49 protein-coding genes (2 of these 49 only partly in view) are annotated in these 57,671 nt (G+C 40.1%); 10 read left to right on the top strand and 39 right to left on the bottom strand.

Features of this window, described 5'->3' with window-relative positions:
- Window positions 1-812 carry the 3' portion of a pantoate--beta-alanine ligase gene (gene panC / locus FAX86_RS09585; protein ID WP_144393097.1) on the top strand. 49 nt of this gene lie to the left of the window's left edge, so 812 of the gene's 861 nt are visible here — the last part of the coding sequence; its start codon lies beyond the left edge, outside the window; it ends in the stop codon at window positions 810-812.
- A 116-nt stretch (window positions 813-928) separates the two neighbouring features.
- Here the strand turns inward: panC and FAX86_RS09580 are convergent, their stop codons facing one another.
- From FAX86_RS09580 to FAX86_RS09540, 8 genes are all read right to left on the bottom strand, one after another.
- A complete protein-coding gene (locus FAX86_RS09580) occupies window positions 929-1,840 on the bottom strand; it encodes a DUF6999 family protein (protein ID WP_144393096.1) in 912 nt (303 codons plus the stop codon).
- Window positions 1,841-1,873: 33 nt separating this feature from the next.
- Window positions 1,874-2,638, bottom strand: a complete 765-nt coding sequence (locus FAX86_RS09575; protein WP_164503522.1) for an iron-containing redox enzyme family protein — start codon at window positions 2,636-2,638, stop codon at window positions 1,874-1,876.
- Window positions 2,639-2,664: 26 nt separating this feature from the next.
- A complete protein-coding gene (locus FAX86_RS09570) occupies window positions 2,665-3,831 on the bottom strand; it encodes a StlD/DarB family beta-ketosynthase (protein WP_144393094.1) in 1,167 nt (388 codons plus the stop codon).
- 1,174 nt (window positions 3,832-5,005) lie between these two features.
- On the bottom strand, window positions 5,006-5,839 hold the full coding sequence (locus FAX86_RS09565; RefSeq protein ID WP_144393093.1) for a tetratricopeptide repeat protein: 834 nt from the start codon (window positions 5,837-5,839) through the stop codon (window positions 5,006-5,008).
- Window positions 5,840-6,061: 222 nt separating this feature from the next.
- Entirely contained in the window at window positions 6,062-9,652 is a 3,591-nt protein-coding gene (locus FAX86_RS22500) for a metallophosphoesterase (RefSeq protein ID WP_205859140.1), read from the bottom strand.
- A gap of 283 nt (window positions 9,653-9,935) precedes the next feature.
- Window positions 9,936-12,248 carry a winged helix-turn-helix domain-containing protein gene (locus FAX86_RS09550; protein WP_144393092.1) on the bottom strand — a complete coding sequence of 771 codons (2,313 nt, stop codon included), beginning with the start codon at window positions 12,246-12,248 and terminating at the stop codon, window positions 9,936-9,938.
- Between the two features lie 240 nt (window positions 12,249-12,488).
- On the bottom strand, window positions 12,489-12,977 hold the full coding sequence (locus FAX86_RS09545) for a c-type cytochrome (RefSeq protein ID WP_144393091.1): 489 nt from the start codon (window positions 12,975-12,977) through the stop codon (window positions 12,489-12,491).
- A gap of 226 nt (window positions 12,978-13,203) precedes the next feature.
- On the bottom strand, window positions 13,204-13,596 hold the full coding sequence (locus tag FAX86_RS09540) for an ExbD/TolR family protein (RefSeq protein ID WP_144393090.1): 393 nt from the start codon (window positions 13,594-13,596) through the stop codon (window positions 13,204-13,206).
- A gap of 211 nt (window positions 13,597-13,807) precedes the next feature.
- On the opposite strand from FAX86_RS09540, the gene acs reads away from it, so the two are divergent.
- Both acs and phaR read left to right on the top strand, forming a co-directional pair.
- On the top strand, window positions 13,808-15,745 hold the full coding sequence (gene acs, locus FAX86_RS09535) for an acetate--CoA ligase (protein WP_144393089.1): 1,938 nt from the start codon (window positions 13,808-13,810) through the stop codon (window positions 15,743-15,745).
- Between the two features lie 220 nt (window positions 15,746-15,965).
- The gene (gene phaR / locus FAX86_RS09530; RefSeq protein WP_144393088.1) at window positions 15,966-16,469 is read left to right on the top strand and encodes a polyhydroxyalkanoate synthesis repressor PhaR; all 504 of its coding nucleotides are present in this window, start codon (window positions 15,966-15,968) and stop codon (window positions 16,467-16,469) included.
- Window positions 16,470-16,588: 119 nt separating this feature from the next.
- Here phaR and FAX86_RS09525 read toward each other — a convergent pair whose 3' ends face one another.
- From FAX86_RS09525 to FAX86_RS09515, 3 genes are read right to left on the bottom strand one after another with little or no spacing between them, the layout of a single operon-like run.
- A complete protein-coding gene (locus FAX86_RS09525; protein WP_144393087.1) occupies window positions 16,589-17,143 on the bottom strand; it encodes a hypothetical protein in 555 nt (184 codons plus the stop codon).
- A 57-nt stretch (window positions 17,144-17,200) separates the two neighbouring features.
- Window positions 17,201-18,118 carry a DUF1853 family protein gene (locus FAX86_RS09520; RefSeq protein ID WP_144393086.1) on the bottom strand — a complete coding sequence of 306 codons (918 nt, stop codon included), beginning with the start codon at window positions 18,116-18,118 and terminating at the stop codon, window positions 17,201-17,203.
- Window positions 18,115-18,873, bottom strand: coding sequence for a DedA family protein (locus FAX86_RS09515; RefSeq protein ID WP_144393085.1), 759 nt, complete (start codon window positions 18,871-18,873; stop codon window positions 18,115-18,117). Before FAX86_RS09515 ends, FAX86_RS09520 begins: the two co-directional genes overlap by 4 nt.
- A gap of 84 nt (window positions 18,874-18,957) precedes the next feature.
- Here FAX86_RS09515 and FAX86_RS09510 point away from each other — a divergent pair, with 84 nt between their 5' ends.
- Window positions 18,958-20,289, top strand: a complete 1,332-nt coding sequence (locus FAX86_RS09510; RefSeq protein WP_144393084.1) for a DUF3667 domain-containing protein — start codon at window positions 18,958-18,960, stop codon at window positions 20,287-20,289.
- Window positions 20,290-20,326: 37 nt separating this feature from the next.
- On the opposite strand, the gene lipA is transcribed toward FAX86_RS09510, so the two are convergent.
- The 16 genes from lipA to FAX86_RS09430 form a co-directional block, all read right to left on the bottom strand.
- On the bottom strand, window positions 20,327-21,343 hold the full coding sequence (gene lipA / locus FAX86_RS09505; RefSeq protein ID WP_144393083.1) for a lipoyl synthase: 1,017 nt from the start codon (window positions 21,341-21,343) through the stop codon (window positions 20,327-20,329).
- Window positions 21,340-22,014 carry a lipoyl(octanoyl) transferase LipB gene (lipB, locus tag FAX86_RS09500; protein WP_144393082.1) on the bottom strand — a complete coding sequence of 225 codons (675 nt, stop codon included), beginning with the start codon at window positions 22,012-22,014 and terminating at the stop codon, window positions 21,340-21,342. The genes lipA and lipB overlap by 4 nt, the downstream gene beginning before the upstream one ends.
- Window positions 22,015-22,043: 29 nt before the next feature.
- The gene (gene ybeD / locus FAX86_RS09495) at window positions 22,044-22,325 is read right to left on the bottom strand and encodes a DUF493 family protein YbeD (protein ID WP_144393081.1); all 282 of its coding nucleotides are present in this window, start codon (window positions 22,323-22,325) and stop codon (window positions 22,044-22,046) included.
- Window positions 22,326-22,347: 22 nt separating this feature from the next.
- The gene (locus tag FAX86_RS09490; protein ID WP_246128538.1) at window positions 22,348-23,214 is read right to left on the bottom strand and encodes an aminotransferase class IV; all 867 of its coding nucleotides are present in this window, start codon (window positions 23,212-23,214) and stop codon (window positions 22,348-22,350) included.
- A 9-nt stretch (window positions 23,215-23,223) separates the two neighbouring features.
- The gene (locus tag FAX86_RS09485) at window positions 23,224-24,378 is read right to left on the bottom strand and encodes a D-alanyl-D-alanine carboxypeptidase family protein (protein WP_144393080.1); all 1,155 of its coding nucleotides are present in this window, start codon (window positions 24,376-24,378) and stop codon (window positions 23,224-23,226) included.
- Window positions 24,379-24,630: 252 nt separating this feature from the next.
- Window positions 24,631-25,431, bottom strand: a complete 801-nt coding sequence (locus FAX86_RS09480; protein ID WP_205859139.1) for a septal ring lytic transglycosylase RlpA family protein — start codon at window positions 25,429-25,431, stop codon at window positions 24,631-24,633.
- A gap of 24 nt (window positions 25,432-25,455) precedes the next feature.
- Window positions 25,456-26,397 carry a lytic murein transglycosylase B gene (gene mltB / locus FAX86_RS09475; protein WP_246128537.1) on the bottom strand — a complete coding sequence of 314 codons (942 nt, stop codon included), beginning with the start codon at window positions 26,395-26,397 and terminating at the stop codon, window positions 25,456-25,458.
- A gap of 106 nt (window positions 26,398-26,503) precedes the next feature.
- A complete protein-coding gene (gene rodA / locus FAX86_RS09470) occupies window positions 26,504-27,622 on the bottom strand; it encodes a rod shape-determining protein RodA (protein ID WP_144393078.1) in 1,119 nt (372 codons plus the stop codon).
- Window positions 27,623-27,626: 4 nt separating this feature from the next.
- Window positions 27,627-29,498: a penicillin-binding protein 2 gene (gene mrdA / locus FAX86_RS09465; protein WP_144393077.1), complete on the bottom strand. Its 1,872-nt coding sequence runs from the start codon at window positions 29,496-29,498 to the stop codon at window positions 27,627-27,629.
- Window positions 29,499-29,530: 32 nt separating this feature from the next.
- Window positions 29,531-30,001, bottom strand: a complete 471-nt coding sequence (gene rlmH / locus FAX86_RS09460; RefSeq protein WP_144393076.1) for a 23S rRNA (pseudouridine(1915)-N(3))-methyltransferase RlmH — start codon at window positions 29,999-30,001, stop codon at window positions 29,531-29,533.
- Window positions 29,998-30,330, bottom strand: a complete 333-nt coding sequence (rsfS, locus tag FAX86_RS09455; protein ID WP_144393075.1) for a ribosome silencing factor — start codon at window positions 30,328-30,330, stop codon at window positions 29,998-30,000. Before rsfS ends, rlmH begins: the two co-directional genes overlap by 4 nt.
- A gap of 3 nt (window positions 30,331-30,333) precedes the next feature.
- Window positions 30,334-30,981 (bottom strand): nicotinate-nucleotide adenylyltransferase, encoded by a 648-nt coding sequence (gene nadD, locus FAX86_RS09450; protein WP_144393074.1) that lies wholly within the window; start codon window positions 30,979-30,981, stop codon window positions 30,334-30,336.
- Window positions 30,978-32,009 (bottom strand): DNA polymerase III subunit delta, encoded by a 1,032-nt coding sequence (holA, locus tag FAX86_RS09445; protein WP_144393073.1) that lies wholly within the window; start codon window positions 32,007-32,009, stop codon window positions 30,978-30,980. Before holA ends, nadD begins: the two co-directional genes overlap by 4 nt.
- A complete protein-coding gene (locus FAX86_RS09440; RefSeq protein WP_164503521.1) occupies window positions 31,999-32,505 on the bottom strand; it encodes an LPS-assembly lipoprotein LptE in 507 nt (168 codons plus the stop codon). Before FAX86_RS09440 ends, holA begins: the two co-directional genes overlap by 11 nt.
- Before the next feature lie 67 nt (window positions 32,506-32,572).
- On the bottom strand, window positions 32,573-35,152 hold the full coding sequence (leuS, locus tag FAX86_RS09435) for a leucine--tRNA ligase (protein WP_144393071.1): 2,580 nt from the start codon (window positions 35,150-35,152) through the stop codon (window positions 32,573-32,575).
- A gap of 22 nt (window positions 35,153-35,174) precedes the next feature.
- Window positions 35,175-35,360, bottom strand: coding sequence for a hypothetical protein (locus tag FAX86_RS09430; protein ID WP_144393070.1), 186 nt, complete (start codon window positions 35,358-35,360; stop codon window positions 35,175-35,177).
- Here FAX86_RS09430 and FAX86_RS09425 point away from each other — a divergent pair.
- Complete coding sequence (locus tag FAX86_RS09425) at window positions 35,359-36,135, top strand: YdcF family protein (RefSeq protein WP_144393069.1); 777 nt, start codon at window positions 35,359-35,361, stop codon at window positions 36,133-36,135. The two genes, FAX86_RS09430 and FAX86_RS09425, sit on opposite strands and share 2 nt — an antisense overlap.
- 88 nt (window positions 36,136-36,223) lie before the next feature.
- On the opposite strand, the gene FAX86_RS09420 is transcribed toward FAX86_RS09425, so the two are convergent.
- Entirely contained in the window at window positions 36,224-40,513 is a 4,290-nt protein-coding gene (locus FAX86_RS09420) for a M36 family metallopeptidase (protein WP_144393068.1), read from the bottom strand.
- 724 nt (window positions 40,514-41,237) lie between these two features.
- On the opposite strand from FAX86_RS09420, the gene FAX86_RS09415 reads away from it, so the two are divergent.
- Window positions 41,238-41,921, top strand: coding sequence for an aspartate/glutamate racemase family protein (locus FAX86_RS09415; protein WP_144393067.1), 684 nt, complete (start codon window positions 41,238-41,240; stop codon window positions 41,919-41,921).
- A 14-nt stretch (window positions 41,922-41,935) separates the two neighbouring features.
- On the opposite strand, the gene lnt is transcribed toward FAX86_RS09415, so the two are convergent.
- The 6 genes from lnt to FAX86_RS09385 form a co-directional block, all read right to left on the bottom strand.
- On the bottom strand, window positions 41,936-43,465 hold the full coding sequence (lnt, locus tag FAX86_RS09410) for an apolipoprotein N-acyltransferase (RefSeq protein ID WP_164503520.1): 1,530 nt from the start codon (window positions 43,463-43,465) through the stop codon (window positions 41,936-41,938).
- 18 nt (window positions 43,466-43,483) lie between these two features.
- The gene (locus FAX86_RS09405) at window positions 43,484-44,362 is read right to left on the bottom strand and encodes a CorC family transporter (protein WP_144393065.1); all 879 of its coding nucleotides are present in this window, start codon (window positions 44,360-44,362) and stop codon (window positions 43,484-43,486) included.
- A gap of 61 nt (window positions 44,363-44,423) precedes the next feature.
- Window positions 44,424-44,903, bottom strand: a complete 480-nt coding sequence (gene ybeY, locus FAX86_RS09400) for an rRNA maturation RNase YbeY (protein WP_144393064.1) — start codon at window positions 44,901-44,903, stop codon at window positions 44,424-44,426.
- Window positions 44,893-45,927, bottom strand: coding sequence for a PhoH family protein (locus FAX86_RS09395; RefSeq protein ID WP_144393063.1), 1,035 nt, complete (start codon window positions 45,925-45,927; stop codon window positions 44,893-44,895). The genes ybeY and FAX86_RS09395 overlap by 11 nt, the downstream gene beginning before the upstream one ends.
- 27 nt (window positions 45,928-45,954) lie before the next feature.
- Complete coding sequence (miaB, locus tag FAX86_RS09390; protein ID WP_144393062.1) at window positions 45,955-47,280, bottom strand: tRNA (N6-isopentenyl adenosine(37)-C2)-methylthiotransferase MiaB; 1,326 nt, start codon at window positions 47,278-47,280, stop codon at window positions 45,955-45,957.
- 193 nt (window positions 47,281-47,473) lie between these two features.
- Entirely contained in the window at window positions 47,474-47,821 is a 348-nt protein-coding gene (locus FAX86_RS09385) for a hypothetical protein (RefSeq protein ID WP_144393061.1), read from the bottom strand.
- Window positions 47,822-47,898: 77 nt separating this feature from the next.
- Between FAX86_RS09385 and FAX86_RS09380 the strand changes: the two genes are divergently transcribed.
- On the top strand, window positions 47,899-48,501 hold the full coding sequence (locus tag FAX86_RS09380) for an acyl carrier protein phosphodiesterase (protein WP_144393060.1): 603 nt from the start codon (window positions 47,899-47,901) through the stop codon (window positions 48,499-48,501).
- On the top strand, window positions 48,498-48,914 hold the full coding sequence (locus tag FAX86_RS09375; protein ID WP_144393059.1) for an ACT domain-containing protein: 417 nt from the start codon (window positions 48,498-48,500) through the stop codon (window positions 48,912-48,914). The genes FAX86_RS09380 and FAX86_RS09375 overlap by 4 nt, the downstream gene beginning before the upstream one ends.
- Window positions 48,915-48,916: 2 nt before the next feature.
- Here FAX86_RS09375 and FAX86_RS09370 read toward each other — a convergent pair whose 3' ends face one another.
- The 5 genes from FAX86_RS09370 to FAX86_RS09350 all read right to left on the bottom strand — a co-directional run bounded on the left by FAX86_RS09370 (window position 48,917) and on the right by FAX86_RS09350 (window position 56,132).
- Window positions 48,917-49,411, bottom strand: coding sequence for a hypothetical protein (locus FAX86_RS09370; protein ID WP_144393058.1), 495 nt, complete (start codon window positions 49,409-49,411; stop codon window positions 48,917-48,919).
- A 78-nt stretch (window positions 49,412-49,489) separates the two neighbouring features.
- On the bottom strand, window positions 49,490-52,309 hold the full coding sequence (locus FAX86_RS09365; RefSeq protein WP_144393057.1) for a hypothetical protein: 2,820 nt from the start codon (window positions 52,307-52,309) through the stop codon (window positions 49,490-49,492).
- 123 nt (window positions 52,310-52,432) lie between these two features.
- Window positions 52,433-54,559: a polyribonucleotide nucleotidyltransferase gene (pnp, locus tag FAX86_RS09360; RefSeq protein WP_144393056.1), complete on the bottom strand. Its 2,127-nt coding sequence runs from the start codon at window positions 54,557-54,559 to the stop codon at window positions 52,433-52,435.
- 241 nt (window positions 54,560-54,800) lie between these two features.
- Window positions 54,801-55,070 carry a 30S ribosomal protein S15 gene (gene rpsO / locus FAX86_RS09355; protein WP_144393055.1) on the bottom strand — a complete coding sequence of 90 codons (270 nt, stop codon included), beginning with the start codon at window positions 55,068-55,070 and terminating at the stop codon, window positions 54,801-54,803.
- Between the two features lie 123 nt (window positions 55,071-55,193).
- A complete protein-coding gene (locus FAX86_RS09350; RefSeq protein WP_144393054.1) occupies window positions 55,194-56,132 on the bottom strand; it encodes a methyltransferase domain-containing protein in 939 nt (312 codons plus the stop codon).
- 180 nt (window positions 56,133-56,312) lie between these two features.
- Here FAX86_RS09350 and FAX86_RS09345 point away from each other — a divergent pair, with 180 nt between their 5' ends.
- Window positions 56,313-57,401, top strand: a complete 1,089-nt coding sequence (locus FAX86_RS09345; protein ID WP_144393053.1) for a helix-turn-helix domain-containing protein — start codon at window positions 56,313-56,315, stop codon at window positions 57,399-57,401.
- 175 nt (window positions 57,402-57,576) lie between these two features.
- A protein-coding gene (locus FAX86_RS09340; RefSeq protein WP_144393052.1) for a winged helix-turn-helix domain-containing protein crosses the window boundary here: on the top strand, window positions 57,577-57,671 show its beginning. 355 nt of this gene lie beyond the right edge of the window; only the first 95 of its 450 coding nucleotides appear in the window; it begins with the start codon at window positions 57,577-57,579; the stop codon falls past the right edge of the window.

Genomic DNA, 57,671 nt, shown 5'->3' with positions numbered 1-57,671 from the left:
AAAAAAGATCTGGCAAGCGTATTGGCTTTGTTCCAACAATGGGCAATTTACACGATGGCCATTTGAGTCTGGTAAAGCTAGCACAAGCAGAGTCAGATATTGTCATTGTCAGTATTTTTGTTAACCCAATGCAATTTGGGCCCAATGAAGATTTCGATGCCTATCCCAGAACGTTTGAGCAAGATAAAGAAAAATTAGACTCTCTAAATACGGATATTTTATTCCTGCCAAATTTAGATAGCATCTACCCTCGTGGAAAAGAAAATCACACTAAAGTGGAAGCCATCGAAGCGCTTACAAAAAAACTTTGCGGCGCCAGTCGCCCGGGCCATTTCTTAGGCGTCACTACAGTAGTCAATATACTACTCAATATCGTACAACCTGACATTGCGGTTTTTGGCAAAAAAGATTATCAACAACTCATGGTTATCAAGAGAATGGTGTCTGATTTGTGCATGCCGATAAAAATTATCGGTGGAGATATAAAAAGAGAACCCAATGGACTGGCAATGAGCTCTCGCAATGGTTACTTGTCGCAAATAGAAAAAGATAAAGCTTCACACCTACGAGCAATCATTCTTGCAGCACAAAAACAAATTGAAGCTGGCGACACAAACTTTAGGTCACTTGAGAAGCACGCCATCCAACAGCTTACAAATGATGGCTTTAAAGTAGACTACTTTCATATTGTTCGCCAAGATGATTTAGAATCAGCTAAAGAGTCTGATTCAAAACTACTCATCGCTGCAGCAGCGTGGCTCGGACAACCGCGATTGATAGATAATCAAGAAGTCAATCTCGAGCGAGCTTAGCGTCAATTGAAAAGCTAACAGTTCTTGAAGTGAAAAACCTTACACTCAATCTAAATATCGAGAGTAAGGTTTTTAGTAACAATAAATCCAAGATTAGAATTCCGGACTCAAGGTTATTAAGCCAGTGCAGCCTCTTCTTCAGTTGAACGTGTTACTTCTTGCTGTTCTGCTCCTTGGCTCACCTGCTTTTTCTTAATCGACATCATTTGATTGTAGGCATAATCGATAGAAATCATATGCCAACGAAGATCTTTGACAACATCAAATTGATAGCGCAACCAATGAGTGTACTTCATAGGACACAGGCATCGAAAATAATCGTCACCGGTCATATTTGATAAAGAAGCAAAAAGACTTTCGTCAAACTGCAATGAAAGTGCCGCCCTCTCTCCTTCTTCATCCGACAGAAATAGAACCAAGAAAAACACCATAATGTAGGCTGAAGTTTCAATATCAAAGTTCATCCAGCGTTTACGTTGCTCCTCAATATCAATTTCAGGTAAGTTCAATGCATCAAAATTGATCTTATCCAGAGGAATACGATCGGTAACGTTAACATCATCATGCATTCCAGTATCAATAATATGGTTATAGATATTGAAATCATGCAACATGATCGCATTAACACCGTTAGTATCACCTAATTGAGAAACATGCGTTGGCATTAAGTCAACGCGTTCAACCTTATCTGAACCACAATTGTCGGCGACAAAGTTAATTAAAGCAGACTCATATTGAAAGTGACGAATAATGTATCCTAGCGCCTGAGGTGATATAAAATTCCCCATAAACCAAACACCAAGCTTGTTAAGTAATCCATGACTCTTTACTTTAAATGGCAATATTCTCTTAATAAACCGAAGAATATGAATACCTAAAACTAAGATAAAACGAATTATCGGTAACAAAATTCGCGTCGACTTCTTGTTTACATCAGAAATGTATTCCGCTCTTTCTTCTGCTGAAATTTTTAAGTGCGGATCGTATTTAACCGCATCATAAAAGTCAGGATTTAATCGATTTCTCATTATCAGTCCTTAAGCAACGCTTAGATCAATGACCTAAACGTTGTCTAATTCTTCTAGTTGTAATGCGTACAAACGACCAACAACTTTCGCAATTCGTCGCGCTTGTACTGCTGCATCAGGGGTAAAGTAAGGAGACTTAAGTACATTAATTAAGTTTTCGTAGTGATCTGCATCCGCTTGCCCATGATAATAAAGAAAAGATACAGATTCATTTCCGACATTGAGAGCTTCCTTAATTCCTTCGGCCCACAAACTTGCTTTATTTGTTCCAAGTCCCTCAATCATAAAGGTAGCGCCGAATATTCCTACATTATTCGCTTTGGTTGCTTCATTCATAATAAAAGCAGATAGAGCTTCACTACCAATATTCATGCTTGTCGCTTGAATATCTTCCAATTCGCCGCCCATCGAAACAAAGTCTCTCTCTAACATCGCAAAGTCTGTATGCTCTTCTGCCGCGTGACGAATAAGAGCGTTTCGCAGTTCTACATGAGAGTTCTCCATGGAAGAAGCAGCACGAGTAATCCATCGTCCACCCTGACTTACTTGTTGACGCATATTACGTAAATAAGACATATATTGATCACGAGTTACTTTACGGTCTTCGAATGCCCGAACAACGGGAACTTTCGATAAATGATTTGAAAAATCATACCAAACTTGCGCCAAAGCCTGACCTAACCAGCGTGAAGCAGGATTCTCCGCGCTCTCTAAGCGATTTTGTAATGGACTGAACTCAAAAAGCATATCTAGAGGTTGAGTTAAGTTAAGTTCAGGAAGTTGAGTTTGAATTGTCATAATATGTTTATCCATTATTGTTAAAGTTAGCGAACGACTGCCGTAAGCAATACGTAAGTAAAAGAAAATCTTCCAGATTCAGGAATCATTAACAAAACTTTTTCACCGTCCTTTATTTTTCCTGACTGAAATAATTCATCGAGCATAATAAAAATACTGGCAGATCCGGTATTCCCCTTACGCTCAAGATTGGTAAACCACTTATCCAGCGGTATATTTATTCCTCGCTCTTGATAGGCAGTACTGAGCTTTTCGTGAAAGTAAAACGAACTAATATGCGGAAGAAACCAATCGACATCGGGCAAGCCATGTTTTTCTTTAACTTCAACGGCAAAATCGACGGCCAATTTAATAATATTTTCATTCAGCAACCGCGTGTCTTGTCTCAATAATAAAATACCTGGATCGAGCACTTTGTCTTTATCGATGTTCTCTACCCAAGTATTTTGGGGGGTCATTTCATTAGGATTGTTAACTCCCATATACATGCAAGTATCAAGTTTGTTCGCGAATGAACAAGTTTCTATCCACTCGACATTAAGAGACAAGCCTTCAGCTTTAGGTTCATCATCAATAATTACAGCACCGGCGCCATCAGATAGCATCCAGCGCAAAAAGTCAGCATTAAAGTACTGATAAGATTTTGCAACACCATTTCGGTCTTGCTCTACTTCACTTTCTTTCTCAAAACGGCTGCCTCGCATGATGGCCGAAGGTCGCTCAGTTCCACAAGCAACAACACGTTTGTGTTGTCCACTGATAACAGACATAATTGCAGCTTTCATTGCTGCAGCTCCGGCACCACAAATTCCTGAGGTCGATACAATATCCGCATTTTTACCACCAACTCTGCCATGAACCATTGATGCAATTCCCGGAGCCAAAATATCAGGTAATGTAGTCCCAACAGCAAACATATCCAAAGAAGCGGGCTCGCATCCTCGCTCAATTACCGAAGCTTTGATTGCCTCCGCTGCTAACTGATCGGTCAAATGCGTCGGATTACCTGATTTATCCAAAGCATAATGACGGCTTTTAATGCCATTTGAATTTAGAATTTTCTCTCGAAAGATACTTTCTTTGTTATTGACCAAGCCAAGAACAGACTCCATCTCTTCGTTTCCGACAGGTTCACCAGGAAGAAAACTTCCTGTCGATGTAATATACGCATTTCGATTTTCATAAACTGACATAGTTATTCCTTATTATTCGACCTTATTATTCGACCTTATTATTTAAATTAAAAACTGGAAATTAAATTGCACCCCTTGCCTAATCATTTTTCAATTTACTTTTTAAAATCCGCATAAAAGTAACAATCAATGACCAAACTTTCTTCAAATGAGAAAAACCTTAAACCAACGCTCTTCGTATCGCCAATTCAATATCATCATGAACACTCAGAGTCATCGTTAATTTCGATATCCTTTTTTGTGTACTTTTTATAAATCTTATTGTGGAGTGATCAATAAAAGAAACAACGGGCGTTAAAAACCTCCCTCAGACTCGCCTCTCAAAAAGCCTACCAATCTATTCTCAAAAATATTTTTAACATCAAGTGTTAGATTAAAATACTGAAACCCCAAAAAGTATAAAAAGCCAATACCGAAATAATTTTTTTACAACATATAAGTTAAAAAATAATGAGATAGAAAAAACATCTTATGTGTTTTTGTTCCGCATCAAAATATTACAACATTGAATTTTTAAAAACTCAATATATAAAGTTTACATTTTTAAACTCTTGTTTTAATTTTTCGCGTGTAGTAGACGGCAGGTAAAACGGTGATACTTTTCGTCAAATAACTTTCACATTTGCAAAGCATGAATTCTTATTTAGCCGATTAAAAAAACAAAAAAACTCATGCAACTGCAAATACAACTATAACCAACTCGCCTAACCCTATTGTATTTGCATTCACACTTCGAAATATACAGCTTAAAAAAAGCTCTACTTCTATTGGCATGTAAACACATAAATTCGTAACACGTGTTCGCTTAAAAAGTTATAAATGTATTGAAGCAAACTATCTCTTTCGGAGTTAAAGCAAGTGTTTTTTGATCTTAAAAATTAATTCAAATGAAATTTTATTTAGATATACAGGTATTTAATTCTATAAAAGAGAGAAATGTCCGTTAAACAAATAGTAAAAAGATTTAATTCAATCTTATATTCGGAATAACACTTTAGATTATTTTAATTTCGTAACACTTGTTCGCTTTTATAACAAACCGAAAACTCTCAGCTTGAGATAGGCAATGCTTTTAGCACGAATATATTTATCATTAGAGTAAAAGAGCAAGCTCTCAATTTAAGCTTTTAACCGAAACAACCTTTAATTAATCATCCTTATTCTTTTAACAAAGTTAGTGACTTTTACGAATTTTACGAATCGCGTTCTTAGCTTGATTGGATAGTTCTGTAATTGCTACAACATTTTGGCGATGCTGTGGAAGCTTATTAATCGCATCCAAACATTTTTGATAAGTAGCAAGCGCAATATCATAGTCCCCATTCAACTCATATACTCCCGCCAACTTTGAGAGTCCTAACGGAGTTTTTTTATAAGAATCAGGCCACTGAGCCATCCAATAAATCGCTCGTTCATATTTCTTAGCCTGCATGCTTATTCTTATTAGCTCATCAATGAGACTGACTACTTTTCCAACTTCTTGAACGCCTTCTGCCAATCCTTTCTCAATTAGAGAGAAGCGTAGCGGTTTAGATTTAAGCATATGCCGAGCACGCTCAATATATAACTCAGGATATTTCACTTCCCATGCTGTAATTGCTTTATCAAAATACATCTCCGCAGCTGAATTCTGACCTAACTTGGCATGAAGCCTCGCATAATATAAAAGGGGCTGTGCTGCGTTCGGTTTTATTTTCAGGTAAGACTCTAGATAATTCTTTGCTTTATTCAACTTACCCGACTCAAAGTAAACGACGCCCAGCCAGAAGTCTGCATCTATAAAGTTAGGGTCGAGCTGTTTGGTTTTTTTGAAATCATTAATGGCATCTTCCCAATGACGAGTATCAGCGTACACGCGTCCTCTTTTTAAATATAATTCGGCATTATCTTCGTCTTTTGCAATTTCCTTATTGATGACTTCGATACGGGTATGAGCAGTACCATGTCCTGATACCGATGGAATCATAATAAAAAGGCATAAAAATACAGCGACTTTATACTGACTCATCAAGTGCTCCTTTCAAACAGATAAAAACGTTAAGTAATCGAGGAACTATTAGCAAAAGAAGAAATGCACCGGCTCCTCAACTTTTTAATATGACATCTCCGAACTAACAAATAAAGCGACCTTGCCTCAAAAACAATACACTTTTAAATATAAATATTAGTTTGTTTATATTTAAAAGTGCCTCCCTAAATTGAAAGGCACTTTAAGACAAGTTTTTTCTTGTTAATTGGCCTTATAGTCGATATGAATTAACGGAGCATTACTACTCGAGCCATCATATGAATCTGCAGTTCGCTCGCCTGAGCCCGTAAATATCAATGCAAGATCATTACCTGGCTGCCAACCACTTCTATTAACCACTTCTTGAATCACATTTTTTAAATTAGGAGTGCGTTGCTCAGTTGATGACTCACCAACATCGGTCCATGTTTCTGGACTCCAGTTAACAGAGGCACTCGTTTTTGTTCGGTTGGAAACATTATTATTCGCATTAGTAAACGGTGGAGCATCATTAACATCATGAGCACGAATGGTGACATTCGTAGAACCTGTATTAGTTTCATCTGTTGTAAACTGAATATAGGCGTTTTCAATTGATGCCCCTTGCGGAAGGTTCAAATTAGTAAAACGTAATCCTACATTTTGATTACCATTATCATAAACAAGCTCTATATCAGAACTGTTCATATACATGGAACCATTCGCTCGTTGTTCTACATCATCATTGCCGTTGTTAATGCGTTTTCTCAGAGTGCTGACGCCATTGTTATTACCACCACTGCCAGACTTAACGGTTAATGAAATTAATGCATCTTTCGCATTTGGTCCTCCAGGTCCTTGTGTTTTCTTCGAACCCGTTTCACCTGACTGTGTTAGACGTTGGCCATATAAATAGCCAGCCTCATCACTACCTCGGGTAAAATCTATCATCTCCATACCACTAGGCGCTCTAAAGTCGTCACGATCGGTCGTATCATCAAATGCCATCGATAATAACAGCATATCTCCGGTTTCACCGTAAACCGATGGGAACAAACTGTCACTTGATCCATCATTTGACTCAGTAGCAACGTCACGTATGGGATCCGAATTGTTCGCACCACGTACCGCAGTCATGATTGCCCAACTTGGTTTACTACCACGCAAATTAAGAGAATAATTTCTAGAATCTCCCGACTGTAATGTTTTATAGAAAACAACTGTAGCCAGATCACGCCCATTTCCCCCATCAAAACGAATACAGTAGTCACCATCTCGCTGGATGCAGTCGGGTATTTCGTGGCACTCGCGTTGTCCATTATTCGTTTTAAAACATGATGCACCTGCGGTCCATCCACTTAATCGGATGGGCAAGAGATCATCCGTTCGGCTAAGAAACAACATTAATAAATCACCAGAACGTGCACTAGACGGTACACTAATGTTTAACTTGTCATTTCCGCTATAATTTGACGATGAGCCAACCGGTTCGATATCACCATTTCCATCATCTCCGTCGTTTCCATCATCACCATCATCGCCACCTCCTGTTGGCGGATTGTTACCAACAAACCAAACAACAGTAACTCCTCGGTATAAAACAAGGGAACCGTTATTATTTAGTACCAAACGATCGGCATTATCACCCACAGTACTGCTAGCCCACTTAGCACCGTCGGGTCCATAAATCACAAGATTACTGTCAGTTTGAAAAACAAATCGATCAGCACCAGTGTTATGCGTTCCAGAAGCCCACATGGCACTTCCCGAGCTGTCTCTTAATACTAAATTACCGTCTCCCTGGAAGTAGAGTCGAAAAGCGCCATTACTGGATTCAAGACGATCACCAAAACTCATTGTATCGCCAGGACGAAGACTATTCGTTGACGTTGGCGTATCTCCTCCATCAGAACCACCATCATCTCCAGTTCCATCATCTCCAGTTCCATCATCTCCAGTTCCATCATCTCCAGTTCCATCATCAACAGAATACTCGATAGTAATTTGCGCAGCATCGCTACTCGAGCCATCAAAAGATTCTGCTGTACGCTCGCCTGAGCCAGAAATGATCAATGCAATATCATTACCCGACTGCCATCCACTTCTATTAACCACCTCCTGAATCAACATCTTTAACTCAGGAGTCCGCTGATTTGAAGAAGCTTCTCCAACTAAGTTCCAGGCGCTCGGCGACCATGTTACAGATGCGCTGGTGGTTGCTCGGCTCGAAACATCATTGTCGGCAGTAGTAAACGCTGGAGCATCATTAGTATCTTGTGCTCGAATAGTTACGCTAGTCGAGCCTGAGTTGGTCTCATCCGTTGTAAATTGAACATATGCAGTTTCTATAACCGCACCTTGTGGAATATCTAAATTGGTAAAGCGCAACCCAACTGTTTGGTCACCATTATCATAAACAAGTTCTATATCAGAACTGTTCATGTACATGGAGCCATTCGCTCTCTCCTCAACATCATCATTTCCATTGGCAATGCGTTTTTTGATTACCTTATTCTGGTTATCACCACCACCGGTAACATCACCTTTAAACATGGTGAAATAATCTCTAACACGGCCGCTATCATTTAAATATTTCATGTCCAAACGATCGCCATTAACATCTAAAACAACAGAGCCTAATTCATTGATAGCAGCATACATGGCCCTGTGACGCCCTACTCCCGATATTTTTCCAGAAGCACCAGCAACGGTATAAATAGCACCCGAGTTTGGAGCAAACGGCTCTTTAATGTAAGCACCGTCACCATTAGTACGACCGTCGCCACCGTCCACCAGATGTTGGGTTCCAAAAGTTCCGGAACGTCCATAATGCCCATCAATTAAATAAGAGCGCTCATAAGAATGACTGTGACCCGATAAAACCAGATCAACACCGTATTGCTCTAATATTGGCAATGCATTCTCTCGCATATCGAATGACCGATATTCCCCAGAATTATCAGTATCGTGAGAGCCTTTCGAATAAGGAGGGTGATGGAAAAAAGCAATTATCCACTTTTGATTGGTGCTCGCTAAGTCGTTACGCAACCAATTTAACATCGCTCCATTACTCGAACGATCCGTATCATAAGAATCTAAACAAACAAAATGTATATTTGCATAATCGAACGAGTAATAAGCTTCGGTTCCCGATGCTAAACCTCCGGCTTCACCACTTCTTGGCAAACTGAAAATACTATAGTAAGGACCAGATAAGTTCCCTGAATCTGCTGAGTATCCATCGTGATTACCAAGGGTAGACCAAAGTGTCGTACGGCGAAGCATTTCTGGATACATATCGAAAACAGCTCTCTGGTACTCAGAATCCCGACCATCGTTATAAGCATTGTCACCCAGCATTAACCAGAGATCGGTGTTTTCTGAACCTGGATAATTTAAATAGGCATTATACACACGTCGAGCATTGCTATTAGCTGTTCCAGAATCACCAATCACCCATATTCGGGTTGGCTTTTCTGTTCCAGCAATAGGAGAAGTCGCAAAGCGATAACTATCATTCCCACCAGCGATAACTTGGCTACTGCTACCAACAGAATAATAATAAGTTGTATTGGGACTCAGCCCTTGTATCTTTACGCGATGATCTCTTGATGAGCCAGAAACTTCAGCTCGACGATCCAGGTTATTCAGTGATGTACCGTAACGGACAACAGAGTCAGTTCTGCCATCGGTTCGCCATTTAACGGTTATTTCGGTCGGTGTTGCTCGATTTAAATAAGGCCCTCTTGTTATCTCAGCAGAAAATAGAGTAACTGAAAAAACAAATAGAAAACTTGTCAGTAAGTAGTTCACTGTTCGTTTAGCTCGTCTCATCGCTCCATACCTTTTTTATTAATAGATATTTAAAAGTAGCAGCGAATAATTACGAAAAAGTGAATACAATTCCGCTTCACAATAAAGTCACAAAATTATCACAAGTTTGTAAGCTTTTTTAATAGTATAAATGCGAGCAAAATATCTCTAGCAAACTATTTAATGATGGCAAAAACAAATCAGGTAACAGTTTAAAAATCTGAATAGCAGTTTATGAATAATCGGAAGAGCACTAGAAGAAAACAAATATATAACAAGTGCTATTTTTTATTTTTCTGACAGGTTATAAACTCTTATAAAACTCTTCTCGAATTCGAGATTGATCAAACTTTATCTTTTCTAAATAACGTTTAACCACCGGTTCATCTCTCCAGTAGTGCAGGGCAAAACTTGTTGAGCGATAATCCAAAAACCAGTATTCATAATCTTCTGAAAATCGTTCTTTCAGAATCATTTCTGCGCTTGCGAAATCCTCTTTTAATAAAGCAGTAAAAAAGCTTAGCGGTGCAAAATTCCAATAGTGGTAAGACTTCTTATCTTTATTCCATTGTTTATTAAGTAGGCTTGATAACTCACTCGCTATACGAAAGCTTTCATTTTTATTTCCTAAACTATAATAAAGGTAGGCCAGTCCCACTGATTCACCTCTATTCTGCAATGTCACGGGAAACTCAGGAACGTTTTCTACATATTCCTGTACGATGCTGTTGTCACCAAGTTCAACCGCTTGCTTAACTAGAGCAACAGAAAATCCAGGCAAACTAGCATTGCGAAAGTTTTTCTTTACGAAAGAGAGATAGTCTGCTGGCTTTCTAGTACCTTCAACATTATTTAAGTACCCTATCATATCCATGGTAAAGCGCCATATTCCTTTTCCGTTAGAGTTGATTTTCTTGTAAGTATTTTCCGCTAACTGATCAGCTCCAATATAAAGTAAATAATCATAAAACTCTGCCAGATAACGAGGGTTTGGATTATCCTCTGCCATCTTTTTAACCGCAGATAGCAAATCATCTCCCGCGAGGTATAGTTTATAAGTAAACCAAAGTATCTCTGAATTTAGTTCACCGCGATCATATTTATATTTCCAAGTCGAATTCTCTAAACAAGGGGCAACTACATAATGTAGGGCATCAAGTTTCCTTTTGGAGAATATGTTTTCGGGAATCATTCCAACAAAGTTGACTAAACTTTTACAATCCGGATTAAGAATCCCAAAATTGAATAACATACCGATATATAAAGACTTATTACCCGGGTTTTCTTCTAGAAGGACTTTTAAGGTTTGATAACCTTGATCGCGCCAATCAGGAAATCCAATATAGATATTGGCCAGAGTAAATAAAGCATCTGTATTGGATGGTTCAAGCCTAATTGCTCGCTCTGCCATAGCTATGTTTTCCTTTAAATAACTATCGACATCTATATTAGTACTGCTATTGAGTTGAAATTTCCCAAAAGCTAGTAGCCCTAATATTTCAGCAGTGTCTGGGAATCGTCTATTAAGGTCTTCTAAAGAATCTATCGCACTTTTAATATCTTGTTCCGTAAATTTATTTATTCTTGCCCGAGCAATAGTTAACTCTTCAATCGCCTTAAAACTAAGATGCTCGACATTTTTACTGTAAAGGTTTACACCATGTACCAACGACAAACTTAAAGCAGAGCTAATTTGCTGACTTAACTCCTCTTGTACATAAAAGTAGTCCGACAGTTCTCGGTTAAAAATATTTGAAAAGACCAACTCTTGTGTATTCACATTAAGTAACTGAATAGCGACTTTAAATTTTGATGAATAACGACGAACACTTCCTGTTAAAACATAGTTCGCACTAGTATCTTCAGCCAAAGATTTAAAGTTTAGTTGATACTCTTCGTTCTGATATGACATTCCCGGCCTAATAACAACGGCTCCTTCAACTCGAGCAAGGTTATTTATAACTTCCTCAGTGAGACCCGCAGTAAAGAGATCTTGTGGACTTTTTTGGCTTAAATCGCGAAATGGCATGACCGCGATATGAATTGCCTTATCGGAAGAAACGTTGGTATTTTGAATATGGTTGTTCCATATAAAAAATGAAGTAAGACCAACAAAAATAAAGAAAAATATAGCGCTGATTCGACCTTGAAGCGATAACGCTTTTAGCCTTGATTTTTTTTGATCTACTTTTGTTAAAGAACTTCCTACCTCTACTGTACTCGTAGTATTTTCTTTATCTATAGAGTTTAATGTTATGTTCTCAAGATCTTTCTTTATGTGTAATTCACTGGAAAATGACTTATGCGTAGGAATTGTAAATCGATAACCAACTTTAGGAATCGTAACGATATAATCATCTTTAGCACCGCCTAGAGCCTTTCTTAAAACAGAAACAGCGCGATTGATTGCATCGTTAGACACAAAACTATTTGCCCAAACATTTTCAATGAGCTCTGCTCGTGTTACCACACGATCTTGGCGCTCTAAAAAAAATTCTAGTAATAAAGAAACTTTTTTATCGAGCTTTATCTCACCATTTTTAGAAGACAGCAGCATAGCTTCTCGATCAAATCGAACCTCACTACTACCTAAAGTAATGATCTTCTGTTCTTCCATGATATTGAACTCTAGTTTTTAGTTATGAACTATTGTACAAGTCAAATTAGTACAAGCTTTGTATAAGCATTTCACGCGATACCACCTAAAATTTGAGTGACGAGTCTCTCAAAAAGAGAAATAAACTTTAAAAATGAGAAGTTTTAGGCACTTTGATGGATTTGAGTGGTTTTCTTTAGATAAAAGAAAAGGCGCTTATTGCGCCTTTTCTGGAGACTGAATCAGATAATTCTAGATAAATTACTGAGCACTAGAAACCATATGCTCAACTGCTTTTTTCAACTCATCATCAGAACAATTCGCACAGCCGCCTTTTGGAGGCATGATTCCTTTGCCATTTATGACCGAACTAACAAGACCTTCCATGCCACTCGCCTCAACTCGAGAACTCCAAACAGAAGCATCTCCGAACTTCGGAGCTCCACCTATACCATCAGCATGACAAGCACTACAATAGGTCGAATAAACTGTTTTACCGTCTTTAGGACCAGTTGACTCAGCAACCGGAGGAGGTGCTGCAGCAGGAACATCATCACCTTCAACATAAATAGAGCCGACAGGAGCTGTACGCTCTCGAACGTTTTTCTCACTAAAAATGAGCTTTTCCTGTTTTAGTTTTTCGTACGATTTATCATTATTTTCTTCGTCATTCGCAGTCACTTCAGCTAGACCCAATGTAAAAAATGCCGATAAGACTATGAATAACCATTTGTTTTTAAAGGAGTTCATTCTTTGCTTCCTCAGTTACCTACGACTTTTGGAGTCCCAAACGTTCAAAATTCAGCGCGCATTATAGCCTTAATTGATGCAGCCTTTAAATAACCCCTTGAAATTCATTGAAACATTCTCGGAAATCCGCCTGTCGTTCAAACTGAATTACCACACAACATTGCCTCTAAACTAACTTAAATGATGCTCTTTAAAAACACTTGTTCAAATTTTGTTCTGACATTATTTATTGTGGCGCGACAACAATGTTCGATATACCAGCATTACGCACTTGATCCGTTGCACCTACCAAAAATTCCGTTGGTGCTTCTTGGTGTGTCGAAATAACCACTTTCGGATTTTTCTTATCGATTTTCCATGCTTCGACACTGGCAGATAACTGACTGATTGAAATCATTCGACCATCAACATCCAGAGTTCCGAATGAATCTAACTGAACCAATAATACGTCTGGCTTATCAGTGCCTGATTCTGTTGATTTTGTCAAAGGAGACATATCAACGGCCGATTCTTTCACAAAGCTACTCGCTACGATGAAAAAGATCAGCATAATAAATACGATATCCAACATAGGTGTCATATCAACGTCGCTGGTATTGTCAGTTACTCGCCTTCTCATAATTCCCCCTTTTCATTCTTATTAACTAAAAACGAACAAATATCGCAGGCGGGGTTATTCAATATTAGATATGTATCAAAACACTTTGTGTAAACCTTTAAGCGCCTATGATTTTCGATTAAGGTATATCTGGATATAACAACTAACAAAAACTGAGCGGCGATCGAAGTAGTGCGCTGACCAGGGATTACACTTTTCCTAGGAGAATAGCATGTCTCAAGTGACAACTTATCCTGTTATTGAATCGTTCAAATCACGAGCGTTAATTGATAACGAAAAATACTTATCAATGTACGAAGATTCACTCGCAGACCCAGAAAAGTTTTGGTCGGAACAAGCAGAGGAATTTATTGCATGGGAGAAAAAGTGGGATAGCGTGATGAATGTCGATTACGCTGCCGGAAAAATAAAATGGTTTGAAGGCGCCAAGTTAAATGTTTGTTATAACTGCGTCGACCGGCATTTGGAGACTAAAGGCGATCATACCGCCTTAATCTGGGAAGGAGACGACCCAGAAGTTAGCGAAAAAATCACCTATAAAACGTTACATCAAAAAGTGTGTCAGTTTGCAAATCTATTAAAAGCACGCGGTGTTAAAAAAGGCGATCGAGTCTGTATTTATATGCCTATGATTCCCGAAGTCGGCTATGCCATGTTGGCATGTGCAAGAATCGGTGCAGTGCACTCTGTTGTTTTTGGAGGATTTTCACCGGAGTCATTAAAAAGTCGAATTCTCGATTCAGATTGCCAAGTTGTTATCACCGCTGACGAAGGCCTTCGAGGAGGAAAAAAAGTTCCTTTAAAAGCAAATACAGACGAAGCAATTTCGGCCTGTCCTAACGTCCACTCAGTCATCGTTGTTAAATACACCCAAGCGAACATTGAATGGGATTCTAAAAGAGACGTCGATTACTACAAAGAAATAAAATCCCTTTCTAATGACTGTCCAATCGAAGTGATGGATGCTGAAGATCCGCTTTTTATCCTCTACACCTCAGGCTCAACGGGTAAACCTAAAGGCGTACTTCACACCTGTGGAGGCTATATTTTATATGCCGCTATCACCCACAAATACGTTTTCGACTATCAAGAAGGCGATGTTTACTGGTGCACAGCGGACGCCGGTTGGATTACTGGTCACTCTTATATTTTCTATGGTCCGTTAGCTAATGGCGCAACCACCCTCGTTTTTGAAGGAGTACCAACCTATCCAGATGCTGGGCGTTTTTGGCAGGTTGTCGACAAACACCAGGTCAATACTTTCTACACTGCACCAACGGCTATTCGAGCATTAATGGGACAAGGCGATGACTTTGTAAAAAAGGCAAAACGCTCCAGCCTTAATTTACTGGGAACAGTGGGAGAACCAATCAATCCTGAAGCTTGGGAATGGTATTATCATACTGTAGGGGAAAAGCGCTGCCCGATCGTAGACACTTGGTGGCAAACCGAAACCGGCGGCATCCTGTTAACTCCTTTACCGGGAGCAACAGATTTAAAACCCGGTTCAGCGACTCGCCCCTTCTTCGGAATTAAACCAGCTATTTTAGATAGTGAGGGCAAAGAGCTTGAAGGCGAAGCGGAGGGAGCTTTAGTTATGTCCCAGTCATGGCCCGGACAAATGCGCACCGTTTATGGTGACCATCAACGTTTTATCGATACCTATTTCTCACAGTACAAAGGTTATTACTTCACAGGTGATGGTGCTCGACGCGATAACGATGGTTATTATTGGATCACCGGCCGAATGGATGATGTTTTAAACGTTTCAGGACATCGGTTGGGCACGGCAGAAATAGAAAGCGCACTCGTACTACACGATAAAGTAGCTGAGGCGGCAGTTGTCGGGTTTCCACACGATATAAAAGGCCAAGGCGTTTACGCTTATGTCACACTCATGTCAGGCGTTGAAAGTACTGATGAACTTAAGCAAGAACTGATTGGCTTGGTGAACAAAGAAATCGGTCCTATTGCAAAGCCAGAAGTTATTCAATGGGCGCCAGGTTTACCGAAAACTCGCTCGGGCAAGATAATGAGGAGAATTTTAAGAAAAATTGCGGCGAATGAAATTGATAATCTTGGTGACACTTCAACTTTGGCAGAGCCTGCTGTGGTCGATCAACTTATCTCAAACCGCGCTCACAAATAATATTGAAAAGGATGGCCCTTATGCACCATTTTGGGGGCTATCCTATTGATATTTATAAGCTTTATGTGAACTCATCTTAGCAGTTGTTTCACTATGGTGCGCAACACAATATCCTGATACACTGGTCCTATCTGACAAGAAACAGCCAGCTTAAAAATAACAATTAAAGTCTGGTAAAAATAATGATTAAACGTGCACTTGTTGTTGGGATACTGAGACTATGTCTGAAGAACGAATAATAAAGAAATACCCTAATCGTCGGTTATACGATACGGCGATCAGCAGCTACATCACACTTAACGATGTGAAAGAGCTGGTTTTAAGTTACACCGCTTTTAAAGTTATTGATGCCAAATCTGGCGATGACTTAACACGCTCTACTCTTCTCCAAATAATCGCGGAACAAGAAGATCGAGAAAGCCCGATATTTACATCGGATATTTTGCAAAACGTCATTCGCTTCTATGGTGATTCGATGCAAGCCATGATGAGTCGTTTTTTAGAACACTCAATGAAGTTATTTATGGAACAACAAGCTGGATTCAAAAGTCCGCTCAATACTTTCCTAGGTACCAATCCAATGACATTAATGCAAAACATTGCCGAACAAAATATGAATATGTGGAAGTCGATGCAAGAAAACTTTTACATGCGTAACGGACAGGTTAGTGATCCAGAAGAAGAAGCCACACCAACTACTAATACCGATCAAAAGGAAACTTGATTTTTTACCGAACAACAACAATAAATGATAATAACCAAGACAATAAATTTGTAGGCCACGTTTAACGTGGCTTTTTTATTACTTAAATCTTTACAATTAACCCTTTAAAAATAACCTTGTCAGCTATTGTTATTTTTTCTTTCATACAGTTTTATTCGCTTTAGTATTTCCATCGAAGAAGTGATGTGTGCAATATAATCGACTTCAAAATTAATAGGTAATTGATTTTCGTAATTTTCAAATCGAATAAAAACAGAATCGTCAGTCCAAGACACCTGAAGTTTATTTGCTGTGTTTTTCAATTCACCATCTAAAGGGATTGAGCTAGAGTCAATAATCTTTTTATTGTCAAACGACTCTAACTGAATTACATTACCATTATCCGACATTAATACCTTGATATAAAACGCTTTCGAGCTATTAGAGTTATGTAACGATACCCCAGTTAATGGCGTATAATTTCCGGGAAAGCGATTGTAAACATCGAAAGAAATATCAATACCAGAATAAAAATCAGCACGATACAAAGACTCTTGGAAATACCCTTGTTCGACTTTGTGATAAACCAAGTTATCATTAAATCCTAATAGTTTGGGCAAAGTTTTCTGAGGTGTTTGGCAGGCAGTTACAAGCAACATAGAAAATACAAAGAGATAAATCCGATTCTTCTGCATGCGATCTTCTCCTGAAATTTGTAATTAAAATAAATAGGCAGCTCTATCCAAACCAATCTATTGATGAGATATCTGCTTTTGTGCTTTATCTAACCAGTCAGATTCAACGACAAATCCTAAGTGCCCATCATGTAATGAAGTTCCGTATAACATTTGCCGAGGATAATCCGGTTGCTCGATAAAAACTCTAGAAAAGCTCACATCTTTCTGTTGTAAAGGCCGCAAACCAAACCACTCGTCTTTGTTTAGCACTCGACAATGAGTCAATTCTTTATTTCGACGACTCCAATCCTCTAATGTTCCCCAATATCCAATCACTGCATCATCAGAAATACATTTGATAATATTCTCAGGCAACTCTTTATTAATAGGCTTAAATAACTTTCCTTTAAAAACACTGTGTGAAACCAAATTATTCCAACCGGCAGAATCAATAACGGTTGCTACTTCCTCTTTGTAAGGTAAATCTAACTGGTGATTTTGCAAACGGCTAAGCTTCTTATCCAGTCGATCAACCTGCCCAGGTCCCATCCAGTGGGCATAGCAATTGTCACTTTCTATTCGGTCCTTCCCATCTATCGAATCAAACTTTGGCACTGCTAAATAATATTTACACGTTAGCTCAATGTGATGCAATGATTGTTTAGGCACATACCGCACAACTAAATCCAGCTCTCCAAGCGTTTTTCCATCGATTCTTATAGGGTAATTGGTCGTGACTATTTCAAAATGAGGATGAATAAGAAAAGCAACTTTCCAAAAAGCCTCAAACCTATCACCAAGACGCCGAGTTTTCAAAGATTGGAGTTCATAAGTTAATAACTGTTTACAATGCTCAGGCTGTTTAGCGATTAATTCTTGAATAACCGAAGAAAATCTCGATTCATCGAAGTATTTAAAAAAACTCGATGGCAACTCCAATAGCTCTTGAGTTGCTGTACACCAGATTAAATCGTCAAGCAGGGCATCTCTCATACTCTTGCAACCATAAGAACATTACCCAAGACAGAATAAAGAGCTTTTCCTGCCGGACTCACACTTAAAATAACGAACAATAAAACAGCTACCGAACCAGCTAACAGCGACTGAAATCTTTTCTGCTTCTTTTTACTTTCTTGCACTTTTAACGAATCAAGCCACCACTTACGTGAAAGAATAATAAAGATCGTCTCGGCAATAAAAAAGATACCAAGTACTTCTTTTGAGCCTTCGGGTAACGATAGAGAAGCACCAACTAATATGCCTGGGATTAAGTATGCTGGAGCCCAAATAATTCCAGAACCAACATTCACTCCCCAGAACAAGCGCAGTCCCATTCCTGAAATACCCGCCATTAGAGGCAAAATTGCGCGTAATGGACCAATAAATCGACCTACTATTAAACTTAACACGCCGTAATTTTTAATGAACCGATCCGCACGCTCCATTGCGACCTGATGACTTTCTATCCAACGCCAATGTCGAATACTATCTCTATAATAATACCCAACATGATAACTGAGCCCTTCGCCTACAACAGCACCAAGAAACATCGCAAAAGCCATTTCATAAAAAGATAAGACCCCGCCACCCACAAGAGCGCCGACGCCAAGCAACATAACCCAGCCCGGCATCAAAACACCAATAATCGCCATTGACTCTAAAAATGCAATGAAAAAGACGATTAAAAATGCCCAGCCTGGTTGCTGCTCAATAAAATCAAGTAATTCACTGGTATACTGCTCTAGCAAATGATTTGACCTCTAACTCACCCACTCGCGAAACACACCAAAATGGTGTATTTTTTAACAAGATAATTTTTAATTGGCCTAATAATGACGGAACACGTTGCTACAGACAATAGTGAACTCGAACAAAAGACACCTGATACTGAGTCTATGCAGGTGTGTAAGAACTGTCAGACCCCTCTTTCAGGACCTTTTTGTCATCAATGCGGTCAACCATCCAAATCCATCATTCGTTTTTTCGGCTCTCTAGCGCGTGAGTTTTTTGAAGATATTATTAACCTCGATTCTCGTGCTTTTAATACTCTAATTGCGCTTTTATTTCGTCCCGGATTTCTAACAAAAGAGTATGTTTCGGGCAAACGCTTCAAATACGTTCCACCCCTACGACTTTTTCTTCTAACTAGTTTATTTTGTATCTTTGTTATTTGGATTATAAACAAGACCAGCGACACTCCTGGAATAAACGTAGGAGAAAAAAACCAAGAAATATCATTGGTCAAACAGCAAGAAATTTACAATGAGCTGGGTTTAGATAGTGAGGAAAAGCTAGAGCAGCTTTCAGATTCCGAAAAAGAAAAACTAATAAAAGAACTAGAACAGGTTAATCGAGCCATGTCGCTTGTTGGCACAGCACCAGTGCCTTTACCAAAGCCGTTAAAATTATTTCAGGAAAAAAATTCAAAACAAGAACCTCAAAAAAAAGAATCTAATGAAACAGCAGATAAAGATGCAAAAACCAAGCAAACACTTGAAAATGAACTCGCAAACCTTCCGACAGATATAAAAGAACAAATAAGAAAAGATATTGAGGAAAACTCTCCTTCACAAAAACAGTCCTCAAGTACCACGACCGAAGATAGCTTGAACATTCAAATTGAGGACGAAAAAGCAAATGTTAATGTCAACATACCGTTCTTCTCCGAAGAAGAAAATAAACGGCTTGAAAAGCGATTAGAGCAAAATATTCAAAAAATTAAAGAAGATCCTCGCGACTTCATCGGAGATTTGTTGGAAGTAATTCCAAAAAGTATGCTTTTACTAGTTCCTATTTTTGCAGTTTTGATAAAAATTAGCTATCCATTTGCTCGACGATATTATATCGAACATTTAATTCATGCATTTCATGGACACGCTTTTCTTTTTCTTTCGATTCTTATACTTATTGGGCTTGAATACGCGAGCTCCAGTCTTAACTCGTCAGAAAATGGGTTCTTCAAGTTTATAGGAGGGACTTTTGGTTTCCTTGAAGTAGTTATGTTTATCTGGATACCACTTTATTTCCTGATATCAATGAAAAGAGTTTATCAGCAAAACTGGTTTTTAACGGTATGGAAATGGCTTTTGGTTGGTATTCTCTACTTTGTGTTATTTATCACATCAGCCGTTATACTGTTGTTATTGAGTGTTTACTTTAACTAATTGAAGGACGCTCAATTGAGCGTCCTAGGACGAGAAATTAACTAATTTTCTCACCAGCAGCTTGTTTATCAGCATGATAAGAAGAACGAACCATAGGTCCGCTAGCTACATTAACAAATCCGAGCTCTTCAGCTATCTCGCCCAGCTCTTTAAATTCTTTAGGCGTCACAAAACGTTTTACTGGATGATGATCTTTACTTGGCTGTAAATACTGACCAATTGTTAGCATATCGACATTATGCGCACGTAAATCTTTCATGACTTCAACAATTTCTTCGTTGGTTTCACCAAGACCTACCATTAAACCTGATTTAGTTGCCACATCAGGATAGCGTTCTTTATGCTTTTTCAATAAATCGAGCGACCATTGATAGTCAGCACCTGGACGGGCTTGTTTATATAATCGAGGAACCGTTTCCAGATTATGATTAAAAACATCCGGTAAACAATCGCCCAAAATATCGAGAGCACGTTCCATGCGGCCACGAAAATCAGGAACCAGTGTTTCAATTTTTGTCGCAGGAGCTTGTCGTCTTACTTCCGCAATACAGTCAACAAAATGTTGCGCACCACCGTCACGTAGATCATCGCGATCAACAGATGTAATGACAACGTATTTGAGTCCCATACTTACAACAGATTCTGCCAAATGCATTGGTTCTTCTGCATCAGGTGCCAACGGGCGGCCATGAGCAACATCGCAAAATGGACAACGTCGAGTGCATATATCACCCAAAATCATGAACGTCGCCGTACCGTGACCAAAACATTCAGGCAAGTTAGGACAACTCGCTTCTTCACATACGGTATGCAACTTCTTATTACGAAGCATGTTTTTAATTTCAGTGATCTGATTGCCGCTTGGCAAACGAACTCGAATCCAGTCCGGTTTGCGTGGCATTTCTTCCGTGGGTTCAATCTTTATCGGAATACGTGCCGTTTTATCAGCACCTCTCAGTTTTTGACCGGGAATTTTTTTGGGAGCGCTTTGTTTTTTAGTGGTGTCTTGCGCGTTTTTACTCGTGGTTAATTCCACACTACTTTGTCGAGTCATACAACGCCTTCTAGTTCTGGCAAACCTTCTTCAAATTTGGCTGAATTATAACCCAAGTTTGCCATTAAATGCTTTAATAGATCGGGCTCAACCTTAGATAAACAGTCGGGGCCACCCTCGTCGGATAATTGAGTTACCTTCATTCCCTGATAGCCACAAGGGTTAATACGAGAAAAAGGCTCTAAATCGAGATTAATGTTCAATGCTAATCCGTGAAAACTACATCCGCGACGGATTCGCAGTCCAAGGGAACATATTTTAGCTCCAGATTCAACATAGACCCCCGGCGCATCTGGACGTGCATCAGCTCCAATACCGTATTCATCAAGTACGTCTATAATCCCCTCTTCAATGCTGCTAACTAAATCTCTCACCCCAAGTTTTTTACGTCGAAGATCAATTAGAAAATAAGCAACCTGTTGGCCAGGGCCATGATAGGTAACCTGCCCACCTCGATCGACTTTAATCACTGGAATATCGCCAGGAGCCAAAATATGCTCAGCTTTTCCAGCTTGCCCCTGAGTGAATACAGGATCGTGTTCAACGAGCCAAATTTCATCGGCAGTTTCTTGGTTTCGGTTATCTGTAAAATCAGACATAGTGCGCCATACCGGCTCATAAGACTGCCGTCCTAACTGACGCACAACCAGCGATTCAACTAAATTTGACACAATATTTTCTCAGGTTCGTGCGAGGTTATTTACAAACACATCTTAACGTCAGGCAAGGCTCTTACTTGGCGGTAAAGAGTTTCAACTTGATGCTCGTGCTCTAAAGTGACAGTGACGGTGATTGATACATAATTGCCTTTCGCCGAAGGCTTAACATTCGGAACATAATCTCCGGGAATTACTTCTTGAATAACAGAAATCACATCGATTTCGATATTCTCGCGATTACTGGCCATTGCCTTAAAAGCGATGGTGCAAGGAAATTCCCAAAGCTCTGTATTAATGCCATTTGGCGTTGTTGAGTCAGCCATTGTGCTCAGCCCTCATACCTTATTACTTCAATTCGCCTTGTAACAGGCGCTGCTTATACTGAGTATATAACTCGATCATACGATGCCACACGGGTCCGGTGCTACCCTTTCCGATAACTTTATCATCAACCTGCTTGACAGGCTGAATTTCACGAGTTGAACTGGTAACCCAAACCTCTTCTGCCAAAAGCATTTTGCCAAGAGTAAATACTTCCTCACCACAAGGAATGCCATATTTTTCAGCGATTTCTAAAACTAAATCTCGAGTCACCCCACCTAAAATTTTATCAGATTTAGGCGCAGTCAGTAGTTTGCCGTCACTCACAATAAACACATTAGAAGCCGAGCCTTCTATCGCATAACCGTCATGAATAAAAATTGCTTCGTCAGCTCCTGCTTCTTCCGCAGCTTGACGGGCCAAACAATTCGCCAATAAAGTCGTGGCCTTAATATCACATCGTTTCCATCGAATATCAGGATAAGTGATGACGCGAATACCTTCTGCAGAAGGCTGACAGCTCTCATCGGGCAAAGGCATAACTCTAGCGAATAAAGTGGGCGTTTGCTTTCCGGGAAACCGATGATCGCGCTCGCGATCAACTCCGCGAGTTACCTGCAGGTAAACATTGCAATGTCGCAGCCTGTTCCTCGCAACTAACTCCGAGATCAGTGATTCCCATCCACCTTGCGGTGAAAAATCGTTAATTCGAATTTCTCGAAGAGAGCGCTTTAATCTCTCCAAATGCTGTGACATACGAAATGGTTCAGCCGCATAAACAGGGATAACTTCATAAACTCCATCGCCAAACAAAAAGCCCCGATCCATGACAGAAATCGAGGCTTGTTCTAGTGGCAACCAGTCGCCATTTAAATAAACAGTTGTTGTCAAAATGCGCTCTTAATCGAATAAACTACTAAACCAGCGACTAATTGCATCAATCAGTCGGGTAAACCAACCACCCTCAGGCACATCTTCTAAAGCAACCAGAGGAACTTCTGCGATATCTTCATCATCTAGCTGAAAAAATATTTTACCCACAATTTGGCCTTTGCTCACTGGAGCTTCGAGCTCATCTTCTACTACATAATTTGCTTTAACTTTTTGTCTTTTTCCATTGGGAATAGTTAGCCAAATTTCATCAAGAACACCCAACTTCGCGTACTCAATTTCACCGCCCCAGGCACGCGTTTGATGCACTTCGGTATTGGCTTTTAATGGCTTCACCGTTTCAAAAAAGCGAAATCCGTAGGTCAGTAGTTTTTTACTCTCAATTTTCCTGGCTTCCTCACTGCGTGCGCCCATTACTACAGATATTAATCGCATACCATCTTTAATTGCTGAGGCAACTAAACAATATCCAGCAGCGTCAGTATGGCCCGTTTTAATACCGTCAACTTCGAGTCCACGATCCCATAGTAGGCGGTTACGATTGTACTGTGGAATATTGTTGTAGGTATATTGCTTCATTTTGTAGAGCTCATACTCCTCCGGAAAGTCACGGATAAGAGCTTGACCCAATATCGCCATATCTCGCGCTGTTGTCTGATGTCCTTCGGCCGTCAGACCATGAGTATTAACGAAACGAGTGTTATTTAACCCTAATTTTTTTGCGTGATGATTCATCAAATCAACAAAACTATCTTCACTTCCAGCGACATGCTCCGCTAAAGCGACGCTGGCATCTCCACCAGATGAGACAATCAACCCTTTCAACAAGTCACGCACCGACACCTGAGTATCAACTTCAATAAACATTTTTGACGATTCAGGAAAATTTTTCGCCCAAGCGTTTTTGCTAACGGTAACTTCATCATCAATGCCGATGTTGCCTGCAGCCAATTCATTGGAAACAACATAACTGGTCATCATTTTGGTTAAACTGGCAGGCGGTAATGGAGCATCAGCGTTATTCTCAGCGATCACTTGCCCCGAGTGGTAATCGATTAAAATGTAACTTTCGGCACCGAGTGATGGAGGAGCCGGAGTAATCGCAAGCAATGATGTTGAGATTAAAGCCAGTCCAATAAAAAGCAAAGATTTAAGATTTCTCATTGTTCTAGAAAATTCCTGATTCACATAATTCGACACGACGATTGCGTGGTTGATAGGTTAATTGTGGCAATTAAACTAGCCCAACTATCGACTCACTCCAAACTCAAAATGATTAAAATCGTATCGATAGAAACTACAAACAAACCGGATTGTAGCATAAGCCGCTTCTTACGCTAAGTGACTATCACTTGACCAAAAAGTTCCCAATTAGTGATACATGTCAGAATGTTTAAGGAGCTCTTGCCAAATTAACTATTCAAAAATAATTCTCGGCGTGCCCAAAGATGGCATTGATAATGTGTCGACGAGTTTATTGGCTTCATCCGTCGAATCAATGGGCCCAATCCTTACTCTATGAAGCTTGCTCCCTCTCACCGTTAATTTGGATAAAAAGACTTTCCATGGAACCTGACTGCGAATTGCCTGAGCTAATTTATCAGCTTTGGCGCGATCAGAAAAAGCACCCACTTGAACGTACATTTGCTTGCCTTCAGGTATTGCCGAAGGTCCTTTTAACTCGTGAGTTCCCGCCGGAACTATCGACTCCAATTCAACTTGTGCAGTACCCTGAAGATGAAAACCTAATTTCGCTGCAGCAGCGTATGACAAATCAATAATTCGACCTGGCTTGAAAGGACCTCGGTCGTTAACTTTCACGACTATCTGTTTACCATTTTCAACGTTAGTGACTTTAACGTAGCTGGGTAAAGGTAACGTCTTGTGGGCCGCTGTCATTGCATACATATCGTACCGTTCGCCCGAGGACGTACGTTCGCCATGAAATTTTGTGCCATACCAACTCGCAGTACCTCGTGCACGATAATTATTGGCAGATTCCATAACAACATAAGTAATGCCGTCTTGTTCATAACTTGAAGGATTGCCATACGGACTTAAGGGTTCAACTTTTGGAATTGCATCGGGAATACTCGACACATCGATTGGCTTTGAAGGACCTCCATCTTGAATCTCAATTAATCCACAACCCACAACGAGCAAAATAAAACTGCTGTAACAAACGCTTCGCAATAATTGAGTTGATAACGAGCTCACTGTGATACTCCCTCGTACATTAACCTAATTGTGCCAATAGTTTTTAGCACGAGCTGCGACAACTTTTTGGCTAAATTGAAAAACAGCCAACGCATACAGTGGACTTCGGTTGTAACGTGTAATCACATAAAAATTATCAAATATAACCCAGGCATCTTTGCCTTCAGGTTGATCGAAAAAATACAGCCCCGCACCTTGTTCGTCTAACGTATCTATTTTCCAATCATAGCCTAATTCTTTTAAAGCACCGGCGGTAGTAACGGGTTTTAATCTTCGTGATTCCAATTCACTGGCAAATTGACCTGACTTAGTAACAGGATAAGCAACAGGCTCGCCCCAACGCCATTTATGGCGACGGAAGTAATTAGCGACACTGCCAATGGCATCAACTGGGTTATCAAACAGATTAATTTTTCCATCACCATCAAAATCAACCGCATACTCTCGATAACTGGTAGAAATGAACTGTCCCATCCCCATCGCTCCAGCATAAGAACCAACAGGCTCTAGCTCATTCCAACCTTGCTCTTTACAAAGCAAAAGAAACTGCTCTAACTCACCTCTAAAAAACTTTCCGCGTGGTGGATAATGGAAACCTAGAGTAAACAGCGCATCCCAGACAGGTATTTTTCCTTGAATTCTTCCGTAATAAGTTTCTATACCAATTATTCCCACGATCATCGAAGCAGGCACTTGAAAAGTCGCTTCTGCTCGCTTTAGCTCAACATGGTACTTATTCCAAAACTCAACACCTGCTTTAACCCGCGCATCGCTGATGAATATTTTTCGGTACTCGTGCCAAGGTTTTGATTCTGCAGGAGAGGTCATTAAATCGATAATTTTTTGACTACGATTCGCTTTGGCAAACAATCCTTCCAGACGCGTACGATCCATATCGTGAACTTCAACCATTCGATCGATAAACTGTTCTACAGTTTCGTTATCGGGCGATTTAGCAATAGCCATAGAGCCGCAGAATACAAACATTGAAAGCTTAAATAAATTTTTTACTCTGCGTTTAAAATATTTCAAAAATAAGTCCAATATCATTCTCCCTTACTTCATTTTATTATCAGGTCGAAACGAGTTTTCGATGGGTATAAATCGACATTAACATGCCAAATCCTGCCAGCAAGGTTACCATTGAAGTACCACCGTAACTCACTAAAGGTAAAGGTAGCCCAACAACAGGCAATAAACCGGTAACCATGCCTATATTTACGAACAAATAGATAAAAAAGGTTAAAATAATTGCACCTGCCAACAAACGAGAAAATGTTTCCTGCGCTTGTGTACCAATATAAATGCCTCGAGCAATGACAATTAAATAAATCGAGAGTAATACAGCAACGCCAACGAGTCCGAACTCTTCGCCTAAAACGGCAAAAATAAAGTCAGTTGAACGTTCTGGCAAAAACTCCAGCTGAGACTGCGTTCCTTTCAGCCAACCTTTTCCACTGGTGCCGCCCGATCCGATCGCAATCTTTGATTGAATAATGTGGTAACCACTACCCAAAGGATCACGTTCCGGATCTAAAAAAACTCTCACCCGTTCACGTTGATACTCACGCATTACAAAAAACCAATGAACAGGAGCGTAGATAATACCTGTGACACCAAAACCAGCGATGAGTTTCCAGCTTACACCCGATAAATAAATAACAAAGATACCCGAGGCGGCAATTAATAAGCTGGTTCCCAAGTCAGGTTGCTTCAATATCAACAGTGTTGGACACATGACAATTAAAAAAGCGACAAACAATTCGCGCTTTCGGCAAGGCAATACTCGTTCACTAAAATACCAAGCAACCATCATCGGTACGGCGAGTTTCATGATTTCAGAGGGTTGAAATCGAAAACCGCCAAACACTAACCAGCGCTGTGCTCCTTTACCTTCATCGCCCATAATTAAAACTGCAAGCAAAAGTACAATTCCAAAACCATACAATGCCGGTGCCCACTTGGCGTAAAACCGAGGCGGAAATTGAGCAATAACAAACATAATTGCACAACCCATTCCCAAACGAGTAACCTGGCGATAAATAAGAGATTCACTCTCTCCGCCAGCACTGTACAAAACCATCAAGCCAAAACCCATTAACAAGCACAAGCCGAAAAGTAATGGCATATCCATATGCAAACGCCAAATTAGCGACTGACGTTCTTTGTGCGTGTGGCTGGGCCCATTCATGGTTCTATCGTGAATCCTTGTTAGATTTTAGTAAATACTGATCAATGACTTTACGAGCAATCGGCGCCGCATTTGAACCGCCACCGCCTGCGTTCTCAACCACTACGGAAACAGCAATTGTCGGATTTTCAAATGGAGCATAACCAATATAAAGCGCATTATCACGATGCCGTTCTGCAAGATTCTCTTTTTCCTTATCACGATCTTCCCCTAACGCAACTAATTGGACCGTTCCCGTTTTACCCGCAGACTTATACTTTGCATCACCAAAAGCTGATTTTGCTGTGCCTATAATCAAATTATGATTAACATCTTTCATCGCGTCCTGTACTCGCTGCCAATGAAGGCCATCGCCAATATCAACTTGCTCTTCGGCTAACTGTGGTTCGATTAACTTTTTAGTCTCACCAATGCCAATTGCACTCACTAACCGTAAGTTATATCGCTCACCATCATTTGCAATTGCAGCCGACGCATTTGCTAACTGCAATGGAGTCGACAGCCAATATCCTTGTCCAATTCCAGTATTAACCGTATCTCCGGGAAACCAATGAACTCCGCGAGCACCCTTCTTCCATTCTCGTGTTGGCATCAACCCAGGCACTTCTTCGCCCATATCAATCTTGGTATCTTGACCAAAACCAAACTGCATCATTCCTTTAGCAATCAAGTCAATACCCATTTTAAAAGCGACTTCATAAAAATAGGTATCACATGACTGAATAATAGCTCGACGATAAGATATCGAGTCACCATGCCCCCCTTTTTTCCAGTCTCTAAATTTCTGTTCGTCATCGGTTGGTAAAAAATACACACCTTTATCTACAATTGAGTACGACGGTGTGACAATATTATTTTGTAAAGCTAACCAGGCTAAATGAGGTTTTATTGTTGAGCCAGGAGAATATTGCCCGCGCAACGCTCGATTGAATAACGGACGATCAGGATTCAAAAGAGCTTTATAATCTTTACTCGATATTCCTGTAACAAATAAATTAGGGTCATAACCAGGAGTACTAACCAATGCCAAAACACCACCAGTTTTAGGATCAACGGCAACAACAGATCCTCGCTTTCCTTCCAACGCTTTAAAAGCCGTTTTTTGAAGCTCAAGATCTAACTCAAGATGCAGATCTGTTCCTGCAACGGGCGGCTTCTTCGAAATAGAATCATCGACCACTCTTCCTTGGACATCAGTTACTACAGTTTGACTACCAATAGTCCCATGTAAAATCGATTCATAAAACTTTTCTAGTCCAACCTTTCCAATATGCCGAGTCGCTTTGTAGTTCTCCTGATCAATTGATTGTAATTCTCGATCATTAATCCGCCCAACATAACCAAGTGCATGAACCAATATTTCACCGTAAGGATAATACCTTACCAGTCGTGCCTCGATGCTAACTCCGGGAAATTTATGCCTTTCGACAGCAAATAGTGCGACCTGCTTTTCCGTTAATTTAGACTTTAGGGGAATTTTTTTAAATCGCTCTCGCGTACGGCGGAAGTCTTGCCAAAAACGCTCAACATCGTCATTATCAATCGTTAAAAGCTTCTGCAGTTGATTAACCGTTTCAGTAAGATCGTTAACTTTTTCTGGCACGACTTCGAGTGAATAGACGGAGCGATTTTCTGCTAATATGACGCCATTTCGATCGTAAATCAGCCCTCTTGTTGGGGCGACTGGAACAACTCGAATTCGATTGTTATCTGACTCCGTTCGATATCTTTCATAATGAAATATCTGTAAGTTAGCAACCCAGACCAGCAAAAGAATCATCATTAAAAAAATGATGATAAAGCTTACCACCATACGATTTTGATATAGCGCAATTTCTTTAAACTGGTTTTTTAAAGTTACTTTACGACCTAACATTGATTGCCATTTTGAAGTGATTTAAACGTCATTTATTCTCGATGATACGGATGATTAACGGTCACACTCCACGCTCGATACAAGGCTTCAGCAACAACGACTCGAACCAAAGGGTGCGGTAAAGTCAGTGCAGACAAGGACCATTTTTGATCGGCCATGTTTCGAATGTCTGGTGTTAGTCCCTCAGGACCACCCACCAGCAGCGAAATATTTCGCCCTTGTTCTTGCCATCGAGTAATCTGTTTAGCAAGTTGAGGTGTAGACCATGCTTTCCCTTCAACATCTAAAGCAACAACCCAATCACCGGGATGAATGGCGGATTTAATCAACTCCGCTTCTTTCGCCATAATTCGCGCAATATCGGCCTGCTTCCCTCTTTTGGCTGCATTTATCTCGACAAGTTCCAATTTGCATTCATGTGGAAGCCGACGTGCGTACTCTCGATAGGCCTTATCGACCCAATCTGGCATCTTATGACCTACCGCGATGAGACGAATAATCATGAAGAGATATCAGTACTCCATAGCTTCTCAATTTGGTAATAATCTCTCACGTTAGCCTGCATAACATGAACAATTGCATCGCCAAAATCAACCAATACCCACTCAGATGTATTTTCACCTTCAACACCTAACGGCATTTTACCGATCTCTTTCGCTTTTTGGACGAGCTGCGTTGCAATCGATTTAACATGCCGAGATGAGGTTCCTGAACAAACAATCATCATATCAGTGATTGCTGTTTTAGCCTGCACATCAATTACATTGATGTTCTGTGCTTTCGCTTCTTCTAATTGATCGACTACGAAACTTTTTAATTCTTCACTATCCATTCATTAACCTTTATGACTGTACAGATCATTCTGCTTTATATAGTTTAAGACAGATTCAGGAAGTAAAAAACGACAAGATAAATTTCTCATCAATAATTCCCGAATATTTGATGCGGATATCTCGAGTAAAGGACAAATATGCCGAAAAACAGCACCCGAAGAAAATGTTAATAATTCTTCTATTGAACAACACTGAGATAAAGTATTTACGACGGCTTTAGCGGGTTCTGACTGTAAAGCTCCGGGACGTGCAACCACCACGAAACTTACTTTTTCGACTAACTCTTGCCAACCAAACCAAGTATGGAGTTTGGCATAAGCATCATCACCCATAATCCATATTATCCGTGTATCCGGATTTTCTTTTTTTATTTCATTAACAGACAGCAACGAGTAAGACTCACCTTGCCGCTGAAGTTCACGCGTATCCAAATTAAAATGCTCAATGCCCTTGATTGCTAACTCAAGCATTTCGGAACGCTGCCTTGCAGATACCGATGGAGTTTCTCGATGGGGTGGAGTTGCACTGGGCATGAAAGTGATTTGCGCTTTTGGAATCAAGTTATGAAGATTTTCTGCAAGTCTCAAATGCCCATAGTGTATGGGATCAAATGTACCGCCTAAAATAACTTTAAGTTTATTCTGGTTCAATGTGGAACCTTAACGATATTGCGCCATAATTGCTTCCCACCCATTAACATTAAACAGGTCAATATTTCATCCCAGACGTTTCCTTCAGCCTGACCTTTCGATAATTTATCCAAATGCGAACAACGAGTAACTAAACCGGCCCAGACACGAAATGGAACTCGACTCAAAGCTTGATTGATTAAACGGCTTCGACTGCTCCAAACACGGTATTCTTTGATAACATCGGCTATCGATTTACCTCTGGCAACTTGCTCAGACATTTTCATTAACTGACGCGCTTCACGATACACCGTTGAAACAATAATGACTGGAACCACACCTTCTTGCTTTAATAATTCTAGCATGCGAGCGGCTTTATCCAGCTGCCCGCCAAGTGCAGCATCTATTAATTCGAAGGTATTATACCGCGCATTATTAGCAACTGCGTCCATTACTTGAGTAACATCGACGGTGCGCCCGCCAGACGTCAACAAAAGTTTCTCAAGATCTTGTTTGGCAGCGAGTAAATTACCTTCACTTCTATCGGCTAACATACTCAATGCATCCGGAGTTAATGAAAGTCCCATTTGCTGAGCACGTTGACCAAGCCACTTAGGTAATTGATAGGTTGCTACAGGCCAAATTTGCACCACACAACCGCGTTCTTCAAATGCTTTAACCCATTTAGCAGAAAGCTTTCTTTTGTCCAGCTTTGGGCAAGACACAACATAACAAGTATCGTCTTCTGCTGAGCTTATTAATTCATTAATCGATTGTTGCTGATTTTTGTCGGGCGCTTTATCTAATCTCAACTCGATTAATTGACGCTCCGCGAATAAAGACAGGTTGTCAGCTTTAGCAAAAAGCTGATTAAAATCAAAATTACGGGCAACCTCATACACCGAACGCTCGGTAAATCCTCGCTGACGCATTGATTGTCGTATTGTGTCTTCAGCTTCTATTGACAACAATGGTTCATCACCCGTTATTAACACCGCCGATGGATTTTTATTTAATGCTGACTCCAGTTGCTCTAACTTAATCGGCACGAGAAAATTCCTTTAAACGAAGTGCATTCAAAGTTTGAGCAATTTTAACGATCATTTCTTGCTGCATTTGTTGAGTCAACTCTTGCTCATAATTTTTCATCGCCAATAACTGAGTGTTGTCATAAACATAAGAGCGTGTTTCTGAGTACCTATGCTTCACAGGATCAAGCAATTGATTCTTTTGTTTATCAAATAGTTGAAACTCAACTAATAGTTCGATTTTAAGAGCGTTCTCGGTTGCTCTGCCAGCAGAATCAAGCAAAAGCGCCCGTTTTTGGCTGCGCTGACTGACAAGAGCAATACGATCAAAAGAGCCTTCCGAACTCTTCAATTTGGCACCGAGACTCAACAAATAATTTTCCAGTCGCTTTTCTACCGGAAGTAAATCTTCTGAGGAGTCGACAACGATTTGAGATCCTGTCAGAGACGTTATAGAAGTTCCCTTTAAATGGAAACCACACCCACTCATAAACAAAATAGATGCAAGCATACCCATTACAATGGATATGCTCTTACAATAACGCACTAAAAACGTTGTTAGAGAACGGCTGAATTTCAAAAAATTAACCAACAACGATATTAACCAGCTTTCCAGGAACAACGATGACTTTGCGAATGGTTTTGCCTTCGGTAAAACGCAGCACATTTTCGTCGGCCAATGCTGTTGCTTCGATTTCTTCTTTTCCAAGTTGCTTTGGAACAGATATTTTTGCGCGTAACTTACCGTTTACTTGCACAACCAGTTGTACTTCATCTTGCTCAATAGCAGATTCATCAAAAGTAGGCCACTCAACATCAATAATGGCTTGCTCATGACCCATTGCTTGCCAAAGCTCATGGCAAATATGAGGCGTAATTGGGCTTAACAATCTGACAACGGTTTCCAATCCCTCGCGAACAACCCAGCGATCAACCTCGGTTTCCTGGTTTGCTTTTCCTAATGTGTTACACAATTCCATGACAGCAGCAATTGCCGTATTGAAGGTATAGCGACGCTCAATATCATCAGAAACTTTTTTAATGGTTTCATGAGTTTTCAAACGAACGGATTTTTGCGTTGCGTTGAACTCAGGAGTTCCAGAAGCAATATCACCGGCATTTAAATGATCATGAACCAGTTTCCAGACACGACGTAAAAACTTAAATGCTCCTTGCACACCATCTTCGCGCCATTCCAAAGATTGCTCAGGAGGAGCAGCAAACATAGTGTACAAACGTGCGGTATCAGCGCCGTATTGATCAATTAGATGCTGAGGATCAACGCCATTCATTTTCGACTTTGACATTTTTTCCATACCGCCTAATTCAACAGGCTGATCGTTTTCTTTCAAGGTTGCTTTTAAAACTTTACCTTTATCGTCTTTTTCGAGAATGACTTCTTCCGGCGAATAATAAACTTTTGCTCCATTCTCTTTTCGATAAAAAGTATCCGATAAAACCATACCTTGAGTTAACAATCGTTTTGCAGGCTCATCACTATCGACTAAGCCCGCATCTCGCATGAGTTTATGGAAGAATCGAAAATACAGTAAATGCATCGTTGCATGTTCAATGCCACCGATATACTGATCAACCGGCAACCAATAGTTAGCCTCTTCAGACTCAAGCATGGCATCGCTACAATGAGGTGTCGTATAACGAGCGTAATACCAACTGGACTCCATGAAAGTATCAAAAGTATCGGTTTCTCGTTGACCAGCAACACCATCAACCGTGGTATTTAAAAACTTTTCGTGCGAGGTCAGTGGCGACGTTGCTCCATCCATAACCAAATCCGTTGGCAACTCTACGGGGAATTCTTTTGCCGTCACCATTTCACCGCTTTCTAATTTAACCATTGGAATCGGAGCACCCCAATATCTTTGGCGCGACACACCCCAATCTCGTAAGCGATAGTTGATTTGCTTTTGCCCTAATCCTTTTTGCTCTAACCACTGGCAAATAGCTTCAAAAGCTTGTTGCGAGGTCAAACCGTCAAACTCACCAGAGTTGATCAACTTTCCTTTTTCAGTAAAGGCTTGTTGGGATAAATCACATTCAAGGCCACTATCAGCTAGCGGTTCAATAACTTGTTTAATTTCAATTCCATACTGAGTCGCGAATTCAAAATCTCGTTGGTCATGTCCGGGTACCGCCATAACGGCCCCCGAGCCATAATCCATTAATACAAAGTTAGCGACCCAAACATCGACCTGCTCTCCGGAAATTGGATGAACCGCTTTCACACCGGTATTCATTCCCTTTTTATCCATTGTGGCAACATCGGCTTCAGCCGTAGAACTGCGATTACATTCATCTATAAAAGCTGCCAGTTCTGAGTTATCTTTTGCGGCTTGTTGAGCCAAAGGATGTTGAGCGGCTACTGCAAGATAAGTAACCCCCATTAAAGTATCGGGACGGGTTGTATAAATAGAAACAGCGTCATCACTGTCGGCCAATTTAAAGGTCATTGTGACGCCTTCCGATCGACCTATCCAATTGCGTTGCATTGTTTTAACGCTATCTGGCCAACCATCGAGTTCATCAATACTGCTCAATAATTCTTCTGCGTATTCAGTGATTCGAATAAACCACTGTTCAATGTCTTTCTTTACAACGGGTGTATCGCATCTCCAGCATAAGCCATCATGTACCTGCTCATTCGCTAGCACGGTTTCATCATTGGGGCACCAGTTAACTTGCGATTGTTTTTTATACGCTAAATCTTTTTCGACCAACTGTGTAAAAAACCACTGTTCCCATCGGTAATACTCAGGCTCACAAGTAGTGACTTCGCGATCCCAGTCGTATGCAAACCCTAAACTCTGAAGTTGCTTTTTCATATAAGCAATATTTTCTTTTGTCCAATCAGCGGGCTGGGCCTTGTTTTTAATGGCAGCATTCTCTGCGGGTAATCCAAATGCGTCCCATCCCATGGGTTGTAAGACATTGAAACCCTGCATACGCTTAAAACGAGAAATTACATCGCCAATGGTGTAATTTCGCACATGTCCCATGTGGAGACGACCGCTAGGGTATGGAAGCATCGACAGGCAGTAGTATTTTTCTTTACTCGAATCTTTAATTGCCTTAAAAACTTGATTTTCTTGCCAAAAAGACTGTGCTTTTTGCTCCACTTGTTGTGGATTATACTGTTCCTGCATTATAAAACTTGACCTCTAAACTCTAACGGAAACTCATGAATGGGTATTTTTGCGGCAGAAGAAAATACCTTATACTGACACCCCAATGTCGAACAATGTCCGAAAGGGCTAATAATAACGCAGCAGCGCCTAAAGCAACAACAGAAAACCCCGCTGCAGCAGCGAATTCCAATGATTGATAGCAAAAAAAGGAAAGTATCTCGCCCATGACATCTGGATCTTTTGCCTCTCACCTACTTGAATTTATCTTTTTACCACCAGGCATTAATTTATTACTCGCTTTGGCAGCTTGGATAATTTGGCGTCGATGGCGCCGAACAGCTCGAACCTTATTATTTATCTCGACAGCAAGTCTTTATGCGCTGGCCACTCCTTCTATCGCCTTTGAACTTATCAATAGCTTGCAAAGTTATCCCAGCTTGTCTTTAAAACAGATAAAAACTCTGGGTGAAGCACGAGAAAAGATACCTACCGCGATCGTTATTCTTGGTGGTGGAAGAAACAGCAAAGCACCGGAATATGAAGATACCGATACTGTCAATTCATGGACTCTTGAGCGACTCCGATACGGCGCTTATCTTCATCATAAAACGCAATTGCCGATATTAGTTTCGGGTGGTAGCCCTCACGATGAACCCACAGCTGAAGCCATTTTAATGAATCAAGTACTCAGCGATGAGTTTGGCGTACAGGTCAATTGGTTAGAGTTTCAAAGTAAAAACACATCTGAAAATGCGCAATACACACGCAATCTCATTGTAAACCATGAAATAAAGAAAATATTATTGGTCACTCACAGTTGGCATATGCCTCGAGCGTACGCTGCATTTGAATCCGATCAATACGAAACAATTGCTGCTCCAGTGGGTAAAGTTCAGGAATCAAAACATTCGAGTTACTTTCCTTCCGCAAGTGCCCTTGCAAAGAGTGTAAAAGCACTTCGCGAACATTTAGGATTGCTCTGGTGGAAAATAGCCGGATAGATATATTCAATTTTGAAAACATAAATCTAAAAAAGGGAGCTAGGCTCCCTTTTTTATTTCACTTGGATTTGTAAGTCATCAATCAAACTCACTTCCATTTTCGGCGCAATCCAGAAAGACCCAATAATCCTAAAACAAGCCAGCCTAGACTTCCTCCGCCGCTCGACTTTTTCGTTACAGTAACGGTTTGCGTTGCATCGACCGTTGCTTTTCCATCACTAACTTCAACATTAAATGAAATGTCACCAGCTGTTCTTGGTGCTGTGAAAGAAATACTCGATGTCGATTCACCCGAGTCAATCGTAACACCCTCACCGGAAGCCACTGTCCACACGTAAGTGAAATTGGCGTCATCACCATCATCAACGTTGACTGAGAGCGAGCCTGTTCTTCCAGCTCTTACTGACGTATCACCACTAATCGACAACACCGGAATTTCGTTAACGTCATTAACCTTAACAGAAACCGTTTTGGTCACAGTATTAGTACCATCACTCACATCAACAGCAAACCCAAGCACTTGATCACTGTTTATCACAGGAACTGTGAACGACATTTGGCTCGTAGTTGCCCCACTCAAAGTTGCCTCTTCACCAGAAGTTTGAGTCCATGAGTAAGTGAGTGAGTCGCTTTCATTATCGACGGCTTCAACATCCAAAGTAACGATACGTTGTGCATTCCCGTCTTTTTCTGATACTTCAAGGTCAGCTATATCCGCTACATAAGGTGCAGAGTTGCCACACACACCATCGTCAGCAACCAACGAAGAGAAAGGACCATCAACTACATTGTTAAATTGGAACTCATCAATTAACCAACCTAAATCGGAACCTGTCTCACCATTTGCCATTACGAATCGAACCTGAACCGTTTTTCCGTTAATGGTCTCTTGTTCATTATGTAAGACCTGACTTTCAGGAATAGTGACAACCACTGTGTCACCTGGAAAATTGGGAACTCCAAATGCCTGACGTCCTGCAAGATAAGGATTGCTATCATTAACAGGCGCTTGGTATTGAACCAACTGCGTAAATTGACCGTTGTCAGAAATAAGTCGGTTTACATCCGTCCAATCACCACCATCGATACTAACTTCGAGAACACCCGCATCGAGTATAGAAAACTCAACTTCACTTATCTCCAGATACTCCATTCCGGTGTAATGGAAGAAGCTGAATGAGAAGTCGCCCGTTTCTGCTACCGTTACGACGGGTGACTCAAGCGTTAACATTTCCGGACTGCGAGAGCTGGGGCCTCGAAACATTTGTCCACGACTAAAGAACTGATCGTACTGAGCGCCATCCAGAGCCCAGTTGTTTGCGCCATCTATCGTCGTCGTTGTTACCGTCCAGTCACGAGTTGAAGTTAATGTTGTTTCAAAATCGTCAACAGAACCACCTGTCGCATAATCAAGTTCACCTTGAACTGAAACCGTTACGTCGGAAGGAACATTCACATCAGGTCCAAGATCGGCGAAGGATATCGTAAAAGAAAACTCTTCTCCGGCTGCAGCACTATTGACGGTTACAGGAACCATTACCGTCGCTTCCTCGCCAAGCGTACCACTTAATTCAAACGCGATATTCTGTCCATCAGGGAAAGTGACATCATTAGCTGATGAAATAACTCCAGTAGGAGACAAAGCTTGATCGCCATCATTGCGAATCGTAATGTATAGCACCGCTGTTTCTGAAGTATCTAAGATGCCGTCATTATCACAAGAAGAAAGTCCCGGTAGAACAACATCAGAAACAATGGTTGCTGAAGTGATCGCAAATGAAGATTTTGCGTTAGAATCAAAATCTTCTACAACTCCTGCATTGTTATTATCGAATCTTGGCGGTGCCACTGCATTTAATCCCATGCCTCGCTCAGTAAATGCTGCAAGAATCGTATTGTAATCCGCCATGTCTGTCGCTGCTGCTACCGCAAGAATTCCGTCACGCGCCTCCGTAAGCGTTGGTGCGATCGGAGTCATCTTCAAACCTTCAACCAGATAGGTTTTCATTCTGTCTTGTGCTTCAGAAAAACTTAAATCCTCTCGGTTAATTAAATCGACATACGCTTCCCACAACATTGTTGACCATACTGAACCAGTTGCATGTACAGCCGAATTACCCGAACCGTCTTGACCGTATGCAATAGGATGAGTAGCCGGTAATGCAACTCCTTCTTCAACGTGTTTAAAAGTAATATCGTTAATATCTCTGTCGGTACTGTAAGGAAAACGGCGAATACCAAAGTAATAATCGGTTGTCGCAAATCCTGCGACAGAATAAGCGCCCTGAAATTGATCATTTCCTGGTAGCAACGCATCTTCTTCTCGGGCCGCAAATAATAAAGCGACAAAGTCACTCCAACCCTCACCCATACCTCGTCCTTGATTGTTAAACAAACCTGCAGCATTACCCACTAAACGGTTTGATAAGTAATGCGCCCACTCATGAGCTACTATGCCATTATCCAAAGTACCGTCACGCAGATCGATAGTACGTGTTAATGTTGCAGTAATGCTACCACCGGCCATTTCAGCATAAATCGACTGACCATTATTGTAACTAACCATTATCGATGGAATCGTAATATCGGTCGCATCACCACCGAGATTAATAACATCATTTGGATTCTCTGTATCATTGTTGGCAATGATTGCTGCTATGGCTCCAGCTTCTTGAGCGCTACGCACTTTATCAGTAAAGTTACAACTTCCCCGATCAATTATAGCGATATTGCCGCTCAACTCTGCTGCGTTAGTTAACGCATCGCAACCATCACTTTCCGGTGCAACACTATCGATAACGGCAACCACGGTTCCTGAAACATTAAATTCTTGCGGACCAAACTGGCCGATGCCAACAACTCCTGGAGTGATACTACCGATTTGATACGAAGAGGAACTTTGTCCCCACATGTACATTTGCATTCGAGGGCTTTCGCCATCAGCAGGGGTCGACATATTGGCATTGTTCATACCACTGTTGTCTTGTGCTTCAACATGCAGACGGTCATTACCAACACCACCGCGGCTGAAATTATCAGCTTGTGCATTTCCTGCTGCTTCATCAAAACCATTCGCATAAAACCAATTATGCAAATAGTTATTCATGTAAAAAAGATTAACCGTCGAAGCGCTAATGCTATCGGTCGAAGTTGGATCATCCAAATCGTGAGTGTATCCGAATAAAGACGTCCCCGTTAATGAAGGAAAGACATCACCGAGATCAGTTTGCAAACCATCAGGCTCAACAATATCCGCATAAGCTAAAACATTATTACCCGCTGTTTGTGTCGCACTTGATTCCAACCACGGCTGCACACCCGCAATCGGACCTTGTGAGAGAGTAATAATATTTTGCGCTGCTTCAGATACGTCAATGTCGCCAGGAACTCCCAACGGGTTTGGAGTCAACTCATCACCGTAAGGACTGTCAAAAGGAATGTGGGAGTCGTTGTCGGCATAAACGCGGTAAGAAAACTCGGTGTCTTCCGTCAAATTTTTTCGAAATAACATCTCACCATCGGTCGCAGAAATAACAAAGCTGTATCCGATATGACGCGTAGTGCCTGCTTCGCTACCCAAAACCTCAACATAATAAGCAGGAATTAAACTTCCACCATAAGGATAAAAAACTTTTTTAGTTCGGCTGTTATCAGAAACAACTAACTTAACCTCTGCACCATTGGAAAAAGAGTATTTAGAATATTCACTTCCTGCCTTATTTTCAGACTCCTTAACAGCAATACTTCCACCGAGGGAACTAGCCGCAATTTCCAATGCTCGTTTTCCAGTTAATGAAAATCTTTGCGCGCTTTGTGAAACTTGTTTATCAACCGAGGCAAAGAAGCCGGAGGTCGCCACAAGTTGTTGCTTTGAGTTCATCAATACTGCTATTTGCCTTCCAAAGACTTCTATGCCGTCGACCATCTGCTGATACTTGGTAACAATCGGGCCTTTTCCAGTATTGGAGACAAACATTAATTTCGCTTCTTTCACAGCCTGACTATTGAGTGCGTGCGTACCTTCATTTTCTTCTAGATACTCACGAGACACTTTGTCGAGATAACTTTTACTATTATTTATATTTTTTAATTGAGTAGGCTTTAAGAAATCATCATGCCATCGAAACGTATCAACACCCATGGCAGAGGAAAAAGAGTTTTTCTGCCCCAGAACTCGAGGCTCATTGTTGACCTGCAAAGTTCTCAATAACTTATACTGAATATCGTTGCTTTTTTGAAAAGAGGGATAAAAAGAAGATTTATTATAATTTTTAAAGTTAAAGCTTTGGCCGCTGTCTTTTGCCATTGAACTACTGAAAACAGAACTGGTCAGCGCAGCACTCACTGACACAGCAATCAATTTATAAGGAATAAACATACTCTACCTGCCCTCCGGTTTTCGGGAATTGCCTGTTTGAACACAGACGATTGGATATTCGATTTGTGACTACATTTACACTCGATACGACAAAGATACAACAACATTAGATTCAATAGAATAAAACAAAACAAATGTAAAATACCTCTCTTATTGACTCGAGAAAGAGCCAGTAAAGCGCACTTAAGGTAGTGAGTGCTCACATGTTAATTATGCGATAAAAGTTGAGATAGTTATACAAAACTTAAAACTCGCCTTTAAAGCCAATAACAAATTGATATTTTTACCGTTGTACTAACCGGGGCAACCTCGACAAAGTTTAAGCTCAGAATTTTAACGTAACTATTTTTTTTGCTTCTACAAATAAGCTAATGATAGAAATCGCAAAATCACAGATATGAGATAATAATCTCCAGGTTTTATTTTTTGATAGTTGACTAATAAATCAGTTTAAATATTTAGTCTTATCAGCAAGACAGGATCAAGGTACTAGCTATGCGCAAATAGCTTCAACATAAAAACAAGCAAGCTTGTTGTGCAATAGATTTTGATAAAAGAGCTCGAACATTCTCCTGAACCTCAACTGACAAATCAGAAGAAACTTGTTAGGACATTAATATTCTCAAGTATTGATAAGTCTTTTGCTACACTTAATGATAAGTGAGATATCCAAGTCTATAGCATAGATTAACGATATTTTCTTTCCTTCAAGAGAATCATATGAATGCTTAAGAATTCAATTACATCAGGGCAACTTATTGTTGGTGTTATTGCTGGCACATTAACTGACACTCGCTTTGGACTCAATTACTTAGACTCCCAAAACACTCAAGCTATAGGCCTTTCTGTTTCTGAGTCCCCTCAAGCACAAACTAAGCTGCAAGCTCTTGATAGAGAAACATTAACTCAAATGGTCATCGATACGATTGAAAAACTCGTTGATGCCGGCGTTAATTCTGCCATGCTGTATTGCAACTCTTTAAGTGGAGCAATTGATCTAGCCAAAGTGAAAGAAAACAGCTCCGTTCCTATTGTTACACCGCTCGAAGTTTACGCAAAACTAACAGAAAGCTACCGTAACTTTGGATTGCTCGCCGCGAACTGCCAAAGTTGCGCCAATATCGAAAAGAATATACTCACATTAAATCCCACAGCAAAAGTAATCGGAATAGGAAACTTGCAAATTGTTGAGGATATAGAGGCAGAGCTGCCACCACAAATGATAATTAAACTGCATGCATTAAAAGAACTCATTAGCGCTCTAGTTAAAAGTGGCGTGCAGATTTTAATCTTAGGTTGCACTCATTTCGATTATATCTACGATGAATTAAATCAAATCACCACAGATATTCGACTGTTTCTACCATCAGAGAAAATGCTTGAGAGTTTAAAAAAAGAAATCTGCTAAATCAGATTACCCTTCTAACGACGCGTATCCCCAAAAATTATGCCAGAAAATATTGACGATAATATTAAGACAACCAACCAAAACCCAGCAGCCCCCATTTTAGAATAGATAGTGGGTACATTACTAAACGTAAATTTTCCAGCAAGAACCTGTTGAGTGAACTGGGGTATTTGAGAAATGACTTTACCGTTATGATTAATAACAGCGGTTATACCTGTATTAGTAGACCGTATGACAGGAACACCAAATTCAATAGCTCTGGCACGCGCAATTTGAAAATGTTGGTAGGGTCCCCAAGATTTCCCGAACCAGGCATCATTACTTATTGTGACAATAACATTAATATTGTCGTTATCAACCGACTCAATAAATGTTTTGAACAAATCAGAATAAGCAATTTCGTAACAAATCGCCGGATACACATTAAGCCGCTCAAGTTGCATCGCTTTTTGCTCAGAGTTTCCAGCTGACATTCCAGACATTGGCAAATTAAAAAACTCAATTAAACCACGCAATATATTCTCAAACGGAACAAACTCTCCAAAGGGAACCAAATGTTGTTTATCGTACTGGTTATTTGTTTGCCCAAGAGAAATCATTGATGCAAATATTTTCTCTTTCTTAAAATCATAAATAGGAATACCTAAAACTAATTCCGAATTATTTCGAGTTGCTTTTTCGTTCCACATATCCAGCCAATTATCAACTCGATGTTTTAAAGAAGGAATGGCGGCTTCTGGCCAAACAATTAAATCACTGTTCCAGTAAGGCTCTGTCATCGCATCGTATCGCTTTAGATACGTCAATAAGTTTTCTCTTTTCCATTTATCAGCCTGTGGAATATTAGGTTGAACTAACGCGACATTAAGCTCTGAAGTAACCCTTGTAGTGCCACTTTTTGAATAAGCTAAATAGCTACCAATAGCGATGATAGCGATCCACACTCCGGCTAATGCTGCAGATATTCCGGCTTTATTACGATTCCATTGCGTTAAAGACCAACCAGAGAATGACAACAGGAAGACAATAACAAAGGTAGCTCCATTCACACCAATCCATTTAAGCCAACCGGAAAAAAGACTATCAACTAAACCATATCCCAAATACAGCCATGGAAAACCGGTTAAGAAAATACTTTGCACCCAGTCGAGAAAAACCCAGGCGATGGGAAAAGACAACCAAAATCCGTTCGAGCCGAATTTAATTCGTACAAAAGACACCAGCCAACCAATCATCATTTTAAACAAGGCAAGAAAAAAAACGAAAACAACGGTCAGAAAAACACTTAAAACCAGTGGCGCATGGCCAAACTCATGGATACTGACATGAACCCAGCTTGCCCCAACTCCAAAAAATCCAACGCCGTACCAGTAGCAAGTCCATTTCAATTGCTTATCATTGGCCAAATGACAAAGATAGAGTAACGCAGATACGGAAAGAAAAAGTACAGGCCAAACTGAAAGAGGTGCCAGTCCAATTGGATATACAGCTCCAGCAATAAGAGCATACAAATAAAGCAAACGCCCAGAAGGGCGTTTAAACAAAGACAGGCTCATATTGAATTATTCGCTATTGGAAACTTGCAATGCTTGTTGTTCTTCTTCTACAACACTCATTCTAACCAATCGAATTCGTCGAGTATCAGCAGATAGAACCGTAAATTTAAAATTATTAAATATGATTTCTTCGTCTTTAACGGGCAAATGACCAAACGCCTGAATAATTAAACCACCAATCGTATCGAACTCTTCGTCACTTAAGTCAGAACTAAAATACTCATTAAATTCATCAATTGGCGTTTGGGCCTTGATCACAAATTCATTGTCGCCATGAGGCTTAATCAAATCATCTTCGTCGTCGAAATCATGTTCGTCTTCAATTTCACCAACAATTTGCTCCAATACATCCTCGATTGTAACAAGCCCGGCAACACCACCATATTCATCGACAACGATCGCCATATGATTTCGATTAATACGAAAATCTTTCAGTAAAACATCGAGACGCTTACTTTCTGGCACTATAACAGCGGGCCGCAAAACTTCTTTAAGATCAAATCGAGCATCCGATTCATTCTTTGCCTTTTCAAGCAAAACCGGCAGCAGATCTTTAGCTAACAAAATACCTTCCAGATCATCTCGATCATCACCAATCACAGGGAATCGTGAATGTGCAGAGGCAATAACTATCGATAAGATATCTTCAATCGACATGTCTTGCTCAATCACAACCATTTGCGGCCGCGGAATCATAATATCGCGAACCTGCATTTCTGCAACTTGCAGCACGCCCTCAAGCATCGCAAGAACATCAATATTGATCAGTGAATTTTGTTGTGCTGTTTTAAGGATATCTACGATATCAGCACGGTCTTTCGGTTCAGATTGTAATAATTGCGTTAAACGCTCAAGCCAAGACCGCGACGGCGGGTGTTCGTCCATTGTGATGATTCGTCTCTTGTTAACTTAACCTAGTCAGTTTATCAAAGCTTTTTTAAAAAAACTATTCCACTGCAATCTCATTGAGTAAATATGGATTGCTAATACCTAGTTGCTGTAACACTTTGATTTCTATAGACTCCATAATCTCTGCTTCACTGTCATCTATATGGTCAAACCCTAATAAATGCAAACAACCATGTATTGTTAAATGAGCCCAATGATCAATCAGCGCTTTAGATTGCTCAGCCGCTTCTTGTTCTAATACTGGTGCGCAAATAACAAGATCGCCTAATAAAGGCGACTCAACATACTCAGGAATATCTGCCGGGAAGGATAATACATTCGTAGGTTTATTTTTGTTTCGATATTGGTCGTTCAAACTTTGGCTCACCTTAGATGACACAACCATAATCGAAAGCTCAGCTTGGGACATTGAGCGTCCAGACTGCTCAATTGCCGCTCTTACCCAGCGAATAAATTCAGCCTGTTCTGGAACGCCGTCAATATTGTCCTCAACTTCAATATCAAGCTCAAGATGCATGTCGCTCACCTTGCTTGGTCTTATTTGAATGCTCGCTCTTAGCTGAGTTTCCCTCTGCAGTGGCATCGAACTTTTCATAAGCACGAACAACACGCTGCACTACCGGGTGCCGAACGACATCATTCGATTGGAAAAATGTGAAGCTGATGTCTTTAACATCACTCAACACCTCGATTGCCTGACGCAACCCAGAACGGGTACCGCGAGGCAAATCCACCTGAGTAATATCACCAGTAATAACAGCTTTCGATCCAAACCCAATACGCGTTAACAACATTTTCATTTGTTCTGCGGTCGTATTTTGACTTTCATCCAGAATTATAAAAGCTTCATTCAGCGTACGACCCCGCATGTAAGCCAAGGGTGCAACTTCAATGACATTTCGCTCCATCAACTTAGCAACTCGTTCAAAGCCCAGCATTTCGTATAAAGCATCATACAAAGGCCGCAAATAAGGGTCGACCTTTTGATTCAGATCGCCAGGAAGAAACCCGAGCCGCTCGCCCGCTTCAACAGCTGGTCGAGTTAAAATAATCCGTCGAACTTCTTGACGCTCCAGCGCATCGACCGCGGCAGCCACCGCTAAATAAGTTTTTCCCGTTCCCGCTGGCCCAATACCAAAACTGATATCATTGGATACAATTCGCTCGACGTATTTTTTCTGGTTATAGCCTCGTGGACGAATTAAACCTCGTTTGGTAGTAATCACAACATCGTCTTGTTTTTTCGAATCTTTCTCATCTTTCAGTTGATTCGCTTTAGTCTGCAAGACGATATGAACAGTTTCAGCATTTAACGCGTCTTTGCCGAGCGTTTCCTTGAAAAGTTCTTCAATAACATCTCGCCCAGCTTTTATATTTGCCGTTTCGCCAATTAACTGAAAATTATTTCCACGATTATTAACTTCAATTCCAAGTCGCCGTTCGATTAAACGAAAATTTTCATCCAAATAACCGCACAAATTTGCCAATCGGTCGTTATCTGCGGGTTCTAAAATAAACTGTATACTGCTAGTTTCTGTCAAAAAAATACTCTCTTTTCAAAATAAAAGTTATTGCGCTAATTCCGCTCGCAAGGAGTTTGGCAAAGCTTCAGTTACAATCACTTCGGCAAAGTCACCGATGAGTTTGTGTGGGCCAGTGAAGTTAACAACTCGATTACATTCAGTTCGGCCACTCAGTTGCATAATATCTTTCTTACTTGGACCCTCAACGAGCACCTTTTGTTTCGTTCCAACTAATTTTCGACTAATAGCCTGGGTCTGTTGATTAATTCTCTGCTGCAGCAATTGCAAACGACTCTTTTTTACATCAAGCTGAGTTTCATCGTCCAATTCTGCCGCTGGCGTACCCGGTCTTTCGCTGTAAATAAAACTAAAGCTGTAATCAAAACCAACTTCAGCAATCAAGTCCATCGTATCCTGGAAATCTTGATCCGTTTCTCCCGGAAAGCCAATTATAAAATCGGAAGACAAACTAATGCCCGGTCGAATAGCTTTTAAACGATTGATTTTACTTAAATATTCATCGCGAGTATGGCCTCGCTTCATAGCGGTCAAAACTGAGTTTGAACCACTTTGAACAGGCAAATGTAAATGGCTCACTAACTCAGGCACTTCACCATAAACTTCTATCAAACTGTCGGAAAACTCCACTGGGTGAGATGTGGTGAACCGGATTCGATCAATTCCCTCGATTGCGGCAACATAAGTGATGAGCTCCGCCAAGTCAGCAATGCGACCATCGTGAGTCTCTCCTCGATAAGCATTCACATTCTGACCTAACAAATTAATCTCACGAACTCCTTGTTCAGCCAATTCAACCACTTCTGCAATGACATCATCAAAGGGCCGACTCACTTCTTCGCCGCGAGTATAGGGAACAACACAAAATGTACAATATTTGCTACACCCTTCCATAATGGAAACAAAAGCAGAGACACCATTAGCCTTTGGCTCTGGCAAACGGTCAAATTTTTCAATTTCAGGGAACGTAATATCAACCACAGAGGCATTGTTGGTCTTTACCGACTCCATCATTTCAGGAATACGATGAAGAGTTTGCGGTCCAAATACCATGTCAACATGAGGTGCTCGAGATCGAATTGCGTCGCCTTCCTGACTTGCGACACAGCCACCAACCCCAATAACTAAATCAGGCTTACTTTCTTTAAGGTTTTTCCATTGACCCAGCTGCGAAAAGACTTTTTCTTGAGCTTTTTCTCTTATTGAACAGGTGTTTAGTAATAAAACATCAGCCTCATCGGGATTATCTGTCACTTCGAGCTCATGTGTCTCATTTAATAAATCAGCCATCCTTGATGAATCGTATTCGTTCATCTGACAGCCCCAAGTTTTGATATACAGCTTTTTCGCCATAACTTTACTACACCTTTTTGACCCAATGGCCAAAGTCGCATGCTGATTCATTCAACATTTATAAATTCAACGCTGATGTGCGTATTTTCGGGCACAAAAGTCCCCAAAAACAAACGTCACATTTCAGAAAGGCGGCGATTATATCAAAGGTTAAATTACGAACACCAGCCGTTCGGCTCGATTGTTGAGAGGTTTAATCACCGATCGAGCGAATAAGAGTTTGCTCAATCATGTCCAACTCTTCGTCAAACGAGTCAAAATCGTCCAAATCGGGCGAATCATCTAAATCTTCTTGGGCTTTGGAGGGCTCTTCTGGCTTCTTAGCTTGCTTCTTCTCAGGCGCTTTTGGCTCTTCCTCAGTCGAAAGTTCGCTAAATTGGGCACGTGCGTTTTCAGCAGCACGCCGCATCATTTCCTTATTCAGGTCTGCAAATCCATTAATCAGTATTTTAAGTTGCTTATTTTCTCGGCCATCATCGTTAGGTACATCATTGATTTTACGGAGAATTTCTAAGCAAGGCTCGTTAATCCAACTTGCCATAGTTACCTCAATTACAAATAGGCTAAGATAAGCATAGAAAGATTCATCGTAAGTTTCCAATTTCTTAGAGAAAATTAATGAATTACCTGGCTCATGCCGCATTATCTAATAATATTCCTGATGTAATATTTGGCAATATCATCGGTGACCACGTCCGAGGTCCCGACTTGACACGCTACCCTGATAATATCGCGACTGGCATTAAGCTCCATCGCGCCATCGACAGCTTCTTCGATGAGCATACGAAAGTCAGGGCTATTCGAGAGCGATTTCCTCAAGGAACTAGGAGGTACGCGGGAATCGTCATTGATTTTTGGTTTGATCACCTTCTCGCTAACCGCTGGACGCACTTTTATTCACAGCCTTTAAGCCAATTTCAAACGGTCATAAATAAAACAATTAAATCTCAATGGACTTGGGTACCGGCTACTCAAAAAAGATTCTTTGATTACCTCATCGCAGAATCTCTATTCATTCGTTATCAAAAAGAAAAACACATCAATAACAATGTGCAATTAGTATCAAAGCGCTTAAAACACAGCGAAAAACTCATCGAAGCTCTCGAAGAACTGAAAAAACACCAAAATTTTATTGCGACTAACTTTGATGCAGTTTACTTTGAAATGCTGAGTTTTTCCGATACTTTTATTAAGAAAACAATTGATACTCAATCACTATGATAAATAATAAACACCAGCTTAATTTATTAGCGCTTGATGTAGAGCTGGTAATAGCAAAATTATCTGCTCCAATAGACATTACTCAGTGTAAAAGCGAACTTATAAGTTTGAGTCTCACAAACGATGAGATTTCGTTGATTGCCCCAACTGAAATATTGGAGAGTTTTTCCGATATTATTCTGGAAAAAAGTAGTTATTGGCGAGCCCTAAAAGTAAATCAGGTTTTGGACTTAAATATGATTGGAGTAATGTCTCAGCTTAGCCAATGCTTAGCTGAACATACGATAAGTTTGTTTGCTTTATCAACGTTTAATACAGATTACCTTTTGGTTTCCAGTTCAAATTTCCAAAAAGCAATTAAGGCCCTGGAAACAGAGGGCCATAATGTTGAGACACCAAAAGCGAGTCGTTAACTTTATTGCTTTTGTTTCTGGTAAACGCCATAAAAAACACTACTCCAATGTAGCCCTTTATCAATAGAAGAATCCCAGACTTGATGGACATCACCATTCTTTTTGGGTTTCCACTCGATTCGATGAATCACCTTTTTACCCTCCTTATTTTTGCCTTCTCCCTTTAATGTCATCACTGTACCATTCCACTTACCATCTAATTTGAGTAATGTCCCACTATTATCAACCCATGTTTGATGCCAAGTATTGTGATTAACATCAAAAATATTGAAACTCTTTCCTTCGAATCCCTTATCTGTCGTATAGTGTTCTTTAAGGATACACCCACCCAACTCTTTTGAAATACGATTAACGCCTACTTTCTTGCCATCTCTGGAATAGACATCCCAAGTTCCAACCCAAAAATCAAACTGTTTGTATTCTTCGCTATCACATGGCTTCTTGGCACTTAGATTCAAACTAAGAAAAACCATGACAATAAAAAGTATCTTATTCATATCTCCTCCTTTACACTCAATCTAAAGGAACTCATCAAAAGAAACAAATGATTAAATATTGAATGTTTATTGTTTATTTCAAAAGGAGGTTCCAATACTCACGTAGACCTCCTCCCCACCAATTAAAGGATCAAGAGCTTCGGCATACCCAAGCCGAACATTGATAGGCAAATAATAAAATAACCGAAATTGTGAAAGAATTTCGACACCTCTGGATTCGTACTCCCGATCTCGTAAGTTAATAGAAGGATAAGCATTAACTACTGCGTCTCGATGACCATACACCCGAGCTTTATCGTAAAAAAACTTTCCTGAAACTTCCTCTATACCAACCGGTGGAGACATTAACGTTCTTTCAATGTGCCATATTGGAAAGCGCCACTCAGCAGAAAATAGCCTCAAATGCCGACCAGTTAGAAAGTCACTAAAATCGGGATATCCGCGGAACGCATATCTGTCTTCAATGAATGAGTTAGAAGAAATAAAGTAAGGAGCACTAAAATTTCCTCCTGCTCTAAATGGCTTTGTATCTAATTCACCACTACCAGCAAGAAACCGAAGAGCAAGCACATTTTCTTTGTAAAGCTGAAAAAACTCTCGCCAATCGACCAGCGCTTTGTTACCAAGAAAGTCACTATCAAACAAGTCACCCGTTCCAACTGCAAATTTAACCTGTCGACCATCGCTAATACTTATCGAACGTAAATAATGATTTGTTGAATCATAAGCAATTCTTAAACCACCTAAAATTTCATTAGTATCACGAATAAACAACAGGTCATCCTGATACCAGAGATACTGTCTTTCGGTGTCAGAGCCTATTGCTAATTCAAAATTCCATCGCGACTGTATCGATGATATAGGAAAGCTATAACTCATCAGAACATCTGTGTTTTGCTCAACAAAATCGGATGTTGAGTCAATATCATCGTCATTAATGTCATGATAGTGTGAGAGTGATAATCGAAAGCTATGGTCATACTGATAGCTCATCAAAATGTTCGGTAGGTATCTTTCTAACTCAATGCTTGCAGCAACTTGGTAGTAATGATTTTCAAGAGCGTCCTGACCATTCGTAGATGCACCTATTTCTAAGGTATTATCATTACCGATTGCAAATGGTGTCCAATAAGTTGGCTTTAATGTTTTGAGCGGAGAGTAATCGGATATTTTTAATGGCTTGTTTTTATCATAACTAATTTTAGCTTCTGGCTTAATAGTTATTTCATTTTGACCAATGTTATTTTGAAAGTTGACAACTTGTTTTACTGGTGAATACTTTACAATTTCATATCCATAGGCTGTATATTCTAAGCTATATACTTTTTCATTTAGTACATCATGTTGAAATAAGCTGGCGTTAGTAAAAGCATTAAGTAGATAAAGCCGATTATCTGCCATATCAAAGTCGTACAATTGATATCGTCCACTTCGGTCACTTGAGAAGCGAATTACATCATCACTTATAAAGCTCGCATAACGTTGATTGGCTTTATCACTGATAACTTTTCGCCAACGTTTATTAACTATGGCGAACTCTTCTATATTCGCTCTGTTTTCATCGACTCTCTGAACGCTTGCTATTAACTTTTCGTTTTTTGAATCAATATCAATGCCAGATACCACTCTAAGATCCGGACTTTTCCAAATCATCTTTAAATGTTTGCCCGAAGAATCCAATTGATCGATCTGAAACTTTCCAGATTCGGCCTTTAGAGCATAGATAAACTTACCATTTTTTGACCAGATCGCTTCAGAATACCGTGAGCAGTGCGTAAGTCGATTCAAAGAATTGGTCTCTGGCATAAAAATATAAAGATCAAAATATAAGTTATATTCATCACATACTTCGGGCTGAGCAATAAGCACCCCGTTAGAAGAGTGATAATCAAGCGAAGCCAACGAATTCAATTCAATTAAATGCTCAATGCTTTCATCCTTATTAATTCTTGATAATCGAGGCTCGTGATATCCATCATAACCAGACCAATAAACGGCACCTTTCCCATCGCTAGCAATATCAGACTTGAAAAAACCGTCTTTCGTTAAATTTCGTAAATGAAGATGAGTATCATTTTGGAACTTTGTTTTTAAATAAATATTAAACGCTTGCCAAAGTTCCGTCATATCTTTTCCGATAACATTATTCGCATTTGTATTTAATAAAAAAGGAAAAATATTATCGCCATAATTAGAAATATATTGCTGAACTTTTTCGTTACCAAATTCACTCTCTAAAAATTCAAAAAAATAATAACCATACAAATATCGAGCATTGAGAGGCCAACTGGGACTTGACATATTAATTTCATCGATCGATTTAAAACCATGCTCAACTTCTTCTTGCATCATCATTTTAAACAACGTACTTTGACCGCGACCTATTCTCTTTTCAAAGTCAGTTTCTTTATAAGTTGCGAAGCCCTCAATTAACCAACTAGGCTGATACGCATTTGGGAACAAAAGTCCATGTCGACCGAAGATGCGCCGTAAAAACTTGGGCGCTCCTTCCGTTTGGTCCAGATGTAAAATATGAGTATATTCATGTGTAATTAGCATCGATAACCAAGAGTGAAAATCCATGGCTCCAGCTTCTGGAGGATGGACAAATAGAACTGAGCGGTTAAAAGGAAAAGGAGTCGCATAGCCATTAGCGACATCAGTATGGTCAGAAAGTATTAAATGAGTTTTCTCATCTGGCTCCCACAACAATTGCTTTTTTAGTTGACGATGAATTTGCTCAGCTTTATTTGCGGTTTCTTTGGCTAGCGCTTCGTCATTTTCCGAGAAATGAATGTAAAAGTGTTCACTCTCGAGTGTTTTCCAATTCAAAGAAGGCTCTAAAGACCAGGTATTACCTATAAAAAAAATGAATATCCAACGAATAAGCTTTAACAACTGAATTTCCTACAGGGTATTTAAAAATTTGAACTAATAATGATACTTTCCAAAAGCTTTGCCAAGCATTACTAACAAAAAAGGCGACCCAATGGTCGCCTTTTCCTAAGATAGATTGAAACATTAAGCTTCAGAGTTGGACTCTTCAGCTGGTGTTTCTTTTGCAGGAGGATCGAGAAGTTCTTTCATACTTAAACGCACACGACCTTGACGGTCAACCTCCAAGACTTTTACTTTAACAACGTCACCTACTTTCAAATAATCAGTCACTTTATTTACACGTTCGTGAGCTATTTGAGAAATATGTACCAGTCCGTCTTTTCCAGGCTTAATAGCGACAAAAGCACCAAAGTCCGCAATACGCGAAACTTTTCCGTCGTAGACCGCTCCAGGCTCAATTTCTTCGACAATATCTCTCACACGTCTTTCCGCTGCGTCGCCTGCTGATTTATCAACAGCAGCTATACGAACAGTACCATCATCGTCGATTTCAATTGTTGCGCCAGTTTCTTCCGTAATGGAGCGAATGGTAGAACCACCTTTGCCGATAACTTCTGAAATTTTCTCAGGGTCAATTTTCAATGAAGTAATACGTGGCGCGTAAGATGAAATTTCACTACGGTGAGTATTAATTGCCTCATTCATAGTCTTTAGAATGTGCAATCGACCTGCTTTTGCCTGATGTAAAGCAACTTCCATGATTTCTTTGGTGATACCCTCAATTTTGATATCCATTTGAAGTGCAGTCACACCTTGTTCACTACCAGCCACTTTAAAGTCCATATCGCCGAGATGATCTTCATCACCTAGGATGTCGGAAAGAACAACGTATTTCTCGTCTTCTTTCACTAGACCCATCGCAATACCCGCAACAGGAGCTTTAAGAGGAACACCCGCATCCATCAACGCTAAACTTGTTCCACACACAGAAGCCATCGAGCTCGAACCGTTTGACTCAGTAATTTCAGAAACGACTCGAAGTGTGTACGGAAAATCGCTTGATGAAGGAACAACGGCTTGAAGCCCGCGCTTTGCTAATTTCCCGTGTCCAATTTCACGTCGCTTTGGACTTCCTACCATTCCGGTTTCACCAACACAGTAAGGAGGGAAATTGTAGTGCAACATAAAGGTGTCTTTTGACTCACCTAACAAGCTATCAATGATTTGAGCATCTCGCTCAGTTCCCAAAGTAGCAGTAACTAACGCTTGAGTTTCGCCTCGAGTAAATAGTGCTGAACCATGAACTCTCGGTAGAACGCCCGTTTTTACATATAAAGCACGAATCATATCGTTGTCACGACCATCAATTCGTGGCGAACCATTAACGATACGCGAACGAACAACAGATTTTTCGATACTGTGGAACATATCTTTAACTTCGTCTGCTGTTGGGCCATTTTCATCATCTGCAATCGCTTCGACGGCTTTTTCGCTAAGCTCAGACAATTTATCTTTACGAGCCATTTTATCGGCAATTTGATAAGCCTCGGTAACTTCTGACTCAACGAGCTCAGCAACCCGAGTTTTGAGAGAGACGTTTTCAGCTTCTGGCTGCCAATCCCAAGCTGGCGTTGCCACTTCGCTTGCAAACTCCTGAATAGCCTTGATAGCTACCTGCATTTCAGCGTGTCCGAACATAACAGCACCTAACATCACAGATTCAGACAGTTCTTTAGCTTCGGACTCAACCATTAAGACAGCGTCTTCTGTACCAGCAACAACCAGGTCAAGCTCGCTTTCGCTAATTTCGCTCATTGCAGGATTCAAAATGTATTCACCATTTTTGTAACCAACACGAGCAGCACCAATCGGTCCGTTAAACGGGATACCAGAGGTTGAAAGCGCTGCAGATGTCCCGATCATAGTTACGATATCGGGCTCGACATCTGGATTGATCGAAACAACGGTTGCAATAACTTGAACTTCATTTTTAAAACCATCAGGGAATAGAGGACGAATTGGGCGGTCAACCAAACGAGCAATCAAAGTTTCTCGTTCTGAAGGACGACCCTCACGCTTGAAAAAGCCACCAGGGATTTTTCCGGCTGCGTAAGTTTTTTCCTGATAATTAACGGTAAGAGGGAAGAAATCTTGACCTTCTCGAACTTCTTTTTTACCAACGACAGTGACTAGAACAGTCGTACCATCAACATCAACTAACACTGCGCTCGATGCTTGACGAGCGATTTCTCCAGTTTCCAAAGTAACCTTACGGCCACCAAAATCAAAACTTCGTTTTATAGGATTCACATATTTTCCTTAATTGCTTCATGCAATATTTTTATCATGATAAAAATCCTCAAAAGTTGAGTTGCGATGTTTTTAGACTAACCAGAAAGTGGTTGCTTTCTATTAACTGCGATGTCTTTGAATAAAAAACAATCACTTTCTGGCTAAAAACCAATGGGCAACCTAACAAATGGGATGTGTTTCAAAAGTGCATTTAGATAATAGCAAAAAGGGGCTTGAAAAGCCCCTTTCTTTCAATCTCTTATCGACGTAAGCCTAGCTTGCCGATTAGGTCAGTGTAGCGTGTTTGATCTTTCTTCTTGAGGTAATCAAGAAGTTTACGACGCTGACTTACCATTCGTAACAAACCACGACGAGAATGATGGTCGTGCTTGTTTGCTTTGAAATGATCTTGTAGATGGTTAATTTGCGCAGTTAATAACGCAACTTGAACTTCTGGAGAGCCAGTATCACTCTCACCACGACCATGTTCAGCAACAATGCTTGCTTTCGCTTCAGCACTTAAAGACATAAATTTATCTCCATTTAGTGACAATAATAAAGCCCTGAACCGATCACTAATTCAGCACAGAACTGTATTTCCGGCGCGATTTTAACTGACATAGCGCCTCAGAGCAAGCGCTATTGGTAGCTACTAAGCGGGTTTGAGACGATAATACTGACCAAAAAGCTGATTCAAACTTCGCTTAACTTCTCCTTGCTCTTCCAACTCAAAGCCAACTTCCGTAAGCTCTTGAAACCATTGTGAATTTTCATCAAATCTTTGATAAACCTTTCGCTGTTGCTCCAACAGCACACGATTCAACCAAATATCTTTGAATAATTTAAAGATCTTAGGTTTTCCGTCTTTGAATCGCTCCTGATTGACCGACAACACGAATTGGCAAACTTCTAAAAGCTGCTTCAATATCGGAGAAACTCGGCTCATTAGACTTTTACTAAGCTCCTGATACAACTCTCTGCAAAAAACTTGCATTTCTCTTTGACTCGCATCATTTCTTACAAACTTCTTTAGCCGAGAAATAGCATTAAGTGAATCCAATAATTTATACTGCTCAAACTCTTGGTTGAGAGACTGTCTAGCCATGGCGGTATCAGGGTGTGCAACGAGAATAAGTTCACCTTTACTGGCTAATCCTTTCGCCAGATTATTTAGCAAACCAATATCATTCAAATACTCTAATCCGAATTGAGAAAGTATTAGATCAAATGAATGCTCCTCAATACTCAACGCCTGAATATCTGTTCCCGACAAAAACTCAATTTTTGAGACGAGTGACTCAAACTCTGGATACCTTTGAATTACGACTTTAGGATCAACTTTCGCCAAATCAACCGCTGTAATTTTAAAGTTTTTATTAAATTCACTGCTGAATTCTGCTGCTAATAAAGCGATTGCTCCGTTACCACTACAAACATCAAGAATTCGTGCATTGTCGGGTGCGTTTTCAAAGATAGAAAACCAAAAGGATTTAATGCCTTTGTCATAGTTTTTTGCAAACTCTGCCGGATAAGTGGTCAGATAACCTTCCGCCCAAAAACTCGCCCACAAGTCCAAACTTTTTCCTGCCATATCACTTCTTATTAACAAAATACCAAACGCAGTATTTTACACATTTTCGATGTTTCTCCCAGCAGAATTCAATATACCAGAAGCAGATAATTCAAGGTGAGACACAAATTCTTACAGCTATTAAAGAAAATACGCACATTGATCTGATTAAATAATAACATTAAAGGAGTGAGAATAACGATGTCTGAAGAATTACTTAAAATTCCCTATCTATTTGCTATTGGTCAAGGCATCTTAATTGCAGTTTCACTACTCATTCAAAAAAGTGTCAGCCGAAAAGCCAATTACATTTTGGCGATATTTATTAGCGCAATGATATTACCCTTATGGCAAGGCTTTATACAACTTGGACCTGCCGAGCTATTGCCTTTATCCATTCCCCATTTGTTTACCTTCCTCCCTTGGTTATACGGACCCTTGTTGTATCTCTATGTCGCTTTAAAGTGTGAACCGAATTCTGTATCCAACAATAGGATTGTTTTACAGCTCGTTTATCTTATTTATCCAGCGCTATTTGTCACATTTTTCCCTTTTTGGTCATCTCTAGTTGGTACTGAGAATTTAATATCAATAACTTGGGCACTCATTTTTACTCAGATGTTAGTACATATTGTGCTAAGTATTAATATACTGAGACGTTATCAAACCGTACTTGCAGAGAATTATTCTTCAACTGAGAAAAGAGATCTTCAGTGGCTTACCAACTTGGTTATAGGATTTTGTATTATCTTTGCTCTCGATATGTCGATATTTTATTTAAAGAATTTTTTCGATATTGATAATGGTTGGTACTTTCATACTTTTGTTTTCGCTGAAAGTCTTTATATTTTTACAATAGGCTTATTTTCTTTGCGGTACCGCTCGGCGCCCTCCGAACAACTCGTTACTCCAGAAATCAAATATGAAAAATCAAGCTTGAATGCTCAAGTTGCATCAAAATTAGCAGACAGCATTCAAAGCTTAATGGCTGAAGAAAAGCTATTTCTAGAAAACGACCTTACATTGCAAAACTTAGCAGATAGACTGAATGTAACAACTCACCATTTATCTCAGGTTATTAACGAACATCTAAATGTTTCTTTTTACGAACTCATCAATCAGCGACGAATACAGCATTCAAAAGTCTTATTGAAAAACGGCCAAACTAGATTCACCATTCTTGATATTGCGCATGAAGTGGGGTTTAACAATAAAACCTCATTCAATAATGCCTTTAAGAAATACACAGGGATGACGCCTTCGCAATATCGTCAGAGTCAGGCGGCATGAGTTAACAAATTGATACAATTACAGTATTCAATATTTTTTTATTTAAATTCAATAAATTAAATAAAAAGTAAATGTTTTCCCGATAAATGTTGACGTTAACATTTATCTAAATTGTCTATCCGCTGAAGCTATTTTTATAAATTATATTTAACTTTTAAGCAATTGAGCCAAACTCATGAATAATGAAAATAGTTCTAACTTATTAAAAATAGGAAATCTAATATTATGTGCCGACACACATAGTCTAATAATCAATGAGCAGCATCATCG

This window comes from Pleionea sediminis (genome assembly GCF_007570825.1).
Taxonomy (GTDB): Bacteria; Pseudomonadota; Gammaproteobacteria; order Enterobacterales; family Kangiellaceae; genus Pleionea; species Pleionea sediminis.
This window is presented reverse-complemented; position numbering and strand designations above follow the sequence as displayed.

Coding starts and splice junctions, on each gene's coding strand:
- FAX86_RS09580 (WP_144393096.1), bottom strand. CDS start 1,840: ATGAGAAATCGATTAAATCCTGACTTTTATGATGCGGTTAAATACGAT.
- FAX86_RS09575 (WP_164503522.1), bottom strand. CDS start 2,638: ATGACAATTCAAACTCAACTTCCTGAACTTAACTTAACTCAACCTCTA.
- FAX86_RS09570 (WP_144393094.1), bottom strand. CDS start 3,831: ATGTCAGTTTATGAAAATCGAAATGCGTATATTACATCGACAGGAAGT.
- FAX86_RS09565 (WP_144393093.1), bottom strand. CDS start 5,839: ATGAGTCAGTATAAAGTCGCTGTATTTTTATGCCTTTTTATTATGATT.
- FAX86_RS22500 (WP_205859140.1), bottom strand. CDS start 9,652: ATGAGACGAGCTAAACGAACAGTGAACTACTTACTGACAAGTTTTCTA.
- FAX86_RS09550 (WP_144393092.1), bottom strand. CDS start 12,248: ATGGAAGAACAGAAGATCATTACTTTAGGTAGTAGTGAGGTTCGATTT.
- FAX86_RS09545 (WP_144393091.1), bottom strand. CDS start 12,977: ATGAACTCCTTTAAAAACAAATGGTTATTCATAGTCTTATCGGCATTT.
- FAX86_RS09540 (WP_144393090.1), bottom strand. CDS start 13,596: ATGAGAAGGCGAGTAACTGACAATACCAGCGACGTTGATATGACACCT.
- acs (WP_144393089.1), top strand. CDS start 13,808: ATGTCTCAAGTGACAACTTATCCTGTTATTGAATCGTTCAAATCACGA.
- phaR (WP_144393088.1), top strand. CDS start 15,966: ATGTCTGAAGAACGAATAATAAAGAAATACCCTAATCGTCGGTTATAC.
- FAX86_RS09525 (WP_144393087.1), bottom strand. CDS start 17,143: ATGCAGAAGAATCGGATTTATCTCTTTGTATTTTCTATGTTGCTTGTA.
- FAX86_RS09520 (WP_144393086.1), bottom strand. CDS start 18,118: ATGAGAGATGCCCTGCTTGACGATTTAATCTGGTGTACAGCAACTCAA.
- FAX86_RS09510 (WP_144393084.1), top strand. CDS start 18,958: ATGACGGAACACGTTGCTACAGACAATAGTGAACTCGAACAAAAGACA.
- lipA (WP_144393083.1), bottom strand. CDS start 21,343: ATGACTCGACAAAGTAGTGTGGAATTAACCACGAGTAAAAACGCGCAA.
- ybeD (WP_144393081.1), bottom strand. CDS start 22,325: ATGGCTGACTCAACAACGCCAAATGGCATTAATACAGAGCTTTGGGAA.
- FAX86_RS09485 (WP_144393080.1), bottom strand. CDS start 24,378: ATGAGAAATCTTAAATCTTTGCTTTTTATTGGACTGGCTTTAATCTCA.
- mltB (WP_246128537.1), bottom strand. CDS start 26,397: ATGGCTATTGCTAAATCGCCCGATAACGAAACTGTAGAACAGTTTATC.
- rodA (WP_144393078.1), bottom strand. CDS start 27,622: ATGAATGGGCCCAGCCACACGCACAAAGAACGTCAGTCGCTAATTTGG.
- mrdA (WP_144393077.1), bottom strand. CDS start 29,498: ATGTTAGGTCGTAAAGTAACTTTAAAAAACCAGTTTAAAGAAATTGCG.
- rlmH (WP_144393076.1), bottom strand. CDS start 30,001: ATGATTATTCGTCTCATCGCGGTAGGTCATAAGATGCCAGATTGGGTC.
- rsfS (WP_144393075.1), bottom strand. CDS start 30,330: ATGGATAGTGAAGAATTAAAAAGTTTCGTAGTCGATCAATTAGAAGAA.
- FAX86_RS09440 (WP_164503521.1), bottom strand. CDS start 32,505: ATGGGTATGCTTGCATCTATTTTGTTTATGAGTGGGTGTGGTTTCCAT.
- leuS (WP_144393071.1), bottom strand. CDS start 35,152: ATGCAGGAACAGTATAATCCACAACAAGTGGAGCAAAAAGCACAGTCT.
- FAX86_RS09425 (WP_144393069.1), top strand. CDS start 35,359: ATGACATCTGGATCTTTTGCCTCTCACCTACTTGAATTTATCTTTTTA.
- FAX86_RS09430 (WP_144393070.1), bottom strand. CDS start 35,360: ATGGGCGAGATACTTTCCTTTTTTTGCTATCAATCATTGGAATTCGCT.
- FAX86_RS09420 (WP_144393068.1), bottom strand. CDS start 40,513: ATGTTTATTCCTTATAAATTGATTGCTGTGTCAGTGAGTGCTGCGCTG.
- FAX86_RS09415 (WP_144393067.1), top strand. CDS start 41,238: ATGCTTAAGAATTCAATTACATCAGGGCAACTTATTGTTGGTGTTATT.
- FAX86_RS09405 (WP_144393065.1), bottom strand. CDS start 44,362: ATGGACGAACACCCGCCGTCGCGGTCTTGGCTTGAGCGTTTAACGCAA.
- ybeY (WP_144393064.1), bottom strand. CDS start 44,903: ATGCATCTTGAGCTTGATATTGAAGTTGAGGACAATATTGACGGCGTT.
- miaB (WP_144393062.1), bottom strand. CDS start 47,280: ATGGCGAAAAAGCTGTATATCAAAACTTGGGGCTGTCAGATGAACGAA.
- FAX86_RS09385 (WP_144393061.1), bottom strand. CDS start 47,821: ATGGCAAGTTGGATTAACGAGCCTTGCTTAGAAATTCTCCGTAAAATC.
- FAX86_RS09380 (WP_144393060.1), top strand. CDS start 47,899: ATGAATTACCTGGCTCATGCCGCATTATCTAATAATATTCCTGATGTA.
- FAX86_RS09375 (WP_144393059.1), top strand. CDS start 48,498: ATGATAAATAATAAACACCAGCTTAATTTATTAGCGCTTGATGTAGAG.
- FAX86_RS09370 (WP_144393058.1), bottom strand. CDS start 49,411: ATGAATAAGATACTTTTTATTGTCATGGTTTTTCTTAGTTTGAATCTA.
- rpsO (WP_144393055.1), bottom strand. CDS start 55,070: ATGTCTTTAAGTGCTGAAGCGAAAGCAAGCATTGTTGCTGAACATGGT.
- FAX86_RS09350 (WP_144393054.1), bottom strand. CDS start 56,132: ATGGCAGGAAAAAGTTTGGACTTGTGGGCGAGTTTTTGGGCGGAAGGT.
- FAX86_RS09345 (WP_144393053.1), top strand. CDS start 56,313: ATGTCTGAAGAATTACTTAAAATTCCCTATCTATTTGCTATTGGTCAA.